This is a genomic window from Nonomuraea sp. NPDC051941 (genome assembly GCF_044593615.1).
Map to the genome: position 1 here is coordinate 57,340 of NZ_JBIUCF010000053.1, position 41,533 is coordinate 98,872.

General features: G+C 71.3%; 35 protein-coding genes (1 of these 35 cut by a window edge). 18 read left to right on the forward strand and 17 right to left on the reverse strand.

Annotated elements, in window-relative coordinates; genetic code table 11:
• Nucleotides 1-25 carry the 3' portion of a hypothetical protein gene (locus ACIHFD_RS54945; protein ID WP_397373701.1) on the forward strand. The gene continues 881 nt to the left of window position 1, outside the view, so 25 of the gene's 906 nt are visible here — the last part of the coding sequence; its start codon lies off the left edge, out of view; its stop codon occupies nt 23-25.
• 273 nt (nt 26-298) lie between these two features.
• On the opposite strand, the gene ACIHFD_RS54950 is transcribed toward ACIHFD_RS54945, so the two are convergent.
• The 9 genes from ACIHFD_RS54950 to ACIHFD_RS54990 form a co-directional block, all read right to left on the reverse strand.
• Nucleotides 299-658 (reverse strand): hypothetical protein, encoded by a 360-nt coding sequence (locus ACIHFD_RS54950; RefSeq protein ID WP_397373702.1) that lies wholly within the window; start codon nt 656-658, stop codon nt 299-301.
• 62 nt (nt 659-720) lie between these two features.
• Nucleotides 721-1,542 carry a helix-turn-helix domain-containing protein gene (locus ACIHFD_RS54955; RefSeq protein ID WP_397373703.1) on the reverse strand — a complete coding sequence of 274 codons (822 nt, stop codon included), beginning with the start codon at nt 1,540-1,542 and terminating at the stop codon, nt 721-723.
• A gap of 57 nt (nt 1,543-1,599) precedes the next feature.
• A complete protein-coding gene (locus ACIHFD_RS54960; RefSeq protein ID WP_397373705.1) occupies nt 1,600-3,063 on the reverse strand; it encodes a sensor histidine kinase in 1,464 nt (487 codons plus the stop codon).
• A complete protein-coding gene (locus tag ACIHFD_RS54965) occupies nt 3,060-3,761 on the reverse strand; it encodes a response regulator transcription factor (protein WP_397373706.1) in 702 nt (233 codons plus the stop codon). The genes ACIHFD_RS54960 and ACIHFD_RS54965 overlap by 4 nt, the downstream gene beginning before the upstream one ends.
• Before the next feature lie 27 nt (nt 3,762-3,788).
• Entirely contained in the window at nt 3,789-4,553 is a 765-nt protein-coding gene (locus tag ACIHFD_RS54970; protein ID WP_397373707.1) for a hypothetical protein, read from the reverse strand.
• A complete protein-coding gene (locus ACIHFD_RS54975; RefSeq protein ID WP_350729563.1) occupies nt 4,550-5,449 on the reverse strand; it encodes an ABC transporter ATP-binding protein in 900 nt (299 codons plus the stop codon). Before ACIHFD_RS54975 ends, ACIHFD_RS54970 begins: the two co-directional genes overlap by 4 nt.
• A 127-nt stretch (nt 5,450-5,576) precedes the next feature.
• Nucleotides 5,577-6,248 carry a rhomboid family intramembrane serine protease gene (locus ACIHFD_RS54980; RefSeq protein ID WP_397373708.1) on the reverse strand — a complete coding sequence of 224 codons (672 nt, stop codon included), beginning with the start codon at nt 6,246-6,248 and terminating at the stop codon, nt 5,577-5,579.
• Nucleotides 6,249-6,318: 70 nt separating this feature from the next.
• Nucleotides 6,319-7,515: an MFS transporter gene (locus ACIHFD_RS54985; RefSeq protein ID WP_397373709.1), complete on the reverse strand. Its 1,197-nt coding sequence runs from the start codon at nt 7,513-7,515 to the stop codon at nt 6,319-6,321.
• A gap of 391 nt (nt 7,516-7,906) precedes the next feature.
• Nucleotides 7,907-8,419, reverse strand: coding sequence for a TetR/AcrR family transcriptional regulator (locus ACIHFD_RS54990; protein WP_350729567.1), 513 nt, complete (start codon nt 8,417-8,419; stop codon nt 7,907-7,909).
• Nucleotides 8,420-8,473: 54 nt separating this feature from the next.
• Here ACIHFD_RS54990 and ACIHFD_RS54995 point away from each other — a divergent pair, with 54 nt between their 5' ends.
• Nucleotides 8,474-9,637 carry a cysteine desulfurase family protein gene (locus tag ACIHFD_RS54995; protein ID WP_397373710.1) on the forward strand — a complete coding sequence of 388 codons (1,164 nt, stop codon included), beginning with the start codon at nt 8,474-8,476 and terminating at the stop codon, nt 9,635-9,637.
• 19 nt (nt 9,638-9,656) lie between these two features.
• Here ACIHFD_RS54995 and ACIHFD_RS55000 read toward each other — a convergent pair whose 3' ends face one another.
• Nucleotides 9,657-10,700: a DUF695 domain-containing protein gene (locus tag ACIHFD_RS55000; RefSeq protein ID WP_363976234.1), complete on the reverse strand. Its 1,044-nt coding sequence runs from the start codon at nt 10,698-10,700 to the stop codon at nt 9,657-9,659.
• A 67-nt stretch (nt 10,701-10,767) separates the two neighbouring features.
• Between ACIHFD_RS55000 and mnmA the strand changes: the two genes are divergently transcribed.
• Nucleotides 10,768-11,826 carry a tRNA 2-thiouridine(34) synthase MnmA gene (gene mnmA / locus ACIHFD_RS55005; RefSeq protein ID WP_397373711.1) on the forward strand — a complete coding sequence of 353 codons (1,059 nt, stop codon included), beginning with the start codon at nt 10,768-10,770 and terminating at the stop codon, nt 11,824-11,826.
• Here mnmA and ACIHFD_RS55010 read toward each other — a convergent pair.
• Nucleotides 11,819-12,451, reverse strand: a complete 633-nt coding sequence (locus tag ACIHFD_RS55010) for an MBL fold metallo-hydrolase (RefSeq protein ID WP_397373712.1) — start codon at nt 12,449-12,451, stop codon at nt 11,819-11,821. The genes mnmA and ACIHFD_RS55010 overlap by 8 nt on opposite strands.
• A gap of 24 nt (nt 12,452-12,475) precedes the next feature.
• Here ACIHFD_RS55010 and ACIHFD_RS55015 point away from each other — a divergent pair, with 24 nt between their 5' ends.
• The 3 genes from ACIHFD_RS55015 to ACIHFD_RS55025 all read left to right on the forward strand — a co-directional run bounded on the left by ACIHFD_RS55015 (nt 12,476) and on the right by ACIHFD_RS55025 (nt 18,415).
• Nucleotides 12,476-13,468, forward strand: coding sequence for a methionine synthase (locus tag ACIHFD_RS55015; RefSeq protein WP_397373713.1), 993 nt, complete (start codon nt 12,476-12,478; stop codon nt 13,466-13,468).
• Between the two features lie 82 nt (nt 13,469-13,550).
• Nucleotides 13,551-15,740, forward strand: a complete 2,190-nt coding sequence (gene ligA, locus ACIHFD_RS55020) for an NAD-dependent DNA ligase LigA (protein WP_397373714.1) — start codon at nt 13,551-13,553, stop codon at nt 15,738-15,740.
• Between the two features lie 602 nt (nt 15,741-16,342).
• Entirely contained in the window at nt 16,343-18,415 is a 2,073-nt protein-coding gene (locus tag ACIHFD_RS55025; RefSeq protein WP_397373715.1) for a putative bifunctional diguanylate cyclase/phosphodiesterase, read from the forward strand.
• On the opposite strand, the gene ACIHFD_RS55030 is transcribed toward ACIHFD_RS55025, so the two are convergent.
• Nucleotides 18,385-18,879: a hypothetical protein gene (locus tag ACIHFD_RS55030; RefSeq protein WP_397373716.1), complete on the reverse strand. Its 495-nt coding sequence runs from the start codon at nt 18,877-18,879 to the stop codon at nt 18,385-18,387. The genes ACIHFD_RS55025 and ACIHFD_RS55030 overlap by 31 nt on opposite strands.
• A gap of 146 nt (nt 18,880-19,025) precedes the next feature.
• Here ACIHFD_RS55030 and gatC point away from each other — a divergent pair, with 146 nt between their 5' ends.
• From gatC to ACIHFD_RS55050, 4 genes are all read left to right on the forward strand, one after another.
• Nucleotides 19,026-19,325, forward strand: a complete 300-nt coding sequence (gene gatC / locus ACIHFD_RS55035) for an Asp-tRNA(Asn)/Glu-tRNA(Gln) amidotransferase subunit GatC (protein WP_185068184.1) — start codon at nt 19,026-19,028, stop codon at nt 19,323-19,325.
• A 67-nt stretch (nt 19,326-19,392) separates the two neighbouring features.
• The gene (gene gatA, locus ACIHFD_RS55040; RefSeq protein WP_397373717.1) at nt 19,393-20,883 is read left to right on the forward strand and encodes an Asp-tRNA(Asn)/Glu-tRNA(Gln) amidotransferase subunit GatA; all 1,491 of its coding nucleotides are present in this window, start codon (nt 19,393-19,395) and stop codon (nt 20,881-20,883) included.
• A 2-nt stretch (nt 20,884-20,885) separates the two neighbouring features.
• Nucleotides 20,886-22,373, forward strand: coding sequence for an Asp-tRNA(Asn)/Glu-tRNA(Gln) amidotransferase subunit GatB (gatB, locus tag ACIHFD_RS55045; protein ID WP_397373728.1), 1,488 nt, complete (start codon nt 20,886-20,888; stop codon nt 22,371-22,373).
• Nucleotides 22,374-22,511: 138 nt separating this feature from the next.
• Entirely contained in the window at nt 22,512-23,873 is a 1,362-nt protein-coding gene (locus tag ACIHFD_RS55050; protein ID WP_397373718.1) for an MFS transporter, read from the forward strand.
• On the opposite strand, the gene ACIHFD_RS55055 is transcribed toward ACIHFD_RS55050, so the two are convergent.
• The 3 genes from ACIHFD_RS55055 to ACIHFD_RS55065 are packed head-to-tail and all read right to left on the reverse strand — an operon-like array spanning nt 23,857 to nt 26,822.
• Nucleotides 23,857-25,365 carry a tripartite tricarboxylate transporter permease gene (locus tag ACIHFD_RS55055; protein ID WP_350729585.1) on the reverse strand — a complete coding sequence of 503 codons (1,509 nt, stop codon included), beginning with the start codon at nt 25,363-25,365 and terminating at the stop codon, nt 23,857-23,859. The genes ACIHFD_RS55050 and ACIHFD_RS55055 overlap by 17 nt on opposite strands.
• Entirely contained in the window at nt 25,366-25,851 is a 486-nt protein-coding gene (locus tag ACIHFD_RS55060) for a tripartite tricarboxylate transporter TctB family protein (protein WP_397373719.1), read from the reverse strand.
• Nucleotides 25,851-26,822 carry a tripartite tricarboxylate transporter substrate binding protein gene (locus ACIHFD_RS55065; RefSeq protein WP_350729589.1) on the reverse strand — a complete coding sequence of 324 codons (972 nt, stop codon included), beginning with the start codon at nt 26,820-26,822 and terminating at the stop codon, nt 25,851-25,853. Before ACIHFD_RS55065 ends, ACIHFD_RS55060 begins: the two co-directional genes overlap by 1 nt.
• 135 nt (nt 26,823-26,957) lie before the next feature.
• On the opposite strand from ACIHFD_RS55065, the gene ACIHFD_RS55070 reads away from it, so the two are divergent.
• The 3 genes from ACIHFD_RS55070 to ACIHFD_RS55080 all read left to right on the forward strand — a co-directional run bounded on the left by ACIHFD_RS55070 (nt 26,958) and on the right by ACIHFD_RS55080 (nt 31,361).
• A complete protein-coding gene (locus ACIHFD_RS55070) occupies nt 26,958-28,532 on the forward strand; it encodes an ATP-binding protein (RefSeq protein ID WP_397373720.1) in 1,575 nt (524 codons plus the stop codon).
• A gap of 88 nt (nt 28,533-28,620) precedes the next feature.
• Nucleotides 28,621-29,283, forward strand: a complete 663-nt coding sequence (locus ACIHFD_RS55075; protein ID WP_397373721.1) for a response regulator — start codon at nt 28,621-28,623, stop codon at nt 29,281-29,283.
• 92 nt (nt 29,284-29,375) lie between these two features.
• Nucleotides 29,376-31,361, forward strand: coding sequence for a VanW family protein (locus ACIHFD_RS55080; protein ID WP_397373722.1), 1,986 nt, complete (start codon nt 29,376-29,378; stop codon nt 31,359-31,361).
• A gap of 344 nt (nt 31,362-31,705) precedes the next feature.
• On the opposite strand, the gene ACIHFD_RS55085 is transcribed toward ACIHFD_RS55080, so the two are convergent.
• Complete coding sequence (locus ACIHFD_RS55085; protein ID WP_397373723.1) at nt 31,706-32,773, reverse strand: PQQ-dependent sugar dehydrogenase; 1,068 nt, start codon at nt 32,771-32,773, stop codon at nt 31,706-31,708.
• 119 nt (nt 32,774-32,892) lie between these two features.
• On the opposite strand from ACIHFD_RS55085, the gene ACIHFD_RS55090 reads away from it, so the two are divergent.
• From ACIHFD_RS55090 to ilvC, 5 genes are all read left to right on the forward strand, one after another.
• Nucleotides 32,893-33,711 carry a 2-hydroxyacid dehydrogenase gene (locus ACIHFD_RS55090; protein WP_397373724.1) on the forward strand — a complete coding sequence of 273 codons (819 nt, stop codon included), beginning with the start codon at nt 32,893-32,895 and terminating at the stop codon, nt 33,709-33,711.
• 236 nt (nt 33,712-33,947) lie between these two features.
• Nucleotides 33,948-36,575 carry a putative bifunctional diguanylate cyclase/phosphodiesterase gene (locus tag ACIHFD_RS55095; protein ID WP_397373725.1) on the forward strand — a complete coding sequence of 876 codons (2,628 nt, stop codon included), beginning with the start codon at nt 33,948-33,950 and terminating at the stop codon, nt 36,573-36,575.
• A 204-nt stretch (nt 36,576-36,779) separates the two neighbouring features.
• The gene (locus ACIHFD_RS55100; protein WP_350729602.1) at nt 36,780-38,519 is read left to right on the forward strand and encodes an acetolactate synthase large subunit; all 1,740 of its coding nucleotides are present in this window, start codon (nt 36,780-36,782) and stop codon (nt 38,517-38,519) included.
• Nucleotides 38,512-39,036: an acetolactate synthase small subunit gene (gene ilvN / locus ACIHFD_RS55105; RefSeq protein ID WP_349450824.1), complete on the forward strand. Its 525-nt coding sequence runs from the start codon at nt 38,512-38,514 to the stop codon at nt 39,034-39,036. The genes ACIHFD_RS55100 and ilvN overlap by 8 nt, the downstream gene beginning before the upstream one ends.
• Nucleotides 39,037-39,058: 22 nt before the next feature.
• Nucleotides 39,059-40,042, forward strand: a complete 984-nt coding sequence (ilvC, locus tag ACIHFD_RS55110) for a ketol-acid reductoisomerase (protein ID WP_350729809.1) — start codon at nt 39,059-39,061, stop codon at nt 40,040-40,042.
• Between the two features lie 102 nt (nt 40,043-40,144).
• Here ilvC and ACIHFD_RS55115 read toward each other — a convergent pair.
• The coding region (locus ACIHFD_RS55115; RefSeq protein ID WP_397373726.1) for a LamG domain-containing protein at nt 40,145-41,533 on the reverse strand (1,389 nt) is incomplete at its 5' end.

A 41,533-nucleotide genomic window follows, 5' to 3' on the forward strand; every position in this document is an offset into this window, starting at 1 on the left:
CGAGACCGGTGCACAGCCCTGCTAGGGCTCACCTGGGACAGCACCGATCTCACTGACCACGAGCTGCGGGCCTCCCACCAGCTCAACCGTGTCCATGGCAAACGGCTCCCCCTCCCGGGGTGGCTCAGCGTGATCATCTATCTGACCCTGTTCGTGACCGTCGCCACCGTGGTGATCCGCTGGTCACACCGCGCCGGCTGGTCGCAGGCCCACCGGCTGGCACTCGCCGGCGGCGCCATGCTGACCTACGCCTGGCACTGCTCGAGGCGTTGCCGGCCGGGCTCGGGCCGCGGCGCGATCAATGGACAAGCGTGTGAACCAGCACGTCGAAGTGCAGGACGTGGGGGTCCGAGTCCCGCAGCGTCGCGCGGGCGGGCGGGGTGACGCGTTCGCGGGTGTGGTCCGCGCCCGCGAACGCCTTGACCGTGTCCAGGGAGTCGAACAGCGTGACGGTCGTCAGCTCCATGGCCTCCGCATCGTGGCGGGCCAGGAGGTACGCGCCGCGGAAGCCGGGCAGGCCGCGCAGCTCGTGCATCACCTCTGACTCGAACACCTGCTGATATCTGCTGGTAGCCGCAGTGCCGGTGGTCCTGGCACGCCATACTCGGGCGATCATGATCGGCTCGTTCTCCTTCGCCGTACGGGGATCGGACGTCACCGAGTCTCGTCCCCGTCGTACGGCCGCCGCTTGAAGATCCTTGCTCGAATGAGGTCGCATCGTCAGCGCGGTGGGACCGCCAGCATGCGGCGCACGGCCACCGGTGTCAGCCCGCACTCCCCACGGATCGTGCGCGTCAGATGGGCGTGATCGGCGAAGCCCAGGTCGGCGGCGAGAGAGGCCAGATCATCGTGTCCCGCCTCGATGGCCTCGAGCGCGCGCATGGTGCGGATGCGATTGCGGTACGCCGTCAGGGTCACCCCGGTCTCCTGGCGGAAGGCGCGGCTCAGGTGATAGGGCGACCAGCCGACGCGCCGGGCCAGATCACGCAGGGAGGCGCTCAGATCGTCGGCGATGAGCGTGCGTACCGACTCCACCAGGGCCCGCCGTCGCGCCAGTGTGGCGGCCCGGCCGCGGGCCCGGTCCGGGTGGGCGCGGTGCCGAGCCTCGAACAGGTCGCCCATCAGGCCGATCACCATCTCGGCGAGTTCCGGGGAATCCGCATCCTTCCCGGCCCGTGACACCAGCAGCCGATGTGCGAGTGCCAGCTTGCCGTTGACCGGAAACGCCACGGCGCACGGCGGCTCGTCCCCCGCCAGTTCGCGCATCAGGCCGGGTGAGCAGGTCACAGTCGTGCAGATGTCCTCGATCCCGGGACGGTGGGCGATGCTCAACTCCTGGCCCACGCCGCCGAGGTAGGCCAGCGCAGGATCGGCCAGCAGGACTTGATCGTCCACACGGGCCCGGAAGGCGCCGCTTCGTACCAGCACCACGCGGTACGCCGTCGCCACCTCGGGCGGCGACCACGTCTCGCTCTCGGCCCGGATCCTGACCCGCTCCAGCGAGAACCCGTCTCCGGCCGCGAGGTTCGTCACCGTCCGCATGCCACAACGCTACTCGCGGCCCGGACTCCGGCGACGGCCGCTGGTGGCGCGCCGGCGTCAGCGCGGGTCGGCGATCGGGAGGCGTACCTGGAAGGCCGCGCCCTTGCCCGGCGAGGAGCGGACCTCCACCCGGCCCCCGTGGGCCGTGACGATGGAGCGGACGATCGCCAGTCCGAGCCCCGCACCCCCCGTCGCGCGGGCTCGGGAGGTGTCCGCGCGGTAGAAGCGGTCGAAGACGCGGGCCTCCTCCTCAGGGCTCAGCCCGGGCCCCTCGTCCTCGATGACCAGGACCGACTCCCCGCCGTCCGTCCCGACGCCGATCCGTACCGGGGTGCCGGCGGGTGTGTGGGTGATGGCGTTGCCGACGAGGTTGCTGACGACCTGCCGCAGGCGGGCCTCGTCCCCCAGCACGGGCGCGGACGCCGCCGGGCCGCCGGACGGGCCGGTGAAGGCGACGGGCCTGGACGGGTCGAGCGCGGCGAAGTCGTGGCGGGCGTCGGCGGCCAGCGTACGGAGGTCCATGGGGGTGAGGTCGAGCGCCGGCCCGTCGCTCTCGTCGAGACTGGCGAGCAGCAGCAGGTCCTCCACCAGCCGGGCCAGGCGGCCCGACTCGCTCTCGATGCGGGCCAGCGCGGGCCCCGCCTCGGTGCCGCCCATGCGGTACAGCTCCGAGAAGCCCTTGATGCCGAACAGCGGGGTGCGCAGCTCGTGGCTGACATCCGCCACGAACCTGCGCATCCTGGCCTCCGACTCCACCTTCGCCGCGACGCCCTGCTCGATCTGGGCCAGCATCTTGTTGAGCGAGCGGGCCAGCCGGCCCACCTCGGTGGAAAGGCCGGCCGGCTCGGGTACGCGCCTGGTCAGGTCGCCGTCCGCGATGGCCGCCGCCGTCTCCTCCACCCGGCGCAGCGGAGCGAGCCCGGCCCTGATGGCGACCCCGCCGATGAGCGCGAGCACGCCGAGCAGGACGGTGCCCGTGAGGAGGCAGGCCACCCGGAGCCGGTCGACCGTGGTGTGCAGCTCGGCGAGCGAGACCGCCGCCACCACCGCGGTGTGATCGGCCGGGCCGAGGCTCGTGCCGCCGGAGCCGGGGCGCGGGCCGTTCGTGCCGGCGCGGGGCAGCGCCACCGCCCGCCACTCGTCGCCGTCCGTGCCGTTCACCGTGAACGGCTGCCCGGCGCGGGCCGCCACCGCGGCGCTGTCGAGCCGGGGCAGCGCGGGCCCGGCGAGGTCACCGAGCTCGCGGAGAACGGACCCGTCCGCCGCCAGGTAGGCCACGAACCCCTTCCCCATCAGGTCGAACGGCCCGGCCGGGAGCGGGCTGCTCGCCAGCTTCACGACCAGGTCCGGCGGGATCGCGGACGCCGCCTTGCCCATCGGCTCCAACTGGGCGTCGACGCGCGTCATGAGCTGGGTCTCGAGCTGACGCAGCACCACCGAGCTGATCACCACCAGGCCGACCACCAGCAGCGCGACCGCGATGGCCAGCAGCCGGGCGGCGAGCGACAACCGGCCGATCATCGCTTGGGCTTGCGCAGGACGTAGCCGACGCCGTGGACGGTGTGGATCAGCTTGGGTTCGCCGGCGTCGAGCTTGCGCCGCAGGTAGCTCACGTACGTGTCCACGATGCTCGTGTCGCCGGCGAAGTCGTAGCGCCACACGTGCTCCAGGATCTGGGTCTTGGGCAGCACCCGCCCGGCGTTGAGCACCAGGTGGAGCAGGAGGCGGAACTCCGTGGGCGACAGCCGTACCGGACGTCCTGCCCTGGTGACCTGGTGACCGTCGGGATCGACCTCGAGGTCACCGACCACCAGCGTGGAATCGTCGGGGGCCGCGCCCGTGCGGCGGAGGATGGCCCTGATGCGGGCCAGCAGCTCCTCCAGGTCGAACGGCTTGGTCACGTAGTCGTCGCCGCCCAGCCGCAGCCCGTTGATCTTGTCGGCCGTGGCGTCCCGCGCCGTGAGGAACAGTACGGGCACCGGACCGGGCCGCCCGCCGCCCCTGGGCAGGCTCCGCAGCAGGCGGATCACCTCGAACCCATCGAGATCGGGCAGCATGACATCGAGCAGGACCAGGTCCGGCGGGTCGAGCCGGGCCGACTCCAGCGCCTGCGCGCCGTTCTCCGCCGAGCTCACCGTGAAGCCGGCGAACCGCAGCGTCGCGGAGAGCAGCTCCTTGACGGTGGGCTCGTCGTCGACCACGAGCAGCCGTTCTCCCACGAGAGGCACCTCCCCGGTCCAGCGTAGTCAGGCGTCGCGATTCTTGAGCTGGACGTACGCGGCGACCAGCATGACCGCCACGAACCCGACCAGCAGCCCGAACCCCAGCGCCCCCGGCAGCTCGGATTTCCCGGAGACGGCCTGGAGGGCAGCCATGCTCGGCCAGTAGACGCCGATGAGATCGCGCAGGAAGCCCGGCGAGGCCCCGGCCATGACGGGGAGCAGGAGGAAGGCGGTGCTGACGTTCGCGGCGGGGGCCGTGCCGCGCAGCAGGACGCCCAGCGCCAGGCCGAACAGCGCGAGGAGCGTCAGCACGAGCGGTCCGAACAGCAGCAGCCGCAGCGCGACAGGATCGCCCGGCAGGACGGACGGCGCGCCGCCCGCGGACAGCGTCAGCTGGCTCGTCGTGAACATCAGCCACACCGCGGCCACGCTCACCGGCAGCGCGGTCAGCACGGTGATCCCGCACTTGGCCGCCAGCAGCCGGCCGCGACTGCTCACGGCGGCCAGGCTGGCCCGCATCGTGCCGGAGCCGTACTCGGAGGAGGCCACCAGCACGCCCAGCGCCGCCACCAGCAGCTGCACGATGAACACGCCGCGCATGCCCAGGTCCAGCGGCTGGAAGTCGAGCCGCTCCTGCGCCGTGGCCGTGGCGTACTCCTTGGCGGCCGTGCTGCTGAACAGCCACCCCAGCAGCCCCGCGACGGCGGCGGTCGCCGCCGACAGCACCATGGTGGACCTGATGCTGCTGAACTTGGTCCACTCCGCTTTCAGCACCCCCGCGTCGATCATCGTGCCACCCCGTACTCGACGCTCTCCCGGGTGAGCTCCATGAACGTCTCCTCCAGCGACGCGCGGCGGGGGGCCAGCTCGAACAGCGGCACGCCCTCGGCCGCCGCCAGCCGCCCGACGTCGGGTGCCGTCATGCCGGTGACCAGCAGCTCGTCGGCGCCGCCGGGCCGGACGTGGGCGCCGGACAGCTCCAGGCGCCGGGCGAAGGAGGCGGCGTCGGGCGTGCGTACGAACACCGCCGCCCCGCCCTCGGTGAAGTCGTCGATCTCCCCCTCCGCGATGAGCCGGCCCTTGCCGATCACCACGAGGCGGTCCGCCGTCAGCGCCATCTCGCTCATCAGGTGGCTGGACACCAGCACCGTGCGCCCTTCCGCGGCCAGCCCGCGGATGAGCGTGCGGATCCACAGGACGCCTTCGGGGTCCAGCCCGTTGACCGGCTCGTCGAGCATCAGCACCGGCGGATCCCCGAGCAGCGCCGCGGCGATGCCCAGCCGCTGCCCCATGCCCAGCGAGAACTCGCCCGCCTTCCTGCCCGCCACCGCCGTGAGCCCGACCAGGTCCAGCACCTCGGCGACGCGGAGGTCGGGGATGGCGTTCGTCTGGGCGAGGTAGAGCAGATGTTTGTACGCGCTGCGCCTCGGGTGCACGGCCTGCGCCTCCAGCATCGAGCCGACCTCGCGCAGCGGGTGGCGGAGCTCGTGGTGGGCACGGCCGTTGATCGTGGCGGTGCCGGAGGTGGGCAGGTCGAGGCCGAGGATCATGCGCATCGTGGTGGTCTTGCCCGCGCCGTTCGGGCCGAGGAAGCCGGTGACTTGCCCCGGGCGCACCGTGAAGGTGAGATCGTCCACGGCGAGCACGTCGCCGTAGCGTTTGGTCAGTCCGTCGAGCTGGATCATGGGTCCAGCGTGGGGGCGGCGGTTGGGGGAGTTCTGAGGAGTCTGTGAGTTGCCTGTGAGCCGGGGCGCCCCCACGTGGGCGTGCGCGCCCCCGCCTGCCGCCGATCCACAGAGAACTCTTAGGACGTCACGCGGGCTTCGTACGCCTGGATGTCGAAAGGTACGTTCCCTTCAAGATCCATCCCACGATGATGCCACTCAGCAGCGCGACCCCGTGGAGGTCCGCCAACGCGGCCGGCACCCCCGCGGCGGGGACGGCGACGGCGGCGAAGAGCCAGAGGGGCAGGCGCTCGCGCTTGTTCACCAGCTGGGAACCGGCCGCCCCCACGGCGACCATGACGATGACGCCCCACGTGCCCAGGCCCATGAGGGTCGAGGCGCCCAGGACGAGCGCGTAGTACGCGCCCAGCGCGCGGCCCAGCCTGTCGCCGGCGGCCACGGCGAGGCCGCCGGCCAGGCCGCAGACGGCGATCGAATTGCCCGCACCCGGATCGTTCAGGAGATATCCGGCCGCCTCGCCGGCCACGGCGCCCGCGGCGTACAGGGCGAGCCAGCGGGCCGGGCCGAACGCCCGCTCGGCGAAATAGCCGAGCACGGCGAGGCACACCAGGTTGAACAGCGTGCCTAGCAGACCGCCGTCCTGCACCACCAGCGCCGTCCCCAGCCGCCACCACTCACCCTCGGCGATCGCCGCCGGGTTCCGCATCAGGGCGGGCTCCAGGCCGGGAATCGCGAACTGGAGGAGGCTGGGGACAGCCGTGATCACGAAGACCACGGCTGTGGTGTACGGCTTGAACATGGCGTTCAGCCTCGCACGGCGGCACTGAACGGGGCAGTGGCCTATGTACGAGGCTTGACGGTGACAAATGTCAGGCCGCGACCTCGACGGTCTCACGGTCGGCCAGGGTGACCGCCGGAGTGATCGCCGACGGCTCGCTGCGGGGGAGGAGGCGGGAGGCGGCGGCGATCAGCACGCCCAGGACGACCCCGATGCCGAGCGCGGTACGCAGCGTCGTGGCGTCCGAGATGAAGCCGATCACAACGGGTCCGAGCAGCAGGCCGGCGTACCCCATGGCGCCCGCCTGGGCGATCGCCGGTCCTGGGGAGTCGGTCGCGGTGCCCGCCAGCGACAGGGTCAGCGGCGAGATCGTCGCCACGCCGAGCCCGACGAAGAACATCGCGAACACCGCCACCAGCGCCGCCGGCGCCATCAGCACCACCGCGAAGAACCCGGCAGTCGCCACTCCGGAGACGGTCAGCATGCCCCGCACGCCGAACCTGGTCCGCAGCCGGTCCCCGGTGAGCCTGGCGATCAGCATGCCCAGCTCGAACACCGGGTAGCCGAGGGCGGCCAGCGCCTCGGGGGCGCCCAGCTCGTTCCGCATGTAGAGGCCGTTCCAGTCGGCGACCGTGCCCTCGACCATGAACGCGAAGAACATGATCGCGCCCAGCAGGTAGACGATCGGCGGCATGCGCCGGCGGGCCGCCGTGGCGGTCTCGGCCGCCGAGGGCTCGGGCAGGTACGTACGGCCGATCATGACCATGACGGGCAGCGAGATCAGGCCGATCAGCGCGACGTTGGCGGTGAACGGCAGCCCCACGGCGATCGCCACGCTGCCCAGCGCGCCCGCCGAGATGGCGCCCACGCACCAGCCCGCGTGCATGCCGTTCATCAGCGGCCGTCCGTACGCCTGCTCGACCGTGGAGCCCTGGGCGTTCATGGCCACGTCCACGGTGCCGAACGCCATGCCGAAGAGCGCCACGGCCACCATGAGCAACGGGAGGTTCGGGGCGAACGCCACGGCCACGAGTCCCAGCGCGGTGAGCGGCCCGCCGATCCGCAGCACCGCCCGGCTGCCCGCCCGGGCCATGATCCGGCGCATGGACTGCATCGTCACCAGCGCGCCCAGGCCCCACACGAGGAGGACGGCGCCGACCGTCGACTCGGACAGGCCGAGCTTGTCGGTCAGCGCCGGGATGCGCACCGTCATGGTGCCGACCATCAGTCCGCCCAGCACAAACGTCAGAACCGCCCCGTAACGGGCACTCCTCAGGGAACGGGTCATCGTTTAACACCTCACAAGAATTCGCACTATTTCGCCATATTTAGGTCTTGGGGCCCGCCCGCCCCGCGGCATCCGAGCGCCGCGCCGGGTGGCCGGGCGAGCTCGGGCCGGGGTGGGGGAGGGGTTTGGCTGGACGGTTGTGGCCCGAGGGGTTCCGCCTGCCCGCTCGTACTGAGCACCGGCACAGCCACCGGCCGAGCACCCAGGTCGAGTGGTCGGGTCGGCGACGGGTGTCCGGGCGAGCGGCGGCCCCGTGTCTGGGCATCGGCTCGATCGTGGCTTCCGCTTTGGGGAAGGCCGCGCGCCAGTCGGGCCGGCGCCGTACCGGCTGTCGTCCGAGGACATCGACGGGCCCGCGTCCCCACGGTGGGGAGGCGGGCGGGTCAGGGGCTCAGGAAGGGGGTTTGAGCAGCGCTTTCATCCGGGTCTCGAGCGCTTGGAGATCGTCCTCCGTGTTCAGCTCCGGGTCGTGGCTGGCCACGTCCCAGAGCCCTTCACACGCCAGTCGTACGATCTGCGACGCCCGCGGATCCGGCTCCTCGCCCAACCCCTCGCGATGCCAGCGGGCCATCGCCTCGCGTAGCGGCGCGAGCAGGAAGAGGTTGCCCGAGGCGCCCGTGACCACGGCCCATCGTCGCAGCCGTCCGGAGCGGACGGCGGCCAGCGTGGCGTGCAGGTAGCGCTCGGTGTAGGTCTCCCCGGGCTGCGCGACCATGAGCTGGTCGAAGTCCTCGATCAGACGCTCCACCATGCCCTTGATCAGGGCTTCTTTGGTGCCGTAGTGATAGAGGAGGCCGCCCTTGCTGACGCCTGCCCGGTCCGCCACGGCGGCCAGGGTGAGTGCGGACGAGCCCTGATCGCAGAGCAGGTCCTCTGCCGCGTCCAAAAGCTCGTCCCTTCGCATGAGCTCTACTGTACCGTCCGGACGGTACAGTAGCAAACGAGATACCCTGATCGGGTGACCAGACCGTCGGCCTATCTTGATCATGCGGCTACCACACCCATGCTGCCCGAGGCGATCGAGGCCATGACGGAGCAGCTCAAATGCGTCGGCAACGCCTCCTCGCTGCACGCCGCGGGCCGCCGGACGCGCAGGGTGGTCGAGGAGGCGCGAGAGACGATCGCCGACGCGCTCGGCGCCCGGCCCAGCGAGGTCGTGTTCACCTCGGGCGGCACCGAGGCCGACAACCTCGCGATCAAGGGCCTCTACTGGTCGCGCCGTCCGAGGCGGCGCGTGCTGATCAGCTCGGTGGAGCACCACGCCGCGCTCGACCCTGCCCACTGGCTGGCCGACAGCCAGGGCGCGGAGGTCGAGCTGCTCGCCGTGGACGCGTACGGCCGGGTCCACCCCGAGACGCTGCGCGAGGCCATCGAGCGCGACCCCGACGACGTGGCCATGATCAGCGTCATGTGGGCCAACAACGAGGTCGGCACGGTCCAGCCCGTCCACGTGCTGGCGGCCATCGCCCATGACCACGGCATCCCGTTCCACACCGACGCGGTCCAGGCGGTGGGGCAGTTGCCCGTGTCGTTCTCGGCCTCGGGGGTCGACGCGCTCACGCTGACCGGCCACAAGGTCGGCGGCCCGATGGGGGCCGGTGCGCTGCTGCTGGCCAGAGGGCTGACGCCGGTCTCCGTCCAGCACGGCGGAGGCCAGGAGCGCGACGTGCGCTCGGGCACGCTCGACGCGCCCGCCATCGCCGGGCTGGCCGCCGCCGTCAGCGCCGCCGTCAAGGAGCAGGAGGCCCTGGCCCGCCGCCTGACGTCGCTGCGCGACGAGCTCATCCAGCGCGTACGCCAGGCCGTCCCCGACGTGGTGCTCAACGGCGACCCCGCCGACCGGTTGCCCGGCAACGCCCACTTCTCCTTCCCCGGCTGCGAGGGAGACGCGCTGCTCATGCTGCTCGACGCCAAGGGCGTGGAGTGCTCGACGGGCTCGGCGTGTTCGGCGGGCGTGGCGCAGCCGTCCCATGTGCTGCTGGCCATGGGGGCGGAGTCGGCGGCGGCGCGGGGCTCGCTCAGGTTCACCCTGGGCCACACCTCGACCCGCGACGACGTCGACCGCCTGATCGAGGTGCTCCCCGCCGCCGTCGAACGCGCCCGCCGAGCCGGCCTCAGCTGAGACCCGGGCAGCCGGGGGCTCAGGTCAGGAAGGACACCACGGCGGACCAGGACGGATCGGCGGCCACGTCCACCCGGGGCTCGCCCTCCTCCCAGCTCACGATCAGCTCCTTCGCGTGGATCGCCGCGTCGCCGGTCGGGTCGGCGTACACGTGGATGATCCGATGCCCCTCGGCGCTCATGTGCGCCGCCAGCACCGCGTCGTCGCGCAGCTTGAGCAGCCGCGCGGCCAGCCGCTCCTCGAAGTCGCGCAGCGCCGTGAGCGAGTCGCCGACCGGCAGGCCGTTCTCGTCGCGGTGGGTGTACGGCAGCGTGATCGCGATGTGCTGGTCGAACAGCGGATAGTCCACCGGCCGCAGCGGGTGGCGGGCCGTGGCGACCAGCGGCGCGCCGCTGCCGGTCTGCCCTTCGAGCAGCACCCACTCCTCCTCGGTGTAGCCCGAGGCCACGTCGGCGACCACGGCGGGCAGGTGGACGGCGGGCACGGAGTCGATCGGCTGGAACGTGGCCGGCGTGATCTCCCCGACCCAGCGGGCCACGTCGTCCTCGCCGAGCAGCCAGTCGAGGGCCAGCAGGGTGGCCTCCATCCTGGTGTCCTCGTCCAGCTCGCCGAAGATCGGGTGGTACGCGGACACGTCGACCCGCGGCTGGTCCCTCGGCACCCGCAGCCCCAGCATCAGCTTGTCGAGCGCGAACTCGAAGCCGCCGACGTCCAGCGTCAGCTCCATGGCCTGCGGATTGGCCTGCCGCGACGGGTGGTACTCCCACAGCATGTCGGACGGCGGCGCCGCCTTGGCCCAGCGGTGCGCGAGCGAGCGCAGCTCGGGGTCGCCGGCCGCGGTCACCACCAGGGCGTGCGCGGCCTCCTTGCCCGGAGCCACCTCCCAGACCAGGCCCGGGTGGATCGCGGCGACCGCCGGGGCCAGCCGCTCCTCAAGCCCTTCGACGTCGCCGTTCGCGACCAGGGAGTCGAGCCCTGGCCTGGACTCCTGCCACCACGCCCAGAACTCGGCGATCCCGTCGCCGGTCTCTTCCTCTGCGCCCTTGCGCCCGAACAGTCGCATGGCCTGAATACTCGCAGACCCCGCCCATGGTCGCGCACTCCCGCGCGGACAGTACGCTGGAACGGTCATGGGACTGCGTGTGCTTGCCGCCATGTCGGGCGGCGTCGACTCCGCCGTGGCCGCCGCTCGGATCGCCGAGGCCGGTCACGACGTCACTGGTGTGCACCTCGCTCTGTCGGCCAACCCCCAATCCCACCGTACGGGCGCGCGGGGCTGCTGCACGATCGAGGACTCGCGCGACGCGCGACGCGCCGCCGACGTGATCGGCATCCCCTTCTACATCTGGGACATGGCCGAGCGCTTCCAACGCGACGTGGTCGAGGACTTCGTGTCCGAGTACGCCGCGGGCCGCACGCCCAACCCGTGCCTGCGGTGCAACGAGAAGATCAAGTTCTCGGCGGTGCTCGACCGGGCGCTGGCGCTGGGCTTCGACGCGGTCGCCACCGGCCACCACGCCAAGCTGGTCGACGGCGTGCTGTCCAGGAGCCCCGACCAGGGCAAGGACCAGTCGTACGTGCTCGGGGTGCTCACCCGCGACCAGCTCAGCCACGCGATCTTCCCGCTGGGCGACTCGACCAAGGCCCAGGTGCGCGAGGAGGCTGCCAGGCGCGGCCTGACCGTCGCCGACAAGCCCGACAGCCACGACATCTGCTTCATCGCCGACGGCGACACCCGCGGCTTCCTGGCCGAGCGCCTCGGCTCGGCCGAGGGCCCCATCGTCGACCAGAGCGGTGACGTCGTCGGCAGCCACCAGGGCGCCCACGGTTTCACGATCGGGCAGCGCAAGGGCCTGCACATCGACCGCCCGGCGGCCGACGGCCGGCCCCGCTACGTGCTGTCGATCGAGCCGGTTTCCAACACCGTCACGGTCGGCCCGCGTGCCGCGCTCGAGGTCACCTCGATCACGTGCGGCAGCCCGGTGTGGAACGGCCCGGCCACGGTCGAGGACCTGACCGTGCAGCTGCGGGCGCACGGAGAGGTGTACGGGTGCCGCTTCGCGGAGATCGGTGGCGGCGTCCGCATCGATCTCGACCGCCCGGCCACCGGAGTGGCGGCGGGCCAGGCGGCCGTGCTCTATTCCGGCGACACCGTGATCGGCTCGGCGACGATCGTCGCCGCTAGCTGAGCGTCACCGACTCGCCGACCGCCAGGCGGCGGATGTCGGCGCTCTGGTGCTCCGACTCCATCTTCAGCCAGTTGTCCACCAGGCCGAAGCCGATGTCGTTGTACAGGCCGTCATGGGTGGAGAACGCCCTTGCCGGGCGGATCTCGCGGAGATATTCGATCATCTCCCCGAGCTTCAGCCAGGGCCCGCCGGTCGGGACCAGCAGGGTGGGCACGTCCACTCCCGGGACCGTCAAGGCGTCACCCGGGTAGAAGATCTCGTCGTCCACGAGGAACCCGACATTCTGGACGACGGGCACGTCGGGATGGTTCTTGGCGTGCCACTCGCCGAAGGCCCGCACGCGGAAACCGGCCGCCTCGAACGCGTCGCCGTGCCGTACCACCTGGACCTTCTGCGGAACGTCCGTCAGATCCGCGGCGACGCCCTCGCAGGTGTAGATCTCCAGGGTGGGCGGCGCGGCCTTCAACTTGTCGACGTCCACATGGTCCCAGTGCTCGTGGGTGATCAGGACCGCGTCGGCCCCGTCGAGCACGGGTCCCTTGCTGAACGTCCCGGGGTCGATGATCAGGACCTTGCCGTTCTTCTCCACGCGTACACAGGCGTGCTCGTGTTTCGTCAGCTCCATTCCGCAGAGCCTACGCTTGTCCCCATGTCTACGTGGGAAGCCACCGGAGTCGGCTCGCACCCGGGCGAGGACCATCTCGAGGCGATCAGGGTCGTGTTCGGTGAGGTGCCCGGACTGCCGTACCTGCCCGAGCTGCCGGCCAGGGGCGTCGGCGCCGACATGATCGGCAGGACGGCCGGGCTGCTCGTCGAGCTGCCCGTCGAGGTGCAGCCCTCCGGGTGGCGGCTGACCGATCGGCCGGGGCGCGACCATCAGCGGGCCGTCGATCATCTGCGGCGGGACCTCGACGGGCTGGAGGAGGTCGGCCACGACTACTCCGGGCCGCTCAAGCTGCAGGTCTGCGGCCCGTGGACGCTGGCCGGGTCGATCGAGCTGAAACACGGCGACAAGATGCTCTCCGACCCCGGGGCCGTACGCGATCTGACCGACTCGCTGGCGCAGGGGGTCGCCGACCACTGCGCGGACGTGCGGCGGCGGCTGCCCGGGGTGACGGAGATCGTGCTGCAGCTCGACGAGCCGGGGCTGCCCGGGGTGCTGGCGGGGACCGTGCCGACGGCGTCGGGGTTCGGGCGGCTGGCGGCCGTCGAGGAGTGGCGGGTGGAGGAGTCCATGCGCTCCTTCGACGCCCCGATCGTGCACTGCTGCGCGCCGTCCGTGCCCTTCGACGTGCTGCGCAGGGCCGGGGTGCGCGGGGTGTCGGTGGACGCCGCGCTGCTGCGGCGCAGGGATGAGGACTCCCTCGGGGAGGCCGTCGAGGCGGGTCTGCGGTTCTTGCTGGGGGTCGTGCCCGGCCGGGACACCCGGCTGCCCGGCGTCGGGGTGGTCGCCAAACCGGCGCTGGAGCTGTGGCGGCGGCTCGGGTTCGCGCCCGACCGGCTGGCCGAGCAGGTCGTGCTGACCCCGGCGTGCGGGCTGGCCGGGGCGTCACCCGCGTACGCCCGCGCGGCCCTGGCGGCCTGCCGGAAGGCGGCCCAGGTGCTCAGGGAGGACCCGGAGGCCGGGTCGCAACGGGGGTGAGCGCTGAAGGTCAGTGCTCAGCGGTAGCGTTTGCACAGGTTGACGTACGGGTTCGGATTCGGGTTCGGGAGGGGAGCAGACGGTGAGTGAGCCAGGCGCCGAGGTGGCGGGCGTGCCCGTGGCCGCGCTCAAGCGGCATGCCGAGCTGAGCGAGCTGGTCGACGACGCCCGCTGGCGCTACTACGTGCTCGACCAGCCGACGGTCAGCGACGCCCAGTTCGACGGGTGGTTCAAGGAGCTGCTCGCGCTGGAGGAGTCGCATCCGTCGCTCCAGACCCCCGACTCGCCGACGCAGAAGGTCGGCGCCCCCGTGTCGGGCGACTTCGCCAAGGTCCAGCACCTCAACCGGATGGAGAGCCTCGACAACGCCTTCAACGAAGCCGACATGGCCGCCTGGATGCAGCGGGCGGAGCGGCTGGCCGAGGGAGATCCGGGGCCCTACCTCTGCGAGCTCAAGATCGACGGGCTGGCGATCGCGCTGGTCTACCGTGACGGCAAGCTGGAGCGCGGGGCGACCCGCGGCGACGGGCGCACCGGCGACGACGTGACGGCCAACGTCCGCACGATCAAGGGCGTCCCCCACCGGCTCACGGGCGACGACGTCCCCAGCCTGGTCGAGGTGCGCGGCGAGGTCTACATCCCGGTCGAGGACTTCAAGCAGCTCAACGAGCAGCTCATTGAGCAGGGCAAGCCGCCGTTCGCCAACCCGCGTAACTCCGCGGCCGGCACGCTGCGGCAGAAGGACCCGCGCGTCACGGCCCAGCGGCCGCTGCGGATGCTCGTGCACGGCATCGGCATCTGGGAGGGCTCGGCCGTGCCGCGGGCGCAGTCCGACGTGTACGACCGGCTGCGGGAGTTCGGGCTGCCGGTCAGCGATCTCTACCAGGTGGTGCCGGGGCTCACCGAGGTCAACGAGTTCATCGAGAACTACCGCGTGCACCGGCACGATCCTCCGTACGAGATCGACGGGGTGGTCGTGAAGGTCGACGACTTCCGCACGCAGCGGGAGCTGGGCTCCACGTCGCGGGCGCCGCGGTGGGCGATGGCGTACAAATACCCGCCGGAAGAGGTCAACACCAAGCTGCTCGACATCGAGGTGGGCGTCGGCCGCACGGGGCGGGTCACGCCGTACGCGGTGATGGAGCCCGTGACGGTGTCGGGCTCGACCGTCGAGCGGGCCACGCTCCACAACGCCGCCATCGTGGTCAAGAAGGGCGTGCTCATCGGCGACACCGTGGTGCTGCGCAAGGCGGGCGACGTCATCCCTGAGATCGTCGGGCCGGTGACGGCGCTGCGCGACGGGTCGGAGCGCGAGTTCGTCATGCCGACCCACTGCCCGGAGTGCGGCACCGAGTTGGCGTACGAGAAGGAGGGCGACGCCGACCTGCGCTGCCCCAACACCCACCGCTGCCCCGCCCAGATCCGCGAGCGCATCTTCTTCGCGGGCGGGCGGCGCGCGCTCGACATCGACGGGCTCGGCTACGTCGCGGCCACCGCGCTCACCCAGCCGCTGCCGCCCCAGGAGCCCGTGGTGCGCACCGAGGCCGACCTGTTCGACCTGACGCTGGAGCAGCTGCTGCCCATCAAGTCGATCGTCCGCGACCAGAACACCGGTCTGGCCAAGATCGACCCCAAGACCGGAGAGGAGAAGGTCGTCACCTTCTTCTCCAACATCGACGGCGGGGCCAGCCAGAACGCGCTGCAGCTCATCGAGGAGCTGAAGCAGGCCAAGCAGGCGCCGCTCGCCAACGTGCTGGTCGCCCTGTCGATCCGGCACATCGGCCCGCCGACCGCCCGCGCGCTGGCCGACGAGATGCGCTCGATCGACCGCATCATGAACGCCTCGGAGGAGGAGCTGGCCGCCGTCGAGGGCATCGGGCCCCGGGTGGCGGCCACGATCCGGGAGTGGTTCTCGGTGGACTGGCACCGGGAGATCATCGACCGGTGGCGGGCCGCGGGGGTGCGGATGGAGGACGAGCCCGCACCGGAGAAGGGGCCGCAGACGCTCGAGGGGCTGACGTTCGTGGTGACGGGGACGCTGGAGGGCTACACCCGCGACTCGGCGGCCGACGCGATCACCAGCCGGGGCGGGAAGGTGTCGGGGTCGGTGTCGAAGAAGACGTCGTTCCTGGTGGTGGGGGAGAACGCGGGGTCGAAGTACGACAAGGCGGTGAGCCTCGGGGTGCCGATCCTGGACGGGACCGGGTTCGAGGTCCTGCTGAAGGACGGCCCGGAAGCGGCCGCGGCTGCGGCGGTGCCCACGGAGGCTTAACACCATCCGACGGCCGGGCGCTGGTGCGGCGGTGCCCGGCCGCTGCTCGGGATGCGGTGCCGGGTGAGCGGCGTGCGCTATGCGGCGCTCCGGCGAGCTGGGCGCTTGGTGGGTGGCGCGTGTGGGGATGGCACGGCAGCGCGCGGGAGCGGGTGAGGCGGCGGGGGTGGCGTCGCGTCGCCGGGATGGCACGGCAGCGCGCGGGGGTGGGTGGAGCGGCAGGAGCGCCGCGTGGGCCGTGTCGCGGCTCTCGGCGAGGGCGTTCTTGGGCGCCGCGTCGGCGGGGTGCGGTGCGGTGGAGTTCGGCGCTGGTGTGCGGTGCCTGGCCGCTGTGGGATGCGGCGCTGGTGTGTGGTGCCCGGCTCGATGCGGGATGCGGCGTCGGGTGGAGTGGGGCGGGCTGGGTGGCGTCGGGGTGGGGCCGCTGTCGGTGGTGGGGGCCGAGAGGGTCGGTTGTGCGGGGAGGGTAGGCGGCTTGCTACCGAGGGTGGTTTTTGGGTATATGTCGGAAAGGAGAAGTGACGGAACGTACGCGCTTGGTTTCGCGAAGTGGGGTGAAGGTCGTACCCTCCCATAGTGACCTAATGGGGGTTCTGTTACCGATGACTGACCCAACCGACACCCGCGACACCGGACCACGCGTCGGCTCGCCGCTCTGGGCGTTCCTCGCGGGCATAACCGTGATCGGCTTCACCGCGCTCGTGGTGGCCATGCTGAGGCTGGACGCCGTCGGGCTGGTGGAGCTCGCCCGCACGCCGCTGTTCTGGGCGCTGTCGGTGCTGGTGATCCTGGGCGAGCTGAGGCCCGTGATGGTGTCGTCCGCCGCCTCTGTGGGTGGCACGTACCCCTCCACCATGTTCACCTTCGCCGTGCTCCTGCACTTCGGGCTGCCCGTCGCGGTGCTCATGCAGGCCGTCGCCGTCGCCATGAACGGGGTGGTGACGCGTAAGGCGTGGCATCGGGTCATGTTCAACATCGCGCAGTCGACGCTCGCGCTCACCGCGGCGGCCGTGGTGATGGGGGTGTTCGGGATCGCGCCGAGCCCGGCCGTGCCGTGGGTGCCGGACGGGTCGGACCTGCCGGCGATCGCGCTGGCCGGGGTCGCGTACTTCGCCACCAGGGCGGCTCTCGTGTGCGGCGCGGTCGCGTTGCACGAGCGGCGCTCGATCACGCGGGTGTTCAGGGTCACGGTCGTCCCGCAGAGCCTCGTGTACGTCGGGCTGCTCGGCCTGGCGCCCCTGGTCGTCGTGGCCATGGAGCACTCGCCCGGCATGGTGCCCCTTTTCGTCGCCCCGCTGGCCGCCGTCTACTTCACCGCCACGCTCTCGATGCGCCGTGACCATCAGGCCCTGCACGACGAGCTGACCGGCCTGCCCAACCGCAAGATGCTCATCGTCAGCACGGAGGAGGCGCTGGCCGAGGCCCGGCACGACGAGCGGGTGGGCCTGTTCCTCCTCGACCTCGACCGGTTCAAGGAGGTCAACGACACGATGGGGCATCCGGTGGGCGACCGGCTGCTGCAGACGGTGGCGCACCGGCTCACCCATTCCGTACGCCCCGGCGACGTCGTGGCGCGGCTGGGCGGTGACGAGTTCGCCGTGCTGCTGCCCTCGATCAGGGACGCCCACGCGGCCAGAGAGGTCGCGGCCCGGCTGCGGGCGGCGCTGACCGAGCCGGTCCGGCTGGAGGGCATGACCTTCGACGTGGACGGTTCCGTCGGGATCGCGCTCTATCCGGACCACGCCCCCGATTTCGAGCTGCTGCTGCAACGGGCCGACGTGGCCATGTACCTGGCGAAGGAGGGGCGGACCGGGGTCGAGCTCTACCAGCCCGACAAGGACCGCAACTCTCCCGAACGCCTCAATCTCCTCGGCGACCTGCGCCGTGCCATCGACAGCCGCGAGCTGCGGCTGCACTTCCAGCCCAAGGTCAGCCTCGGCACCGGCGCCGTCCAGGGCGTCGAGGCGCTGCTGCGGTGGCGTCATCCGGTGCACGGGATGATCCCGCCGTCGGAGTTCGTGCCGCTGGCGGAGCAGTCGTACCTGATGCGGCCCCTCACGGCGTACGTCATCGAGGCGGCGCTGGAGCAGGCGGCCCGCTGGTGGCACACGGGGCTGCAGGTGCAGATCTCCGTCAACATCTCGGCCCGCGACCTGCTCGACTCGGCTCTGCCGGAGCAACTGGAGGTCGGCCTGGCCGCCTCCGGGCTCCCGCCGGGGGCCATCCAGCTGGAGGTGACCGAGCGCATCCTGACGGGCGACCAGGCCTACACCCACGAGACCATCAAGGCGCTGGCCGCGCTGGGCGTGCCGCTGGCGCTCGACGACTTCGGCACGGGCTACTCGTCGCTGATCCGGCTCCAGCGCCTGGCGGTGTCCGAGGTCAAGATCGACGCCTCGTTCGTACGCCGGATCGCCGAGTCGGAGGACGACTACCGGATCGTCCGCTCGATCGTGGACCTGGTCCGCTCGCTCGGCCTCCGCTCGGTCGCCGAAGGCGTGGAGTCGGACGAGGTCGCGATGCGGCTGGACGAGATGGGGTGCGACATGGGGCAGGGGTGGCTGTTCGGGCGGCCCATGGCCGCCGCCGACGCCACGGTCTGGCTCAGGGAGCACACCGGCGCTGGGCCCGGGATCGAGTACGGCTACCAGCCCGAGGTCAGCCGATCGGCCTGACCCGGCGGGCGCTTCCGCAGGACCGGCGGGCGCTTCCGCAGGACGCGCCGGAGCAGGTAGGCGGGCAGGAGCAGGGTGGCGAGCGAGAGGGCCGACAGCAGCAGCACGCCGGGCCAGTCGTAGGAGCCCGGACGGAACACCTTGACGTCGTGGCCCGCGTCCAGGGCGGGTACGCGGTCGCCCTCGGACAGGTCGAGGGGCTCGTACCCGTAGATCCAGGCGCCCTGCCGGATCCGTGCGGGGGACTCGAAGACGCCCCCCCAGCGGCAGGGGCCGCGGCCCGAGCAGTCCAGGTCGGTCGCCGTGAAGGTGCCCATCGTGCCCTCGCCGTGCGCGGCGCGGTACTCCAGCCGGGCGGCGGACACGGTGGCGGCCGCCAGCAGCACTCCGGCGACGAGCACCAGAGGCATCGTCAGCACGATGAGCACCACCAGGCATCCCGCGCCGCAGCCGTTCCGCTCCACGGCCGACCCCCTGTCCCCAAGCGGATAACGAGCGGGAGCAGGGTGAGGTTCGTTTCGGGGCGGTTAATCGGTTCGGGGCTGCCACGTCAAGCCCCCTAGGATGGCATTGTCCAAAGACTCCATCCACGAAACGGGTTACACGACTCATGTCCGCCATAACCCGCGACGAGGTCGCACACCTGGCCCGGTTGTCCAGGCTGGCGCTCACCGACGACGAACTCGACCACTACGCCACCCAGCTCGATGCCATCATCGAAGCGGTTGCGAAGGTCGCCGAGGTCGCCGCCGAGGACGTGCCGCCATCGTCGCACGCGCTTCCGCTGACCAATGTCTTCCGTGCCGACGAGGTACGACAGTGCCTGACGCCCGAGCAGGCGCTCTCCGGCGCGCCCGCCGTCGAGGACGACCGCTTCCGGGTGCCGCGCATCCTCGGGGAGGAGGCATGAGCGAGCGTAGCGAGCGAACAAGTAAGCACAGCTCTGTCAGGCTCATGTGCCCGACGAAGGAGGGCGCATGAGTCTGATCCGCAAGACTGCCGCCGAGCTGGGATCGATGATCGCCGGCGGCGAGGTGTCGGCCGTCGAGGTGGCCGAGGCGCACCTCGACCGCATGGCCGAGGTCGAGCCCAAGGTCCAGGCGTTCCTCCACATCGATCGCGAGACGACGCTGGAGCAGGCGCGGGCCGTCGACGCCAGGCTGAGGGCGGGCGAGAAGCTCGGCCCGCTGGCCGGCGTGCCGATCGCGCACAAGGACATCTTCGCCACGCGCGACATGCCGACCACGGCCGCGTCCAAGATCCTCGAGGGCTGGCGCCCGCCGTACGACGCGACCGTCACCGCGCGGCTGCGCGAGGCGGGGCTGGTCTTCCTGGGCAAGACCAACCTGGACGAGTTCGCCATGGGCTCCTCCACGGAAAACTCGGCGTACCAGGTCACCCACAACCCGTGGGACCTGACGAAGATCCCGGGCGGCTCGTCGGGCGGCTCCAGTGCCGCCGTGGCCGCGTACGAGGCGCCGCTGTCCACGGGCACCGACACGGGCGGCTCCATCCGGCAGCCGGCCTCGGTGACCGGCATCGTGGGCATGAAGCCTACTTATGGTGGCTCGTCCCGTTACGGGCTCATCGCGTTCGCCAGCTCGCTCGACACGCCGGGCCCGTTCGCCCGCAACGTGCTCGACGCGGCGCTGCTGCACGAGGCGTTCTCCGGGCACGACCCGATGGACTCCACCTCGATCGACGCGCCCGTGCCGAGCGTGGTCGAGGCCGCGAAGAACCCCGACATCGCCGGCATGCGGATCGGCGTCGTCAAGGAGTTCGCCGGCGAGGGCTACCAGGCCGGCGTGCTGGCCCGCTACCACGAGGCCGTGCAGCTCCTGGAGTCGCTCGGGGCCAAGGTCGTCGAGGTCTCCTGCCCGTCGTTCACGACCGCGCTGCCCGCCTACTACCTGATCGCGCCGTCGGAGTGCTCGTCCAACCTGGCGCGCTTCGACGCCATGCGCTACGGCCTGCGCGTCGGCGACGACGGCACCCGCAGCGCCGAGGAGGTCATGGCGCTGACCAGGGCCGCCGGGTTCGGCGCCGAGGTCAAGCGGCGCATCATGCTCGGCACGTACGCGCTGTCGAGCGGCTACTACGACGCCTACTACGGCCAGGCGCAGAAGGTGCGCACGGTCATCTCCCGCGAGTTCGAGGCCGCCTACCAGCAGGTCGACGTGCTGGTGTCGCCGACCACGCCGACCACGGCGTTCGGGATCGGCGAGCGCGCCGACGACCCGATCGCGATGTACCTCGCCGACCTGTGCACCATCCCGTCCAACCTGGCGGGCAACGCGGCCATGTCGGTGCCGGTCGGCCTGGCCGACGAGGACAACCTGCCGGTCGGCCTGCAGATCATGGCGCCGGTCCTGGCCGACGACCGCTGCTACCGCGTCGGTGCGGCCGTTGAGAAGGCCCTGGAGAGCCGCTGGGGCGGCCCGCTGCTGAAGGAGGCCCCGTCGCTATGACCATGGTCTATGACGAAGCGCTCGACCGGTTCGAGCCGGTGCTGGGCCTGGAGACGCACGTCGAGCTGGGCACCAGGTCGAAGATGTTCTGCGGCTGCAAGACCGCCTTCGGCGCCCCGCCCAACACGCAGGTCTGCCCGACCTGCCTGGCGCTCCCCGGGTCGCTGCCGGTGGCCAACGCCGCGGCCATCGAGTCGACCATCCGCATCGGCCTGGCGCTGAACTGCTCGATCGCCGAGTGGTGCCGCTTCGCCCGGAAGAACTACTTCTATCCGGACATGCCGAAGAACTACCAGATCTCGCAGTACGACGAGCCGCTCTGCTTCGACGGCTACCTCGACGTCGAGATCGACGGCAGGACCGTGCGGATCGAGATCGAGCGGGTGCACCTGGAGGAGGACACCGGCAAGTCCACCCACGTGGGCGGCGCGACCGGGCGCATCCAGGGGGCCGACTACTCGATCGTCGACTACAACCGCGCCGGCATCCCGCTGGTCGAGATCGTGACCAAGCCCATCCCGGGCACCGACCGGCTCGCGCCCGAGGTGGCCAAGGCGTACGTCACCGAGCTGCGCGAGATCATGCGCTCCCTCGGCGTCTCCGACGTGCGCATGGAGGAGGGCTCGCTGCGGTGCGACGTCAACGTGTCGCTGATGCCGCGCGGCTCCTCCGAGTGGGGCACCCGTACGGAGACCAAGAACGTCAACTCGCTGCGCAGCGTCGAGCGGTCCGTGCGGAGCGAGATCGAGCGCCAGGCGGCCGTACTGGCCGACGGCGGGAAGATCATTCAGGAGACCCGGCACTTCCACGAGGACACCGGCACCACCACGTCCGGCAGGTCCAAGGAGGAGGCGCAGGACTACCGCTACTTCCCGGAGCCCGACCTGGTGCCGATCGCGCCCGACACCGCCTGGGTGGCGGAGCTGAAGGCGGCCCTGCCCGAGCTGCCGTCGGTCAGGCGCAAGCGGCTGCAGGCCGAGTGGGGGCTGTCCGACCTCGACATGCAGGCCATGCACAACGCCGACGCGTTCGACCTGGTCGAGGCCACGGTCGCGGCGGGCGCCCCGGCGGCGGACGCGCGCAAGTGGTGGATGGGCGAGCTGGCCAGGCGCGCCAACGAGACCGGCGCCGCGCTGGCCGACCTGCCCATCACCCCGGCGCAGATCGCCAGGGTGACCGAGCTGGTGGCCTCCGGCGCGCTCAACGACAAGCTGGCGCGGGAGGTGCTCGAAGGCGTGCTGGCCGGTGAGGGCACTCCGGACGAGGTGGTCGAGAAGCGCGGCCTGCAGATCGTCAGCGACGAGGGCGAGCTGCTGGCCATCATCGACCAGGTGCTGGCCGCCAACGCCGACGCGGCCGAGAAGGTCAGGTCCGGCAAGATCGCCGCGGCCGGCGCCCTGGTGGGCGGCGTCATGAAGGCGAGCAGGGGCAAGGCCGACGCGGCCCGCGCCCGCCAGCTGATCCTGGAGAAGCTGGGCGTCTCCGAATAACGCAGGCAAACGATGAGGGCCTCGCCGTTCCGACGGCGGGGCCCTCGGCTTTGGCGCGGGGTCCTAGGCCCAATTGCCGGGGCCGGCTAGGACCGGCGCTGGAGGCGCCGGGAGACGGGGCTCCGTAGCGTTCGGGACATGAAGAGAAAAGCGTTGACGGCGGGCCTGGTGGCGATGGTGTCGCTGGTGGCCTTCGAGTACATGGCGGTCGCGATCGCCATGCCGGTCGTGGCCAAGGAGCTCGGCGGGCTGGAGCTCTACGGTCTGGCGTTCAGCGGGGCGATGGCGGCCAGCGTGGTGGGCACCGTGCTCGGCGGCCGGTGGGCGGACGTACGCGGCCCCCTGGCGCCCCTGTGGACCGGTGTGGCGGGGTTTGTCGGCGGTCTGACGGTGGTGGGGCTGGCGCCGAGCATGGAGGTGCTGATCGCGGGCCGGTTCCTGCAGGGGTTCGGCGGCGCGCTGGTCAGCGTGGCGCTCTATGTCGTGGTGGCCCGGGTCTATCCCGAGGAGCTGCATCCGCGGATCTTCTCCCTCTTCGCGACCGCGTGGGTGGTGCCCTCGATGGCGGGGCCGGCGATCGTGGGAGTGGTGACCGAGACGCTCGGGTGGCGCTGGGTGTTCCTGTTGGTGCCGATGCTGACCGTGGCGGGCGGCCTGGTGCTGCTGCGCGGGCTGGCGGGTCAGCCTTTGGCCGGTGGGCAGAGCGAGTCCGAGCCCGGCCTGCTGGGGAAGATCGGCTGGGCGGTCGTGACGGCCGTGGGCGCCGGGCTCATGCAGTACGGCAGCGACGGGCGGCTCGTGCTGCTGGTCGCGGGCCTGGCGGTGCTGCTCGTGGCGCTGCCCAGGCTGCTTCCCGCCGGTACGCTGCGCGCCGCCCGCGGGCTGCCGTCCGTGGTCGGGCTGCGCGGCCTGGCCTCCGGCGCGTTCTTCGCGGCCGAGGTGATCGTGCCGCTCATGCTGATCCAGGCGCGCGGCCTGTCGACGCTGGCCGCCGGCCTCGTGCTCATGGGAGGCTCTCTGACCTGGTCGTTCGCCTCGTGGCTGCAGGGCCGCGAGACCTTCAGCCAGGTGACGAACCTGCGGCTGGGCTCGGCCATGCTGGCGCTGGGCATCCTGCTCATGGGCACGGTGACGTTCACCGCGGTGCCGGTGGGGCTGGGCTACCCGGCGTGGATCATCACCGGCTTCGGGATCGGCCTGCTCTACCCGACGCTGTCGGTGCTGACGCTGGAGCTGTCGGCGCCCGGCGAGCAGGGCAGGAACAGCTCGGCGCTGCAGGTGGGCGAGTCGGTGTTCTCGGTGGTGGCGGTGGCCGTCACCAGTGCGCTGTTCACGGCGGCCCACTCGGGATACTGGACGGTGTACGCGGCCACGCTGGTCATGGCGCTGGCCGGGCTGGCGATCGCGCCCCGGTCTTTCGGGCGCTGGGCCACGAGCGGTTCCGCCGATCCGGTGGCACCGGCGGAACCAGCTCGTGAGCCCGTCAATCGACCGGTGTGACCGCACGCCGCCGGGCCGACAGCGTCCTGAACACCGGCGTGAGCAACGCCAGGGCGGCCAGGACCAGCAGCACCACGGCGACCGGGCTGCGCACGAGGACCGTCACGTCGCCGGCCCCGATCGCCAGGGCCCGGCGGAGCTGGATCTCCGCCATCGGGCCCAGGATCATGCCGATCACCGCGGGGGCGACCGGCAGACCGAAGCGGCGCATGGCGTAGCCCAGGAGACCCAGGACGTACAGGACCACGAGGTCCACGACGGTGCCGTTCAGGGCGTAGACGCCGAGGGCGGCGAACAGGACGATCCCGGCGTACAGGTACGGGCGGGGGATCCGCAGGACGCGAGCCCACAGGGGAGCGAGGGGCAGGTTCAGCACCAGCAGCATCGTGTTGCCGATGAACAGCGACGCGATCATGCCCCACACCAGCGCCGGGTTGTGGTCGAACAGCTGCGGCCCGGGCTGGAGCCCGTACTGCTGGAAGGCGGCCAGCAGGATCGCGGCCGTCGCCGACGTGGGCAGGCCCAGCGTGAGCAGCGGGACCAGGGTGCCCGCCGCGGAGGCGTTGTTGGCCGCCTCGGGCCCGGCCACACCCTCGATGGCCCCCTTGCCGAACTCCTCGCGGGCCTGTCCGCGCGCCAGCCGCTTCTCGGCCGCGTACGACAGGAAGGTGGGGATCTCCGCCCCGCCGCCGGGCAGCGCGCCGAACGGGAAGCCCAGCGCCGTGCCGCGCAGCCACGGGAACCAGGAGCGCCGCCAGTCCGCGCGCCCCATCCACGCCCGTCCGACGGGCACCACCTCGGGCGTGTCGTGGCGCAGCCGCGAGGCCACGTAGAGGGCCTCGCCGAGCGCGAAGAGCCCCACCGCGACGATCACGACGTCGATGCCGTCGAGCAACTGCGGGATGCCCATGGTGAGCCGGGCCTGGCCGGTCTGCTGGTCGATGCCGACGAGCCCGATCACGAGCCCGAGGCCCAGGGAGGCCAGGCCGCGCACGACCGAGCGGGACAGCACGGACGACACGGCGGTGAAGGCCAGGATCGCCAGCGCGAAGTAGTCCTCGGGACCGAACGAGATTGCGAAGCTCACCACGGCGGGCGCGGCCACGACCAGCAGCGCCGTGGCGATCGTCCCGGCCACGAACGAGCCGATGGCCGCCGTGGCCAGCGCCTGCGCCGCCCGGCCGCGCCGGGCCATCTTGTTGCCCTCCAGCGCCGTGATCATCGACGAGGACTCGCCGGGCGTGTTGAGCAGGATGGAGGTGGTCGAGCCGCCGTACATGCCGCCGTAGTAGATGCCCGCGAACATGATGAACGCGCTGGCCGGCGGCACCGTGAACGTGATCGGCAGGAGCAGCGCCACGGTCATCGCGGGCCCGATGCCGGGCAGCACGCCGACCAGGGTGCCGAGCGTGACGCCGACGAGCGCGTACAGGAGGTTGACGGGGGTGAGCGCGGCGGCGAAGCCGTCGAGCAGAAGCTGGAGCGACTCCACCTAGATCACCCCCGCCAGCAGCCCGCCCGGCAGCGACACGCCGAGGCCCTTGACGAACAGCAGGTACGTGGCGAGCCCCACGACCACCGAGATCACGGCCGTGCGCACCTTGTGCTCGGCCCCGAGCGCCAGTGACAGCCCGAAGAACAGCAGGCTCGCGCCGATGATCCAGCCGAGCACGTTGAGGAGCGCCGTGAACGCCAGGAAGATTCCGCTGACCAGCCCGACGCTGCGCCAGTCCGTGGGCGCCTCCACGTCCACGTCCTCGCTCTCCTCAGGGTCGCCGTGGCCGCCGCGGATGACGTCGGCCACGTAGAACAGGCCGATGAGCACCATGGCGCCGCCCACCAGCATGGGGAAGAAACGGGGCCCGATGCCGAGCTGGGAGGCCGCCGCGGAGACGTCCAGCGTCCCGATCACGACGAGCACGCCCAGGCCCAGCACCACGACCGCCAGCCCGAGCTCGGGCCGCCACCAGCGAGTCATCAGGAAACGAGCCCCATCTCGGCGATGATGCCCTTGACCCGGGTCTGCTCGGAGCTCAGGAAGTCGGTGAACTGCTGCCCGGTCTGGAACGAGTCGATCCAGCCGTTCTTGCTCACCGCGTCCTTCCACGGCTGCGAGTCGTGCATCTTGGTGACCAGGTCGGTCAGCGCCTTCTTGTCGGCGTCGGACAGGCCGCCGGGGGCGACGAAGCCGCGCCAGTTGGCCAGCGAGACGTCCAGGCCGCCCTCCTTCAGCGTGGGCGCGTCCAGGCCGGGGATCCGCTCGGCGGAGGTCACGCCGAGGGCGCGCAGCTTGCCGGACTTCACGTGCTCCGCGAACTCGGCCACGCCCGAGATGCCCGCGCTGACCTTGTTGCCGAGCAGCTCGTTGAGCGCCTCGCCGCCGCCGGAGTGGGCGATGTAGTTGACCTGCTTGGGGTCCACGCCCGCGGCCTTGGCCATCAGGCCCGCCACGATGTGGTCGGTGCCGCCGGCGGACCCGCCCGAGATCGACACCTTCTTCGGGTCGGCCTTCCAGGCCGCCACCATGTCGGCGAGCGACTTGTACGGGGACTCGGCCGGGACGACGACGATCTCGTACTCCTCGGTCAGCTTGGCGATCGGAGTGGTCTCGGCCAGGGTGACCTTGGACTTGTTCTGCTCGATGGCGCCGACCATGACCAGGCCCATGGTCATCAGCAGGTTGCCGTTGCCCTTCTCGCCCGCGAGCTGCGCCAGGCCGATCGTGCCGCCCGCGCCGGGCACGTTGTACACCTCGACCTTGCGCTTGGAGTCGGCGGCCTTGATCGCCTGCTCCGCGATGCGGGAGGTCTGGTCCCAGCCGCCGCCGGGGGAGGCCGGAGCCATGATCCGCAAGGAGCCGCTGGCGGACGTGCCGGTGCCTGACTCGCCGCAGCCGGTCAGCGCGGCGAGGGAGAATGCCGCGAGGGCGGCGAATACGCGCAAGCGCATGATCACTCCAGGGGGTGTTTCACGGTTGTAAAACTGGGATCGTGAAGCCCCCGCTCGCTCACGTCGAGGCTTTGCACGCTTGCCGTCATAGTGGTCGTATTGGTCGCAACCTGGCCGTGACCTGCGTTTGTTTCCATGTGCAACGTGAGACGCGTCTATGACGCCTCCCTCGGGACCCAGCTGTTCGTGCTCCAGATGGTGATCGTGATCCTCGCCGTCGGGGGCACCGCAGGGGTGTGGGCCGAGCACACGCGCGATCAGCTCGACTCGCTGCACCAGCAGCGGGCGCTGGCCATCGCGCAGTCCGTGGCAGGGCTCCCACAGGTCAGGGAAGCGTTCAAACTGAAGAATCCGGAGACGGTCCTGCAGCCGCTGGCCATGAGCGTGCAGCACGAGACCGGCGCCGACTATGTGGTGATCGCCAACGCCGAGCAGAAGCGCTACGCCCATCCCAACACCCTGCTGATCGGCAAGCAGCTGTCCACGGACGGCACCACCGTGCTCAAGACGGGCAGGAGCTGGGTCGGCACCGAGACCGGCACGATCGGCACCACGGTCAGGGGCAAGGCCCCCATCCGCGACGAATACGGCAGCGTGATCGGCCTGGTCTCGGTCGGCGTGCTGGAGACCACGGTCGTCGGCCAGCTCGGCGCCGCGCTCCCGCCGCTGGTCTGGACGGCGCTGGCCGTGCTGCTGGCGGGGCTCACGCTGGCCGCGGTGATCACCGCGCGGGTGCGCAGGCAGACGTTCGGGCTGGAGCCGCGCGAGATCGCCGCGCTGCTGGAGCAGCGCGAGGGTGTGCTGCACGGCGTCAAGGAGGGCGTGCTCGCGCTCGACCTCAACGGCCGCGTCACGCTGGTCAACGACGCCGCCCGCGAGCTCCTGGGCAACGTCGGCGAGGACCTGACGCAGATGCCGGTCTCCGAGCGCATGCGCGACGTGCTCGGGGGCGCCGACCCCGGCGAGGACCGCGTCGTGCTGCACGGCGAGCGCGTGCTGGTGCTCAACCGCACCCCGGTCTCGGTACGCGGCCAGCACCGCGGCTGGGTCGTCACCCTGCGGGACCGCACCGAGCTGACCCGGCTGGCCCGCGAGCTCCACGACACCAGCAGCGCGACGGACGCGCTGCGGGCGCAGGCGCACGAGTTCGCCAACCGCATGCACACCATCGTCGGCCTGCTGGAGCTGGGCGAGCACGATGCGGCCATCAACTTCATCACCCGCAGCACCGGCGGCGCCTACGTCACCGACCTGCGCGAACGCGTCCAGGACCCCACCCTGGCCGCCCTGCTGCTGGCCAAGTCCGCCGAGGCGGCCGAGCGGGGCGCCCGGCTCGTGCTGTCGGACGACTCCGCCGTGCCCGAGGGCCTGCTCGGCGACCCGCAGGACGCGGTCCTCGTGGTCGGCAACCTGGTCGCCAACGCCATCGACGCGCTCGACGGCGCCGAGGGCACGATCGAGGTGTCGGTGCAGGCCGACACCGACGGGCTGCGCGTTCGGGTGGGCGACTCCGGGCCGGGCATCGCGCCCGACCTGGTGGAAGAGGTGTTCAGGGAGGGGTTCACCACCAAGGCCGCCCAGTCGGGGCCGCGCGGGCTCGGGCTGGCGCTGACCCGGCAGGCGTGTCTGCGCCGGGGCGGCTGGGTACGTGTACGGAACTCGGGCGGCGCGGTCTTCACGGCCCTGCTCCCGGCGAAGGCCCGCACGTGATCCCGGTGCCGGGATCCGCGGCGGAGGTGCGCGTGCCGGGACCCGCGGCAGTGGTGCGCGTGCCCGGGCTCCTGGCGGAGGTGCGGTCATGAGTGACATCCGGGTGCTGGTGGTGGACGACGACTTCATGGTCGCCCGCATCCACAGCGGCTACGTGGCGCGCGTACCCGGATTCCGGGTCGTGTCCGTCGCGCACAGCGGGGCCGACGCGCTCACCGCGGCGGCCGAGCTGCGGCCGGACCTCGTGCTGCTCGACATCTACCTGCCCGACATGTCGGGACTTGAGGTGCTCAATCAGCTCCATGGTGTGGACGTCCTCATGATCAGCGCCGCCCGCGACGTGCCCACGGTCAGGGAGGCCATGCGCGGCGGTGCCGTCAACTACCTCATCAAGCCCTTCACCGCCGCCGCGCTGACCGACCGGCTCCAGCAGTACGCCGACACCCGCAGGCGCCTGACCGCCATCGGCCCCGAGGCGCGGCAGGACGACGTGGACCGGCTCTTCGGGAGCCCCAAGACGTCCGCACCGATGCCGAAGGGGCTGTCGGCGGCCACGTGCGAACTGGTCGCGGACACCCTCCGGGAGGCGGGCCGCGACCTGTCGGCGACCGAGACGGCCGAGCTCACGGGCCTGTCGAGGGTGAGCGTCCGCCGCTATCTCGAATACCTGTGCGTGGCCGGGCAGGCCGAGTTCCGGCCCCGTTACGGCACCGCCGGACGGCCGGAACATCGCTACCGGTGGCTAGGTTGACACACTTCCGTAGCCATTTCCCGTGACATATGCGGATCCGCGTGCCTTACTGTTGCCTGAGACTTGGCTGCGGACCGGGAGGAGATTGAGGCGTGCGTAACGCCGGACCGATCGAATCACCGACCGACCCGTTCGCCTCGGTGCCGTTACCCGCGTCGGGGGTCTCCAAGAAGCCGCGGATCGAAGGGCTGCCCCCGGGTGTCTCCCGGGACATCTTCGGCCCCACGGACAGGCAGGAACCCCGGCCGGCCCAAGGCCCGAGCGCCCCGGGCGGTCCCTCGGGCGGTGCGCTGCCCCCTGTGGCGCCGCCGGCGCAGCCATGGCCGGTGAACGGCAAGCAACCGCCGTCCCCGCCCGCGCCCGTGTTCGGCTCCCCCTCGGAGCGGCCGACCTCGTACGAGCCCGAGCCGCCTCGCAAGCGCCGCCTCCTGCCGGGCCTGCTGGTGTGCATCGTGCTGCTCGCGGCGCTGGCGTACGTGGTGCCCGCCGTGCTCATGTCGGGCTCCGTCCTGCGCGGCACCCAGGTCTCGGGCGTCGACATCGGCGGGCTGACCGTCACCCAGGCGGCCGACAAGCTCCGCAACGAGCTCGCCACCCGGCTGAGCCGCCCGGTCGTGGTCGACATCGCCGGCCGCAAGGAGACCATCCAGTCCGACGAGGCCGGTCTCGAACTCGACGTGGTCGGCACGATCGGCCAGGCGCCCAGCGGGTTCCCCAGCCCGCAGGAGGTGTGGCGGGGCCTCACCGGCAAGACCCAGCTCCAGCCGAAGGTGAACCTCGACTCCTCGCAGCTGGCCAGGACCGTCGAGGGCATGGCCGAGGCCGCCGACAAGAAGCCCCACGAGGGCCGGGTGACCTTCACCGGGCTGGAGCCGAAGGCCCGCCAGCCCGAGGACGGCGTGCTGCTCGACCGGGAGGACGCCGTGCGCCGGATCGGCGACGCCTTCCTGCAGGGCGGCGGCAACGTCGTGCTCACCCTCAGGCCGGCCAAGTCCGTCACCAGCGCCGACGCCGTCGCGACCGCCCTCACCAAGGCGAAGCAGGCCGTCTCCGGGCCCGTCACGCTGACGGTCGGCGACAAGCAGGCGCAGATCCCCCCGGCCGTGATCGCCGCCAACCTGACCTACAACTCCGACGGCTCCGGCGGGCTCGCGCCCCAGTTCGACACCACGGCGGTGCTGGCGGCCCTGGAGAGCCGGCTGGTGGACGCGGCCCAGCAGCCGCGCGACGCCACGTACGACATCGTGAACGGCAAGCCGGTCCTGGTGCCCGCCCGCACGGGGCGGGGCGTGAACGGCAAGCTGCTGGCCAGGGACGCCGAGCGGCTGTTCGACGAGGGCGGCAGCCGGACGATCCCGGTCCGGCTGGGCGCCGTCGCCCCCGCGGTCACGACGGAGCAGGTACGCGACCTCGGGGTCAAGGAGACCGTGGGCACGTTCACCACGTCGTTCGACGCCGGCCAGCCTCGCGTCAAGAACATCCAGCGCATGGCGCAGGAGCTCGACGGGCAGCTGGTGAAGCCCGGGGCGACGTTCTCGATCAACGAGGTCGTGGGCGAGCGCACCGTCGAGGACGGGTACGTCGAGGCGGGACAGATCGTCGGCGGGCGGATGGTGAGCATCGTCGGCGGCGGGGTCTCCCAGTTCGCCACGACCATGTACAACGCGGCCTTCTTCGGTGGATTCGATCTGGTCGAGCACCAGCCGATGGACTTCTACGCCCCTCGCTACCCGCCCGGGCGGGACGTGGCGCTGCTCTATCCGGACACGGACCTGAAGTGGCGCAACGACTCCGACTTCGGCGTGCTGATCAAGACGGCCTTCACGGAGACTTCGGTGACGGTCACCTTGTGGAGCACCGAGCGGTACGACGAGGTGGAGGCGGTGGCGTCCGAGAAGCGGGACATCCGGCCGTTCCGGACCGAGACCAGCTCGGCGCCGGGGTGCTTGCCGACGGTGGGGGAGCAGGGGTTCACGATCGATGTGACCCGGGTGTTCCACCAGGACGGCAAGGTGGTCAAGAAGGACAAGAAGCTGACCACCAAGTACCGGCCCCAGTCCCAGACCACCTGCAGCTGACCCCCCGCTCGTCCCGGGGCCACCCCGGCCTACGCCCTTCCCCGGCCCGGGTGCGGGGGCATGCGCTGGGCAGGAGCTGGCGTTTCTCCGCCCGCCGCCCGCCGCCCGCCCGGCCCTCCGCCGAAGACGGGGCACGCCGAGACGCGCCTACGGTGTGGGCGCTGTCCCGCTGGCGAGCGTGGGTCCGTGCCTCAGCAGCCGAGCCGGCGGCGCCGCCCGCGTGCTGCACGGGCGACGCGGACGGTGTGTGGCGTGTGGGCGGTGCCGGGTTCCGTTTCGGGTACTTCGGGGCCCCGAGGGCGTTTGCCCGGGTCTGGGGCGCGTCTGGGGCGTCTGAGGCGGGGTTACGAGAGCGGGACCGAGAGGATGCGGTCGTCGCCCGGCCGCGGGGAGCCGCGCCCGTCCTTGTTGCTGGTGCCGACCCACAGCGTCCCGTCCGGGGCCGCGGTGACGGCGCGGAGGCGGCCGTAGCGGCCGGTGAAGTGGGCGACGGGCGTGCCCGCCGACCCGTCCGCCGCCAGCGGGACCTGCCACAGCCGGGTCCCGCGCAGCGCCCCCACCCACAGCGAGCCGTTCGCGTACGCCACCCCCGACGGCGAGGCCTCGTCGGTGGACCAGGTGACGATGGGGTTCACGTAGCGCGAGTCGTCGCTGCGCCCCTCGACCTCCGGCCACCCGTAGTTGCCTCCCGCCTTGATGAGGTTCACCTCGTCATAGGTGTTCTGGCCGAACTCCGACGCGTACAGGCGGCCGGACGGGTCCCAGGCCAGCCCCTGGACGTTGCGGTGGCCGTAGCTGTAGACGAGCGTCCCGAACGGGTTGCCGGGCGCGGGCGCCCCGTCCACAGTCATGCGGAGGATCTTGCCGCCCAGCGAGTCGTGCTGCTGGGCCAACTGGTCGTCGCCGGTCTCGCCGGTGGAGGCGTACAGGAACCCGTCGGGTCCGAACGCGAGCCGTCCCCCGTTGTGGATCCCGCCCTTGGGGATGCCCCGCACCAGGACCCGCTCGTCGCCGAGGCGGTCGCCGGTGAGCTGGTAGCGGACGATCCGGTTGTCCTGTTCCGCGGTGTAGTAAAGGAATATTTGCTGATCCTTTGCCGCCACCCCCATCAGCCCGCCCTCGCCGGCCGCGCTCACCCCCGGGATCGTGCCCAGCGAGGTCACCTTCCCGTCCCGGGTCACGCGAAGCAGCCTGGCCGTGTCACGCTCCGTGACCAGCGCGTCGCCTCCGGGCAGGAACGTGATCGCCCACGGCGCCGCCAACCCCGTCACCACGTCCCTGGGCTCTCCCGGCCCGGCCCCGGTCGGCGCGGTGGCCGTCGGCGTCACCTCCCCGCCGCCGGCCAGACCGCTGGAACAGGCGGTGAGCACGGCCATGAGCATGAGCGTCCAGAGCTTCCTCATGTGTTCCATACTTCCCTTGGAGTCATAAGGTTCTCGGCATGAAGACCTGGGTTCCGTCCGATTCGGTGGCTGATGTTCTGTCCGACCTGCCTGGGGTTGAATGTGCTGTTTACGATGGCACAGCCCCGATGCCGGAAGGGATCGACGAGGTAGAGGTCTGGATCCCGCCGCTCGTCACCGTGCCGGACGTCCCGGGCACGCTGGCCAGGATGAGCTCCCTGCGGCTGGTGCAGACCGTCACCGCGGGTGTGGAGCCGTACCGGCCGCACCTGCCGGACGGCGCGGTGCTGTGCAACGCCCGCGGCGTGCACGACGCCGGGACCGCCGAGTGGGCCGTCGGGGCGATGATCGCGGTGCTGCGGGAGTTCCCCGGGTTCGTGGACGCGCAGCGCAGGAGCGAGTGGACCTACCACCACACCGACGTGCTGGCCGACTCCACCGTGCTCATCGTCGGCTACGGCTCCATCGGCGCCGCGCTGGAGAGGCGGCTGGAGGGGTTCGAGGTCGAGATCGTACGCGTGGCCAGGAGCGCCCGCGACGGCGTGCACGCCATGGACGAGCTGCCCGCCCTGCTGCCGGAGGCTGACGTCGTGGTGCTGCTCGTGCCCGCCACGGCCGACACCGCGGGCATGGTCGACGCGGCTTTCCTGGCGCGGATGAAGGACGGCGCCGTGCTGGTCAACGCCGCCAGGGGCGGGATCGTCGACACGGACGCGCTGATCGCGGAGCTCAAAAACGGTAGGCTACGCGCCGCGCTGGATGTGACCGCGCCCGAGCCGCTGCCCGAGGGCCACCCCCTCTGGAGCGCTCCGGGCCTCCTGATCACTCCGCACGTCGCGGGCAGCACCCCCGCGTCCGGGCGGCGCATGCTGCGCCTGATCCGCGCCCAGCTGCTGCGCTATCTCGCAGACGAACCGCTGGTCAACGTCATCACCGACTCGTACTGAGAGGATCCCGGAAAGTGGCTGGTCCGTGACCTTCGGTGCGTACGGTTGCCTTTGCGAGGAGGTCCTGACTCGCTGTCAAGGATCTCTTGGCGGAAATTGGTCTGTGTGGTTATCAGATCGGTGACGACATCGGCGTTGTCACCACCCGCGCACCCACGAGCGCACACACTGGCGAAGTGATCGACCGGGCTTCGGCGGTCGCAGGTGCAGGGTTCGAGACGGGATGGGCAACGACTGTGATCCGCTGGCGTGATCCACGGGTGCCGCTGACCGCCGCGGCGGCGGCAGGCGCGGTGGCCTTCGCCGCCGCGCTCGGCGTACGCGGTGAGGCCTTGCTCACCGGCGCTGTCGCCGGCGGGCTGGCGGCGCTGATCGCGGCCGGTTCGCTGCTGTTCGCCTCGGTGAAGTCGGCCGGGCACCGGCCGACGGCGCTGGGCGCGCGCTGGATGGGCGGCGGAGCCGTCATCTGGGCCGCCGGCGTGGCGTTGCGCCCGTTCGCCGAGAGTTTCCTGGTCAGTTTCGCCGACCTGTTCGTGCTGCTCGGCACCGTGGTGACGGCGGGAGGCGCGCTGATCGCCGCCGACCGCAGATTCCCGGCCAGGGTCGTTTTACGGCATGTCACCGACGCCTACCTGTGCGCCGCCTCGCTCTTCCTGATCGGCTGGGTGGCCGCGCTGCGGCACGTCTACGACGACGCGGCGGACCCGGCGGCGTTCACGCTGGTCATGCTGCCGCCGATGATCGCGCTGCTGGTGACGTGCGCCGTGATCCCGTCGGTGCTGACGAGCCGGGCCTCCTCGTGGCCGCTCGCCCTGGCGGGCGTCGGCGTGCTCGCCACCATGACCGTGGCGGGCCTGGCGGCCGGCGTCGCCAGGCTCGACGGCGGCGATCCGCAGATCTGGACCGTCATGCTCGCGCCTGTCGCGTTCCTGCTGCTCGCCGCCATCCCGTGGGGGCCGAGTCCGGGCGCGGCGGGCAGGTCCGCCGTCGGAGGTGTGGTCGCGCTGGTGCCGATGGGGCTGGTCGCCGTGGCCGCCTGCACGCTGCTCGCCCACCTGGTGGGCGGCGGGGCCGAGCGGCCCGTGACCGGCGTCGTGGTGGTCGCGGTCTCCGTGGTGCTGCTCCTGATCGTCCGCCTGTTCTTCGTCTCGGCGACCAACATGCGCCTGCGCGGCCTGGTCAAGCTCGGTGAGCGGCAGCTCAGGGAGCTCGCCCAGAGCACCGGCGACGTGGTGTTCCTCGCCGACTACGAGGGTGTGGTGCGGGAGATCGACGCCGGGGTCGAGGTCACGTACGGCTACCGCCCCGAAGACGTGGTCGGCGGGTCGATCTTCGACTACATCCACCCGGAGGACGTCCCCGGCATCCAGGTCGCGCTGCGCGCCATGCACCTCGACGAGGACAACGCCGCGCCCGGCGCCTGCCTGATCGCCTGCCGGGTGCGCGCGGCCGACGGCACGTGGCGGCCCACCGAGTCGGTCGCCACCCGCCACGTCGGCGGCGACGAGCTGCTGCTGGTGACCACCAGGGACGTCAGCGACGAGGAGGCGCTGCGCAACCAGGTCGCCCACCTGACCTTCCACGACGGCGTCACCGGGCTGCCCAACCGCGCCTACTTCGAGGAGCGCACCCGCGAGGTGCTCTCGGGGCGCACCTCCGGCGCCGGAGCGGCCAACGTCGCGGTCATCTTCCTCGACCTCGACGGGTTCACCTCGGTCAACGACTCGGTGGGCCACGCCAGCGGCGACTACCTGCTCGGGCAGGCCGCGCGCAGGCTGCGCGGCGCCGTACGCGCCGACGACACGCTCGCCCGGTGGGGCGGCGACGAGTTCGCGGTGCTCGTGGAGACGGGCGGTGACGCGCAGGTCGCGGTCGATCTGGCCGAGCGGCTCGTACGCGCGGTCTCGCAGGAGCCGTTCCGCGTCGCCGACCGCGACGTGGCGCTGACCGCGAGCGTGGGCGTGGCCTTCACCGAGGACGACATGCCGGCCGGAGACCTCATCCGTAACGCGGATGTCGCGATGGCGCGCTCCAAAGAGCTGGGCGGGCGGCGGGTCGAGGTGTTCGCCGCGCAGATGCACACCGACGTGGTGCGCCGGCTGGAGCTGGCGGCCGACCTGCAGCGGGCGCTGATCGAGCAGCAGTTCGCGATCGAGTACCAGCCGATCGTCGATCTGGCCACCTCGCGGGTGACCTCGGTCGAGGCGCTGGTGCGGTGGTGGCGCGGGTCGGTGTTCGTGCCGCCCGAGCAGTTCCTGGGCCCGGCCGAGGACACCGGGCTGATCGTGCCGCTGGGGGAGTGGATCCTGCGCGAGGCGTGCCGCGAGGTGGCCGCCTGGCGGGCCTCGTCCTGGGACATCGGCCTGTCGCTCAACCTGTCGGCTCGGCAGATCACCGCGCCGCGGTTCGTCGAGACGGTCGAGGAGGCGCTGGCCGAGAGCGGGCTGCCGGCCTCCGCGCTCACCCTCGAGGTGATCGAGGAGATGCTGGTCGAGGACGCCGAGGAGACGATCAAGCGGCTGTCGGAGCTGCGGGCGCTCGGGGTGCGGCTGGCCATCGACGACTTCGGCACGGGTTACGCGTCGCTCGCGTTCCTGCGGCAGCTCCCGGTCGACATGATCAAGATCGATCCGTCGTTCGTGTCGGGGCTGGGCAATGACGACACGCTGACGCTGCTCACCCGTACCATCGTTCGGCTCGGCCACGACCTCGGGCTTATCGTGGTGGCAGAGGGGATAGAGCGTCCCGAACAGCTCGATCTGCTCAAGCGGATGGGGTGCACGAAGGGTCAGGGCTTCCTGGTCGCACGGCCGATGGCGGCGCGCGGAGTCGACTCGTTGATGCGTACGAGTCTCACTGTTTGAGACATGTGTCCACGAAGTTGGCACCAGGGCATTCAGTACGGCTATGGTGTAGGTCATGCTTCGCAGTGAGATTCTCGTAGTACTTCGCCGGCGCGCAGGCCGATAGCGAAGCACGACGACCTGCGCGCCGCCCCAGTCCCGCCGTCCGGTGGGAAGGGGCATTTTTTATGTCCTTAAGCGAGTAGCCACGCAAGGAACGAGCCGATGACCGAACGGATGACAGGTGCACAGGCCCTGGTGAGGGCGCTGGAGCACGTTGGAGTCGACACAGTGTTCGGGATCCCGGGCGGTGCCATTCTGCCGGCCTACGATCCTCTCTACGACTCGACCAAAGTCCGGCACGTGCTCGTACGCCACGAGCAGGGCGCCGGTCACGCGGCCGAGGGCTACGCGCAGGCGACCGGCAGGGTCGGGGTGTGCATGGCCACCAGCGGCCCCGGTGCCACCAACCTGGTGACGCCGATTGCCGACGCGTACATGGACTCGGTGCCGATCGTGGCGATCACCGGCCAGGTGGCCAGCGCGGCCATCGGCACGGACGCGTTCCAGGAAGCCGACATCTGCGGCATCACCATGCCGATCACGAAGCACAACTTCCTGATCACGGACCCGGCGGACATCCCCCGCACGATCATGGAGGCCTTCCACATCGCCTCCACCGGCCGTCCCGGCCCGGTTCTCGTGGACATCTCCAAGGACGCGTTGCAGGCCGACACCACCTTCAGCTGGCCGCCGACCATGCAGCTCCCGGGCTACCGCCCGGTCACCAGGCCGCACTCCAAGCAGATCCGCGAGGCCGCCAAGCTGATCGCCGAGTCCAAGCGGCCGGTCCTGTACGTCGGCGGCGGCGTCCACAAGGCGCGTGCCTCCGCCGAGCTGCTGCAGCTGGCCGAGCTGACCGGCATCCCGGTCATCACCACCCTGATGGCGCGCGGCACGTTCCCCGACAGCCACCCGCAGCACATGGGCATGCCGGGCATGCACGGCAGCGTGTCGGCCGTGGGCGCGCTGCAGAAGGCCGACCTGCTCATCGGGCTGGGCGTGCGCTTCGACGACCGGGTGACCGGCGACCTGGCGTCGTTCGCCCCGTACGCCAAGGTCGTGCACGCCGACATCGACCCGGCGGAGATCTCCAAGAACCGCCACGCCGACGTGCCGATCGTGGGTGACTGCAAGGAGGTCATCGGCGACCTGGTCGCCGTGATCCAGGCGTCCGGCCAGAAGGGCGACTACACCGAGTGGTGGACGACGCTCAACGGCTACAAGCAGACGTACCCGCTGGGCTACGAGACGTACGAGGACGGCACGCTGGCGCCCCAGTACGTCATGGAGCGGCTGAGCGCGATCGCCGGGCCCGACACGTACTACGTGGCCGGGGTCGGGCAGCACCAGATGTGGGCCGCGCAGTTCATCGACTACGAGAACCCCGGCACGTTCATCAACTCCGGCGGCCTCGGCACGATGGGCTTCGCCGTCCCGGCCGCAATGGGCGCCAAGATGGGCCGCCCCGAATCCACGGTGTGGGCCATCGACGGCGACGGGTGCTTCCAGATGACCAACCAGGAGCTGGCCACCTGCGCCCTGGAGGGCGTGCCGGTCAAGATCGCCGTCATCAACAACGGCAACCTCGGCATGGTCCGCCAGTGGCAGACGCTCTTCTACGACCAGCGATACTCCAACACCGACCTGCAGACGGTCCGCCGCATCCCCGACTTCGTCAAGCTGGCCGAGGCCTATGGTTGTGTGGGCCTGCGATGCGAGCGTGCCGAGGACGTGGACGCCGTGATCAAGAAGGCCATGGAGATCAACGACGTGCCCGTCGTGGTCGACTTCGTCGTCCACCAGGACGCCATGGTCTGGCCCATGGTCCCGGCGGGCACCAGCAACGACGACATCAAGATCGCCCGTGACATGGCGCCCAAGTGGGAGAACGAGGATGAGTAGGCATACTCTGTCGGTGCTTGTCGAGAACAAGCCGGGCGTACTGGCACGCGTGTCCGCGTTGTTCAGCCGAAGGGGCTTCAACATAGACTCGCTGGCAGTGGGGCCGACCGAACACGACGACATCTCGCGCATGACCATCGTGGTCAGCGTCGAGGAGCTGCCGCTTGAGCAGGTCACCAAGCAGCTCAACAAGCTGGTGAACGTCCTGAAGATCGTCGAGCTCGACACGTCGCAGTCCGTCCAGCGCGAGCTGATGCTGATCAAGGTCAAGGCCGACGCCGACAGCCGTTCCCACGTGCTGGAGCTGGTCAACCTCTTCCGCGCGCGCTGCGTCGACGTGGCCGCCGACGCCGTGACCATAGAGGTCACCGGCACCCCCGACAAGCTCGAGGCGTTCGTCAAGGTCCTCGAGCCGTTCGGGATCAAAGAACTCGTCCAGTCGGGCATGGTGGCCATCGGCCGCGGCGCCCGTTCCATCACCGACCGGTCCCTCAGGGCACTGGACCGTACCGCCTGAAAGGTTTTAGCAAGTGACCGAGATCTACTACGACGACCAGGCCGACCTGTCGATCATCCAGGGGCGCCACGTGGCCGTGCTGGGGTACGGCAGCCAGGGCCACGCCCACGCGCTCTCCCTGCGTGACTCCGGCGTGGACGTGCGTGTCGGCCTGCCGGAGGGCTCCAAGAGCCGCGAGAAGGCGGAGAACGACGGGCTGCGGGTCGTCACCCCGGCGGAGGCGGTGGAGGAGGCCAACCTCACCATGATCCTCGCGCCGGACCACATCCAGCGCCACCTGTACGCCGACCACGTCGCCCCCAACCTGGTCGAGGGCGACGCGCTGTTCTTCGGCCACGGCCTGAACATCCGCTACGGCCTCATCGAGGCGCCCGAGGGCGTCGACGTGTGCATGGTCGCCCCCAAGGGCCCCGGCCACCTCGTCCGCCGCCAGTTCGAGGCCGGGCGCGGCGTGCCGTGTCTCGTGGCCGTCGAGAAGGACGCCTCGGGCAAGGCGCTGGACCTGGCGCTCTCGTACGCGAAGGGCATCGGCGGCACCCGCGCCGGCGCGCTGCGCACGACGTTCACCGAGGAGACGGAGACCGACCTGTTCGGCGAGCAGGCCGTGCTGTGCGGCGGCGTGTCCGAGCTGATCAAGGCCGGCTTCGAGACCCTCATCGAGGCGGGCTACCAGCCCGAGGTCGCCTACTTCGAGTGCCTGCACGAGATGAAGCTGATCGTCGACCTCATGTACGAGGGCGGCATCTCGAAGATGTACTGGTCCGTCTCCGACACGGCCGAGTACGGCGGCTACACCCGCGGCCCGCGCGTCATCACCGACGAGACCCGTCAGGAGATGCGCCGGATCCTGGCCGAGATCCAGGACGGCACCTTCGCGCGGCAGCTCGTCGAGGAGTTCGACGGCGGCCAGAAGGAGTTCCAGCGTCACCGCGACGAGCTGGCCGAGAACCCGATCGAGAAGACGGGTGCCAAGCTGCGTCCGATGATGAGCTGGCTGAAGGCGTAACACGCCGGATCATGACGGGTGGGTGGGCCTCGGGCCCGCCCACCCGTTGCTTTATCCCCGCCGGCCGCCCTGCTAGCGGCGGCCGGCGGTGTTGAGCGGGTCTTACTGGGCGGCCAGCTGAGCGATCTGCTCGGCGCTCAGCACGCCGTCGTACGTGCGGACGTCGTCCACGGTCCCCGGCCAGTAGCCGGTGAAGGCGCCTGCCGCCTTGGTCCGTCCGAGCTGGAGCGGGCCGGTGGCGTTCCACGCGCTCGCGTGGGACGTGATGGTGGTGGTGGAGAGCTGGCCGTTGATGTAGATGCGCAGTTCGCCGGCCAGGGCGTCGTAGACGCCGGCGACGTGGGTCCACTCCAGTGGGTTGGGGATGGCGTCGGAGCGGGTGCGTACGAGGGCGGCGGTGTCGGTGTCGGCGGCTCTCATGCCGAGGGTCCACCGCTGTTGCTCCTTGTCGAAGCCGAGCTGGAACCCGGCTGTCCGGCTGCCCGGCTGGGCCACGGCGGCGGTGTCGGTGGTGGGCAGGTAGTCGAGCTGGACCCAGGCGGCCACGGTGAAGCTGGATCTGGTGCCGACGGCGGGGCCGGTGGTCTGGGCGTAGCCGTTGACGCCGTCGAGCGCGAGCGCGCCGTCCAGCCAGCCGGACGTCCACGAGGCCCCGCCCGACAGGGTCGCGGGCGTCCCCCTGCCCGACGAGTCGGCGGCCGTCAGGCCGGACTCCTCATCCAACGTCCAGTGGCCGACCAGCGTGGCAGCGCTGTTGACCAGGTCGGCGAGCTCATCGGCGAACATGGCGCGGCCGTAGACGCGGACCTCGTCGAGGTCACCCGCCCAGTGGTCCGCCGCCGCGCCGTTGACCTTGCCGCGGCCGATGGTGAGGGGTCCGGCCGCGTTCCACGGCGAGGTGGCGGCGACCGTGGATTCGAGCCTGCCGTTGACGTAGAGGGAGATCTGGCGGGCGGCCGAGTCGTAGACGCCGGCCAGGTGGGTCCACTCGTTCAGCCGGGGTGCGGCCCCGGACAGGGCGCGCACGGTCGTCGCGTTGTCGGCGTCCGTGCCCGCCAGCACCAGTGCCCACCGGTCGTCGGTCTTGCTGTACTGCAGCGAGACCGCGCCGGTCCTGCCGCCTTCCTGGGTGAGCGCGGTGGCGGTGGCCGCGTTGCCGGTCAGGCGGGCCCAGGCGGTGACGGTGAAGTTGCGGCTGGTGTCGGCGACGGGGCCGGAGGTCTGGGCGTAGGCGTTGGCCAGCTTCAGCCCCGCGCCGGTCTTGCCGGTCGTCCACGACGTCCCGTACAGGGTGGCGGGGTGCGCGCCGGTGGCGTCGGCGGCCACGGTGCCCTGGCCCTCGTCCAGGGCCCAGTGGCCGTTCGGTCCCTTGCCGCTGTTGACGTTGAAGACGTAGGTGCGGATCGGGCCGAGCTGGCCGGCGCGGTCCTTGCTGCGTACCGACAGGACGTTGGGGCCGTCGTGGCGCGGGGTGAGCGCGATCGTGGCCGT

Excerpts from the sequence above, each read along its gene's own strand:
- ACIHFD_RS54955 (WP_397373703.1), bottom strand. The coding sequence starts at position 1,542 with ATGCGGACGGTGACGAACCTCGCGGCCGGAGACGGGTTCTCGCTGGAG.
- ACIHFD_RS54960 (WP_397373705.1), bottom strand. The coding sequence starts at position 3,063 with ATGATCGGCCGGTTGTCGCTCGCCGCCCGGCTGCTGGCCATCGCGGTC.
- ACIHFD_RS54970 (WP_397373707.1), bottom strand. The coding sequence starts at position 4,553 with ATGATCGACGCGGGGGTGCTGAAAGCGGAGTGGACCAAGTTCAGCAGC.
- ACIHFD_RS54975 (WP_350729563.1), bottom strand. The coding sequence starts at position 5,449 with ATGATCCAGCTCGACGGACTGACCAAACGCTACGGCGACGTGCTCGCC.
- ACIHFD_RS54980 (WP_397373708.1), bottom strand. The coding sequence starts at position 6,248 with ATGTTCAAGCCGTACACCACAGCCGTGGTCTTCGTGATCACGGCTGTC.
- ACIHFD_RS54985 (WP_397373709.1), bottom strand. The coding sequence starts at position 7,515 with ATGACCCGTTCCCTGAGGAGTGCCCGTTACGGGGCGGTTCTGACGTTT.
- ACIHFD_RS54990 (WP_350729567.1), bottom strand. The coding sequence starts at position 8,419 with ATGCGAAGGGACGAGCTTTTGGACGCGGCAGAGGACCTGCTCTGCGAT.
- ACIHFD_RS55000 (WP_363976234.1), bottom strand. The coding sequence starts at position 10,700 with ATGCGACTGTTCGGGCGCAAGGGCGCAGAGGAAGAGACCGGCGACGGG.
- mnmA (WP_397373711.1), top strand. The coding sequence starts at position 10,768 with ATGGGACTGCGTGTGCTTGCCGCCATGTCGGGCGGCGTCGACTCCGCC.
- ACIHFD_RS55010 (WP_397373712.1), bottom strand. The coding sequence starts at position 12,451 with ATGGAGCTGACGAAACACGAGCACGCCTGTGTACGCGTGGAGAAGAAC.
- ACIHFD_RS55015 (WP_397373713.1), top strand. The coding sequence starts at position 12,476 with ATGTCTACGTGGGAAGCCACCGGAGTCGGCTCGCACCCGGGCGAGGAC.
- ACIHFD_RS55025 (WP_397373715.1), top strand. The coding sequence starts at position 16,343 with ATGACTGACCCAACCGACACCCGCGACACCGGACCACGCGTCGGCTCG.
- gatC (WP_185068184.1), top strand. The coding sequence starts at position 19,026 with ATGTCCGCCATAACCCGCGACGAGGTCGCACACCTGGCCCGGTTGTCC.
- gatA (WP_397373717.1), top strand. The coding sequence starts at position 19,393 with ATGAGTCTGATCCGCAAGACTGCCGCCGAGCTGGGATCGATGATCGCC.
- gatB (WP_397373728.1), top strand. The coding sequence starts at position 20,886 with ATGGTCTATGACGAAGCGCTCGACCGGTTCGAGCCGGTGCTGGGCCTG.
- ACIHFD_RS55050 (WP_397373718.1), top strand. The coding sequence starts at position 22,512 with ATGAAGAGAAAAGCGTTGACGGCGGGCCTGGTGGCGATGGTGTCGCTG.
- ACIHFD_RS55060 (WP_397373719.1), bottom strand. The coding sequence starts at position 25,851 with ATGACTCGCTGGTGGCGGCCCGAGCTCGGGCTGGCGGTCGTGGTGCTG.
- ACIHFD_RS55065 (WP_350729589.1), bottom strand. The coding sequence starts at position 26,822 with ATGCGCTTGCGCGTATTCGCCGCCCTCGCGGCATTCTCCCTCGCCGCG.
- ACIHFD_RS55070 (WP_397373720.1), top strand. The coding sequence starts at position 26,958 with ATGTGCAACGTGAGACGCGTCTATGACGCCTCCCTCGGGACCCAGCTG.
- ACIHFD_RS55075 (WP_397373721.1), top strand. The coding sequence starts at position 28,621 with ATGAGTGACATCCGGGTGCTGGTGGTGGACGACGACTTCATGGTCGCC.
- ACIHFD_RS55085 (WP_397373723.1), bottom strand. The coding sequence starts at position 32,773 with ATGGAACACATGAGGAAGCTCTGGACGCTCATGCTCATGGCCGTGCTC.
- ACIHFD_RS55090 (WP_397373724.1), top strand. The coding sequence starts at position 32,893 with ATGCCGGAAGGGATCGACGAGGTAGAGGTCTGGATCCCGCCGCTCGTC.
- ACIHFD_RS55100 (WP_350729602.1), top strand. The coding sequence starts at position 36,780 with ATGACCGAACGGATGACAGGTGCACAGGCCCTGGTGAGGGCGCTGGAG.
- ilvN (WP_349450824.1), top strand. The coding sequence starts at position 38,512 with ATGAGTAGGCATACTCTGTCGGTGCTTGTCGAGAACAAGCCGGGCGTA.